This window comes from Pseudoxanthomonas sp. CCNWLY206-1 (assembly GCF_039710385.1).
In the GTDB taxonomy this organism is placed as follows: domain Bacteria; phylum Pseudomonadota; class Gammaproteobacteria; order Xanthomonadales; family Xanthomonadaceae; genus Pseudoxanthomonas_A.
In genome coordinates, this window is the sequence record NZ_JBDKXI010000002.1 from 120,315 (window position 1) to 177,985 (window position 57,671).

Annotated in this window: 42 protein-coding genes, 1 tRNA gene and 3 pseudogenes (1 of these 46 only partly in view); 30 read left to right on the forward strand and 16 right to left on the reverse strand. The window is 62.7% G+C overall.

What is annotated here, in order from left to right; translation table 11 throughout:
* Positions 1-143 precede the first annotated feature (143 nt).
* Entirely contained in the window at positions 144-887 is a 744-nt protein-coding gene (gene rlmB / locus AADW18_RS04750; protein WP_337342227.1) for a 23S rRNA (guanosine(2251)-2'-O)-methyltransferase RlmB, read from the reverse strand.
* A gap of 128 nt (positions 888-1,015) precedes the next feature.
* Positions 1,016-3,358, reverse strand: a complete 2,343-nt coding sequence (gene rnr / locus AADW18_RS04755) for a ribonuclease R (protein WP_337342722.1) — start codon at positions 3,356-3,358, stop codon at positions 1,016-1,018.
* 240 nt (positions 3,359-3,598) lie between these two features.
* On the opposite strand from rnr, the gene AADW18_RS04760 reads away from it, so the two are divergent.
* Together AADW18_RS04760 and parC are read left to right on the forward strand one after the other, a co-directional pair.
* Positions 3,599-3,685 (forward strand) — tRNA-Leu (locus AADW18_RS04760).
* Positions 3,686-3,842: 157 nt separating this feature from the next.
* Positions 3,843-6,086, forward strand: a complete 2,244-nt coding sequence (gene parC / locus AADW18_RS04765) for a DNA topoisomerase IV subunit A (RefSeq protein WP_337342228.1) — start codon at positions 3,843-3,845, stop codon at positions 6,084-6,086.
* Between the two features lie 710 nt (positions 6,087-6,796).
* Here the strand turns inward: parC and bfr are convergent.
* Complete coding sequence (bfr, locus tag AADW18_RS04770) at positions 6,797-7,282, reverse strand: bacterioferritin (RefSeq protein WP_337342229.1); 486 nt, start codon at positions 7,280-7,282, stop codon at positions 6,797-6,799.
* A 156-nt stretch (positions 7,283-7,438) separates the two neighbouring features.
* On the opposite strand from bfr, the gene AADW18_RS04775 reads away from it, so the two are divergent.
* Positions 7,439-9,853, forward strand: coding sequence for a penicillin acylase family protein (locus AADW18_RS04775; protein WP_337342230.1), 2,415 nt, complete (start codon positions 7,439-7,441; stop codon positions 9,851-9,853).
* A 245-nt stretch (positions 9,854-10,098) separates the two neighbouring features.
* Here AADW18_RS04775 and asnB read toward each other — a convergent pair whose 3' ends face one another.
* From asnB to map, 6 genes and pseudogenes are all read right to left on the reverse strand, one after another.
* Positions 10,099-11,787 (reverse strand): asparagine synthase B, encoded by a 1,689-nt coding sequence (gene asnB / locus AADW18_RS04780; protein WP_337342231.1) that lies wholly within the window; start codon positions 11,785-11,787, stop codon positions 10,099-10,101.
* 356 nt (positions 11,788-12,143) lie between these two features.
* Positions 12,144-13,277, reverse strand: a complete 1,134-nt coding sequence (gene dapE / locus AADW18_RS04785; protein ID WP_337342232.1) for a succinyl-diaminopimelate desuccinylase — start codon at positions 13,275-13,277, stop codon at positions 12,144-12,146.
* Positions 13,274-13,633 carry a Spx/MgsR family RNA polymerase-binding regulatory protein gene (locus AADW18_RS04790; RefSeq protein ID WP_337342233.1) on the reverse strand — a complete coding sequence of 120 codons (360 nt, stop codon included), beginning with the start codon at positions 13,631-13,633 and terminating at the stop codon, positions 13,274-13,276. The genes dapE and AADW18_RS04790 overlap by 4 nt, the downstream gene beginning before the upstream one ends.
* A gap of 61 nt (positions 13,634-13,694) precedes the next feature.
* A pseudogene (dapD, locus tag AADW18_RS04795) lies at positions 13,695-14,531 on the reverse strand (2,3,4,5-tetrahydropyridine-2,6-dicarboxylate N-succinyltransferase); the annotation flags it as partial.
* Positions 14,532-14,577: 46 nt separating this feature from the next.
* Positions 14,578-17,181, reverse strand: coding sequence for a [protein-PII] uridylyltransferase (glnD, locus tag AADW18_RS04800; RefSeq protein WP_337342723.1), 2,604 nt, complete (start codon positions 17,179-17,181; stop codon positions 14,578-14,580).
* A 35-nt stretch (positions 17,182-17,216) separates the two neighbouring features.
* Positions 17,217-17,993: a type I methionyl aminopeptidase gene (gene map / locus AADW18_RS04805; protein WP_337342234.1), complete on the reverse strand. Its 777-nt coding sequence runs from the start codon at positions 17,991-17,993 to the stop codon at positions 17,217-17,219.
* Positions 17,994-18,348: 355 nt separating this feature from the next.
* Here map and rpsB point away from each other — a divergent pair, with 355 nt between their 5' ends.
* Positions 18,349-19,158 (forward strand): 30S ribosomal protein S2, encoded by an 810-nt coding sequence (gene rpsB / locus AADW18_RS04810; protein WP_337342235.1) that lies wholly within the window; start codon positions 18,349-18,351, stop codon positions 19,156-19,158.
* A 130-nt stretch (positions 19,159-19,288) separates the two neighbouring features.
* On the forward strand, positions 19,289-20,167 hold the full coding sequence (gene tsf, locus AADW18_RS04815; protein WP_337342236.1) for a translation elongation factor Ts: 879 nt from the start codon (positions 19,289-19,291) through the stop codon (positions 20,165-20,167).
* Positions 20,168-20,241: 74 nt separating this feature from the next.
* Here tsf and AADW18_RS04820 read toward each other — a convergent pair whose 3' ends face one another.
* Entirely contained in the window at positions 20,242-20,937 is a 696-nt protein-coding gene (locus AADW18_RS04820; RefSeq protein ID WP_337342237.1) for an AIM24 family protein, read from the reverse strand.
* A 231-nt stretch (positions 20,938-21,168) separates the two neighbouring features.
* On the opposite strand from AADW18_RS04820, the gene pyrH reads away from it, so the two are divergent.
* The 22 genes and pseudogenes from pyrH to AADW18_RS04930 all read left to right on the forward strand — a co-directional run bounded on the left by pyrH (position 21,169) and on the right by AADW18_RS04930 (position 44,935).
* Positions 21,169-21,894: a UMP kinase gene (gene pyrH / locus AADW18_RS04825; RefSeq protein WP_337342238.1), complete on the forward strand. Its 726-nt coding sequence runs from the start codon at positions 21,169-21,171 to the stop codon at positions 21,892-21,894.
* A 167-nt stretch (positions 21,895-22,061) separates the two neighbouring features.
* Positions 22,062-22,979 carry a cation diffusion facilitator family transporter gene (locus tag AADW18_RS04830; protein ID WP_337342239.1) on the forward strand — a complete coding sequence of 306 codons (918 nt, stop codon included), beginning with the start codon at positions 22,062-22,064 and terminating at the stop codon, positions 22,977-22,979.
* 106 nt (positions 22,980-23,085) lie between these two features.
* The gene (gene frr, locus AADW18_RS04835) at positions 23,086-23,643 is read left to right on the forward strand and encodes a ribosome recycling factor (protein WP_337342240.1); all 558 of its coding nucleotides are present in this window, start codon (positions 23,086-23,088) and stop codon (positions 23,641-23,643) included.
* 8 nt (positions 23,644-23,651) lie between these two features.
* On the forward strand, positions 23,652-24,410 hold the full coding sequence (uppS, locus tag AADW18_RS04840) for a polyprenyl diphosphate synthase (RefSeq protein WP_337342241.1): 759 nt from the start codon (positions 23,652-23,654) through the stop codon (positions 24,408-24,410).
* Complete coding sequence (locus tag AADW18_RS04845) at positions 24,407-25,267, forward strand: phosphatidate cytidylyltransferase (RefSeq protein WP_337342242.1); 861 nt, start codon at positions 24,407-24,409, stop codon at positions 25,265-25,267. Before uppS ends, AADW18_RS04845 begins: the two co-directional genes overlap by 4 nt.
* A 2-nt stretch (positions 25,268-25,269) precedes the next feature.
* Positions 25,270-26,460 (forward strand): 1-deoxy-D-xylulose-5-phosphate reductoisomerase, encoded by a 1,191-nt coding sequence (locus AADW18_RS04850; protein ID WP_337342243.1) that lies wholly within the window; start codon positions 25,270-25,272, stop codon positions 26,458-26,460.
* A gap of 13 nt (positions 26,461-26,473) precedes the next feature.
* The gene (gene rseP, locus AADW18_RS04855; protein ID WP_337342244.1) at positions 26,474-27,865 is read left to right on the forward strand and encodes an RIP metalloprotease RseP; all 1,392 of its coding nucleotides are present in this window, start codon (positions 26,474-26,476) and stop codon (positions 27,863-27,865) included.
* A 122-nt stretch (positions 27,866-27,987) separates the two neighbouring features.
* Positions 27,988-30,495, forward strand: coding sequence for an outer membrane protein assembly factor BamA (gene bamA, locus AADW18_RS04860; RefSeq protein WP_337342245.1), 2,508 nt, complete (start codon positions 27,988-27,990; stop codon positions 30,493-30,495).
* A 114-nt stretch (positions 30,496-30,609) separates the two neighbouring features.
* Positions 30,610-31,626, forward strand: a complete 1,017-nt coding sequence (gene lpxD / locus AADW18_RS04865; RefSeq protein WP_337342246.1) for a UDP-3-O-(3-hydroxymyristoyl)glucosamine N-acyltransferase — start codon at positions 30,610-30,612, stop codon at positions 31,624-31,626.
* Complete coding sequence (gene fabZ / locus AADW18_RS04870) at positions 31,626-32,081, forward strand: 3-hydroxyacyl-ACP dehydratase FabZ (protein ID WP_337342247.1); 456 nt, start codon at positions 31,626-31,628, stop codon at positions 32,079-32,081. The genes lpxD and fabZ overlap by 1 nt, the downstream gene beginning before the upstream one ends.
* Before the next feature lies 1 nt (position 32,082).
* Positions 32,083-32,868 carry an acyl-ACP--UDP-N-acetylglucosamine O-acyltransferase gene (gene lpxA / locus AADW18_RS04875; protein ID WP_337342248.1) on the forward strand — a complete coding sequence of 262 codons (786 nt, stop codon included), beginning with the start codon at positions 32,083-32,085 and terminating at the stop codon, positions 32,866-32,868.
* Positions 32,865-34,112: a lipid-A-disaccharide synthase gene (lpxB, locus tag AADW18_RS04880; protein WP_337342249.1), complete on the forward strand. Its 1,248-nt coding sequence runs from the start codon at positions 32,865-32,867 to the stop codon at positions 34,110-34,112. Before lpxA ends, lpxB begins: the two co-directional genes overlap by 4 nt.
* A 50-nt stretch (positions 34,113-34,162) precedes the next feature.
* Positions 34,163-34,720, forward strand: a pseudogene (locus tag AADW18_RS04885) (ribonuclease HII); the annotation flags it as partial.
* A 384-nt stretch (positions 34,721-35,104) separates the two neighbouring features.
* A complete protein-coding gene (locus tag AADW18_RS04890) occupies positions 35,105-35,539 on the forward strand; it encodes a hypothetical protein (RefSeq protein WP_337342250.1) in 435 nt (144 codons plus the stop codon).
* 170 nt (positions 35,540-35,709) lie between these two features.
* Positions 35,710-39,267 (forward strand): DNA polymerase III subunit alpha, encoded by a 3,558-nt coding sequence (gene dnaE, locus AADW18_RS04895; protein WP_337342251.1) that lies wholly within the window; start codon positions 35,710-35,712, stop codon positions 39,265-39,267.
* Between the two features lie 262 nt (positions 39,268-39,529).
* Positions 39,530-40,489 (forward strand): acetyl-CoA carboxylase carboxyltransferase subunit alpha, encoded by a 960-nt coding sequence (locus AADW18_RS04900; RefSeq protein ID WP_337342252.1) that lies wholly within the window; start codon positions 39,530-39,532, stop codon positions 40,487-40,489.
* 62 nt (positions 40,490-40,551) lie between these two features.
* Complete coding sequence (locus tag AADW18_RS04905; protein WP_337342253.1) at positions 40,552-41,244, forward strand: transglycosylase domain-containing protein; 693 nt, start codon at positions 40,552-40,554, stop codon at positions 41,242-41,244.
* A 27-nt stretch (positions 41,245-41,271) separates the two neighbouring features.
* Positions 41,272-42,018, forward strand: a complete 747-nt coding sequence (locus tag AADW18_RS04910; RefSeq protein WP_337342254.1) for a tetratricopeptide repeat protein — start codon at positions 41,272-41,274, stop codon at positions 42,016-42,018.
* A 198-nt stretch (positions 42,019-42,216) separates the two neighbouring features.
* Positions 42,217-42,405: a hypothetical protein gene (locus AADW18_RS04915; protein WP_337342255.1), complete on the forward strand. Its 189-nt coding sequence runs from the start codon at positions 42,217-42,219 to the stop codon at positions 42,403-42,405.
* Positions 42,406-42,486: 81 nt separating this feature from the next.
* Complete coding sequence (gene tilS, locus AADW18_RS04920) at positions 42,487-43,761, forward strand: tRNA lysidine(34) synthetase TilS (protein ID WP_337342724.1); 1,275 nt, start codon at positions 42,487-42,489, stop codon at positions 43,759-43,761.
* 45 nt (positions 43,762-43,806) lie between these two features.
* Positions 43,807-44,067 (forward strand): exodeoxyribonuclease VII small subunit, encoded by a 261-nt coding sequence (locus AADW18_RS04925; protein WP_337342256.1) that lies wholly within the window; start codon positions 43,807-43,809, stop codon positions 44,065-44,067.
* Positions 44,057-44,935: a polyprenyl synthetase family protein gene (locus AADW18_RS04930; RefSeq protein ID WP_337342257.1), complete on the forward strand. Its 879-nt coding sequence runs from the start codon at positions 44,057-44,059 to the stop codon at positions 44,933-44,935. The genes AADW18_RS04925 and AADW18_RS04930 overlap by 11 nt, the downstream gene beginning before the upstream one ends.
* Positions 44,936-45,044: 109 nt before the next feature.
* Here AADW18_RS04930 and AADW18_RS04935 read toward each other — a convergent pair whose 3' ends face one another.
* Complete coding sequence (locus AADW18_RS04935; RefSeq protein WP_337342258.1) at positions 45,045-45,428, reverse strand: DUF4870 domain-containing protein; 384 nt, start codon at positions 45,426-45,428, stop codon at positions 45,045-45,047.
* A 324-nt stretch (positions 45,429-45,752) separates the two neighbouring features.
* Entirely contained in the window at positions 45,753-47,114 is a 1,362-nt protein-coding gene (gene pmbA / locus AADW18_RS04940) for a metalloprotease PmbA (protein ID WP_337342259.1), read from the reverse strand.
* Positions 47,115-47,203: 89 nt separating this feature from the next.
* On the opposite strand from pmbA, the gene yjgA reads away from it, so the two are divergent.
* The gene (yjgA, locus tag AADW18_RS04945) at positions 47,204-47,761 is read left to right on the forward strand and encodes a ribosome biogenesis factor YjgA (protein ID WP_337342260.1); all 558 of its coding nucleotides are present in this window, start codon (positions 47,204-47,206) and stop codon (positions 47,759-47,761) included.
* A gap of 71 nt (positions 47,762-47,832) precedes the next feature.
* On the opposite strand, the gene tldD is transcribed toward yjgA, so the two are convergent.
* The 4 genes and pseudogenes from tldD to AADW18_RS04965 all read right to left on the reverse strand — a co-directional run.
* The gene (gene tldD, locus AADW18_RS04950; RefSeq protein ID WP_337342261.1) at positions 47,833-49,275 is read right to left on the reverse strand and encodes a metalloprotease TldD; all 1,443 of its coding nucleotides are present in this window, start codon (positions 49,273-49,275) and stop codon (positions 47,833-47,835) included.
* Positions 49,276-49,434: 159 nt separating this feature from the next.
* Complete coding sequence (locus AADW18_RS04955; RefSeq protein ID WP_337342262.1) at positions 49,435-53,271, reverse strand: YhdP family protein; 3,837 nt, start codon at positions 53,269-53,271, stop codon at positions 49,435-49,437.
* A 94-nt stretch (positions 53,272-53,365) separates the two neighbouring features.
* The gene (gene rng / locus AADW18_RS04960) at positions 53,366-54,859 is read right to left on the reverse strand and encodes a ribonuclease G (RefSeq protein ID WP_337342263.1); all 1,494 of its coding nucleotides are present in this window, start codon (positions 54,857-54,859) and stop codon (positions 53,366-53,368) included.
* Between the two features lie 259 nt (positions 54,860-55,118).
* A pseudogene (locus AADW18_RS04965) lies at positions 55,119-55,667 on the reverse strand (Maf family protein); the annotation flags it as partial.
* Positions 55,668-55,840: 173 nt separating this feature from the next.
* Between AADW18_RS04965 and AADW18_RS04970 the strand changes: the two are divergent.
* Together AADW18_RS04970 and AADW18_RS04975 are read left to right on the forward strand one after the other, a co-directional pair.
* A complete protein-coding gene (locus AADW18_RS04970) occupies positions 55,841-56,578 on the forward strand; it encodes an SIMPL domain-containing protein (RefSeq protein ID WP_337342264.1) in 738 nt (245 codons plus the stop codon).
* A gap of 730 nt (positions 56,579-57,308) precedes the next feature.
* Positions 57,309-57,671: the 5' portion of an energy transducer TonB gene (locus AADW18_RS04975; RefSeq protein ID WP_337342265.1), read on the forward strand. The gene runs 303 nt beyond the window's last position; only the first 363 of its 666 coding nucleotides appear in the window; it begins with the start codon at positions 57,309-57,311; its stop codon lies beyond the right edge, outside the window.

Sequence of the window (57,671 nt, forward strand, 5' to 3'; positions counted from 1 at the left end):
TTTGTCTATATACGTGCAGCTACTCAGCTAAACAATATCGAGTCCGGCGGGCCCGCGTTGTCGCGGGTAAGTGCCGTCGTTGTGGGAGTGGTGCCGGCATGCCGGCACCACTCCCACAGGGACAGTACAACTTCTCTGCCAGGCTATTGCCGCTGCCGCACCGCTTCGAACAAAGTGACGCCAGCAGCAACCGAGACATTGAGGCTTTCGATATCGCCGGGCATCGGAATCTTGACCAATCCGTCGCAATGTTCTCGCGTCAGCCGACGCAAGCCGTCGGCTTCGCCACCCAGCACCAGCGCCACGTTGCCGCGCAGGTCGATGGAATACAGCGAAGCGTCGGCTTCGCCTGCCAAACCATATATCCACACGCCCAACTGCTGCAGATCGCGCAGGCAGCGCGAAAGATTGGTAACCGACACCACCGGAATCCGGTCCGCCGCGCCCGCCGAGGTCTTGCGAACAGTGGCATTGAGGGTGGCTGACTTGTCCTTGGGAATCACCACGGCCGTTACGCCCGCCGCAGCCGCACTGCGCAGGCAGGCGCCCAGGTTATGCGGATCCTGTACACCATCCAGCACCAGCAGCAACGCCTTGCCTTCGGCGGCCTCCACCAGTCCTTGAAGTTCGTTTTCGTCCCACGTCCTGGCAGCGGCATAGCGGGCGGCGACGCCCTGGTGCCGCACGGAGCCACCGACGCCATCCAATGCCTGCCCGGTGACCCGGCGCACCTCGATACCTTTGCGGCGCGCGTTCTCTTCGATTTCGGTCAGGCGCGCATTCTTGCTGCCGCCTTCCACCAAGACTTCACGCACGTTCTCGGCATCGTTTTCGATGGCCGATGCCACCGCGTTGACGCCGACGATCCACTGGCTTTGTTTGCTCATTAGGGGACTTATGAAAGATGGACGAAAGGTTTTTGTAGGAGCGGCCTCCCGGCCGCGAGCTCTTCGCTTCTATCGCGATCTGACAGAAAAAGCTCGCGCCTGGACGGCGCTCCTACGGAATGGGTGTATCAGTACTTCTGCTTCTTGCGCTTGACCGGTTGTCCGCGTGGCGGCAGTTCGGCGACTTCGACTTCCTTCTCGTTCACCAGCTTGAAGTCGATCTTGCGTTCTTCGAGGCTGGCTTTCAGCACGACGATTCGCACCCGGTCGCCCAGGCGGAACTGCATGCCGCGGCGTTCGCCCGACAATGTCTTGCGGATAGGATCAAAGTGGTAGTAATCGTGTGGCAGCTGGGTCACGTGCACCAGCCCGTTGACCTTGGATTGATCCAGTTCGACAAATAACCCGAAACTGGTCACCCCACTGATCACACCATCGAACTGGCCGCCGACGTGCTGTTCCATCCATGCGGCGCGGTAGCGTTCGTCCACTTCTCGCTCGGCCTCATCGGCGCGCCGGGCGCGTTCCGAACATTGCAGCGCCAGTGCCGCCATCTGATGTTGCGCATATGGCGCATTCTGCGGCTTGCCGCCCGCCAGCACATGCTTGATGGCGCGGTGCACCAGCAGATCAGGATAACGGCGGATCGGCGAAGTGAAGTGCGCATAGGATTCCAGCGCCAAGCCGAAGTGGCCGATGTTGTCGGGCGTATACACGGCCAGGCTCTGGCTGCGCAGCACGACCGACTCCAGTAACGCGACATCGGGACGTTCGCGGATTTTCTTCAGCAGCTGCGTGAAATCGCGTGGCTGCACCTTGCTCCACGGCGGCATGCTCAGCTTGAATTCCTTCAGGAACTCCAGCAGGTCGGCGTACTTGGACTCCGGCGGCCGATCATGCACGCGGTAAGGCGCCGGAATGTTCGCTGCGAGCAGATACTTGGCTGCTTCCACATTCGCCGCGATCATGCATTCTTCAATCAACTTGTGCGCATCGTTGCGCGGCATCATGCCGGCCTGAGTGACTTCACCCCGGTTGTCCAGCACGAAGCGCACTTCCGAGGTCTCGAACTCGATCGCACCGCGCTTTTCCCGCGCTTTGGCCAGCAATTGATAGAGCTCATACAGGCGATCGACCTGCGGCAACTGCTTGCCGATGGCTTCACGCGTTTCGGCGTCGTTCTCGCCTACCGCTTTCCATACCTGATCGTAGGTCAGGCGCGCGTGCGAGCGCATCACCGCTTCGTAGAACTTGGACTGGACGACTTCGCCTTCGTTGTTCACCTGCATGTCGCAGACGAAACACACGCGGTCCACCTGCGGATTCAGCGAGCAGATGCCGTTGGAAAGCGTCTCCGGCAGCATCGGCACCACGAAGCCGGGGAAGTACACCGAGGTGGCGCGCTTCTGCGCTTCGTCGTCCAACGGCGTGCCGGGTTTCACGTAGTGCGAGACATCCGCGATGGCGACCACCAGGCGATAACCCTGGCGGTTCTTCACTCGGAAGCCTTGGCGATTGCTTTCGCAATACACCGCGTCGTCGAAATCCTTGGCGTCGGCGCCGTCGATCGTGACCAGCGGCAGGTCGCGCAGATCAACGCGCCCAGCAATCATGTTTTCTTCAACGACCAGCGGCACCGCGGCGGCCTGGTCCAGCACTTCCTGCGGGAACTCGTGCGGTATCTCGTGGCCATGGATGGCCGCTTCCACCACCAGCGATGGGGTCAGCTTGTCACCGAGCACCGCGATGATCTTGCCGATCGGAGGGCGCCGGGTATCTGGCGGCATGGTCAGTTCACAGACCACCAGTTGGCCATCACGCGCGCCGCCCGTGGCGTCCGGCGGAATCTGCACGTTGCGCTGTATGCGCTTGTCGTCCGGCACCAGGTAGGCGATGCCGGCCTCGAAGCTGAAGCGGCCGATCAGGCGCGACAGCCCGCGTTCCAGCACGCGCGCGATGCTGCCCTCACGACGACCGCGGCGGTCCACCCCGGTAACGTTGGCCAACGCACGGTCTCCGTGCATGACCTTGCGCATCTCGTACGGCGGCAGGAACAAATCGTCGCCGCCCGCCTCCGGGCGCAGGAAGCCGAAGCCATCCGGATTGGCGATCACCACGCCGGCAATCAGGTCGGTATGTTGAACGGGCGCAAAGCCGCCACGGCGGTTCTGCACCAGTTGGCCGTCGCGCACCATTGCACCCAGGCGCTTGTTCAAGGCTTCAAAGCGGTCGGGCGCGGTCAGATCAAGCTTTGCCGCCAAATCTTCCGCGGTCTGCGGGCCCTCGGAAATTTCCAGTGTGGCGAGGATTGCTTCACGGCTGGCGATGGGATCGGCGTAGCGCTCGGCTTCGCGCGAGGCATACGGATCGGTGAATGCGCCGCCGCGTGGCGAGGCCTGACGCGGCGCCGCGCCGCGGGGTGTGGCAGAGCGGTTTCCGCGTGCCGGTTTGGTGGCGGGCAGATCAGGCATCCACGGCGGCAGCTTCGACTTGGGCGCTGCTCCAGGTTTGCCGGGCTTGCCCTGCTTGGTGGCTTTGCTCTTAGGGTTGGAGCGGGTGTCCGCACCTGGCGGGGTCTTGCCGGCGCCGGATTTGCCGGAACCTTTGGTTGGTTTTGTAGTCATGCGGGCATGGTACACCCGGCCTGAACACTGCCACGTGCAAAAGCGTTGACAATCATCCGTGCAACTCTCAAAATGCGCCCCGCACCTGCCCAGGTGGCGGAATTGGTAGACGCACTAGCTTCAGGTGCTAGCGGGGGCAACTTCGTGGAGGTTCGAGTCCTCTTCTGGGCACCATCTGATAGATCGTGAAGGCCACCATGGATTCACTGGATGATTAAAAACCCCGCTTTGGCGGGGTTTTTTGTTTCCGGTGTTACGCCCCGGCGCAGTGTTTGAGAACGCGGCAGGTAGAATTGCCGACAGGATTCCACTGTGAACGAAACGTCTTCTGATGACCGAAACCATCCGCCCCACTTTCCACGGCTTTGAGCAGATACCGCTGCGCGAGTACGCCGAACGCGCCTATCTCGACTACTCGATGTACGTGGTGCTGGACCGCGCATTGCCTTTCATCGGCGATGGGCTGAAGCCGGTACAACGCCGCATCATCTATTCGATGAGCGAGCTGGGCCTCAACGCCGGAGCCAAGCCGAAGAAATCGGCGCGCACCGTGGGCGACGTGATCGGTAAGTTCCATCCGCACGGCGACAGCGCGTGCTACGAAGCGCTGGTGCTGATGGCGCAGCCGTTCTCGTACCGCTATCCGCTGATCGAAGGCCAGGGCAACTTCGGTTCGCCTGACGATCCGAAATCGTTCGCGGCCATGCGCTACACCGAATCCAAGTTGACGCCCATCGCAGAGGTTTTGCTTGGCGAGCTCGCTCAGGGCACCGCGGATTGGACACCCAATTTCGACGGCACCCTGGAAGAGCCAACCTGGCTCCCATCACGGCTACCGCACTTGCTGCTCAACGGCACCACCGGCATTGCCGTGGGCATGGCGACGGACGTGCCGCCGCATAATCTCAATGAGATCGTCAGCGCTTGCATCCGGCTGCTGGACGACCCGAACGCCACCGTCGCCGACCTGTGCGAACACGTGCGCGGACCGGACTATCCGACCACGGCCGAGATCATCACGCCGGCGGCGGATCTGCTCAACATGTACCAGACCGGCAACGGCAGCGTGCGGGCGCGCGCTACGTTCCTGAAGGAAAACAGCAACATCGTCATCAACGCCTTGCCCTACCAGGTGTCGCCATCCAAGGTGATCGAGCAGATCGCCATGCAGATGCGCGCGAAGAAGCTGCCCTGGCTGGAAGATATCCGCGACGAATCCGACCATGCCAACCCGGTGCGGGTGGTGCTGATTCCGCGCTCCAACCGCGTGGATGCCGAACAGCTGATGGGCCATCTGTTCGCCACCACCGACCTGGAAAAAAGCTATCGCATCAACCTGAATATCATCGGCCTGGATGGGCGGCCGCAGGTCAAGAACCTCAAGGCACTGTTGGCCGAATGGCTGGTGTTCCGCACCGATACGGTGACGCGCCGCCTGAAGCATCGCCTGGACAAGGTGGAGCGACGCCTGCACCTGTTGGAAGGCTTGCTGGTGGCTTTCCTCAACCTGGATGAAGTGATCCGCATCATTCGCAGCGAGGACGAACCCAAGCCGGCATTGATCGCCCGCTTCAAGCTGAGCGAAGAGCAGGCCGACTACATCCTGGACACCAGGCTGAAGCAGCTGGCGCGCCTGGAGGAAATGAAGATCCGCGGCGAACAGGATGAACTGGCCGCCGAACGTGAAAAGCTGATCGCCATATTGGATTCCAAGACCAAACTGAAAAAGCTGATCAAGGACGAACTGACCGCCGACGCCAAGAAGTTCGGCGACGCGCGCCGCTCGCCACTGGTGGAGCGCGGCGCCGCGCAGGCGCTGGACGAGACCGAACTGGTCGCCAGCGAACCGATGACCGTGGTGGTGTCGGAAAAAGGCTGGGTACGCGCCGCGAAGGGCCACGATGTGGATGCCGCCACGCTGTCGTATCGCGAAGGTGATGGCTTGCTGGCCGCCGTACGCAGCCGCAGTACGCAACAAGTCGCATTCCTGGATTCGGAGGGCCGCAGCTACTCCACCGCCGTGCACACGTTGCCATCGGCCCGCGGCAATGGCGAACCTTTGACGGGACGCTTCTCGCCCGCCGCCGGCGCGTCGTTCCAGGCGGCGGTCAGTGGCGACAACGATGCGCGTTTCGTACTGGCTTCCTCGCACGGCTATGGTTTCGTCACCCGCTTCGAGAACCTGACCAGCCGCCAGAAAGCCGGCAAGACCATGCTGAACCTGACCCCCGGCGCCAAGGTGCTGCAGCCGGCACAGGTGACCCGCACCGATGCCGATCGCATCGTGGCGGTGACCAGCGCCGGCCACCTGCTGGCTTTCCCCATCAGCGACTTGCCGGAACTCGACAAGGGCAAAGGCAACAAGATCATCGAGATTCCGAAAGCCAAGCTGGGAACCGAGCACGTAGTCGCCATTGCATCGGTATCGCCCGGAAATACGCTGTTGGTGAAGAGCGGTCAGCGCACCATGTCGCTGTCGTTCAAGGACCTGGATGCGTATGTGGGGGCGCGGGCGAGTCGGGGGGGATTGTTGCCTAGGGGGTGGCAGAAGGTGGACGGGCTGGATATCCAGTAGTCGGGTATTCGCCATCTGGGCGCGCTGCGGCGCGTTCGGGATCCTCTCAGCCACGCGTTATGGTGGCGCGGCAGAAGGTGGACGGGCTGGATATTCAGTAGCTGGATATCCGGTAGTTCACCATCCGGACGCGCTGTGGCGCGTTTGTGACCTCATCAGTCACACGCTATGGAGCCGCGGATTCTCAGTAGCTCGCCTTCCGGGATTTCGAGAATTGAGAATAGGAAATCGATAGGGAAGCACTAGAGTGTTCGTATCGAATAGTCACTCAACATTGGATCCATCGTCATCCCGGCGCACGTCGCCGGAAAGATGTGCCACTCAGCCGTCGTCCGGCATCGGGCGATGCCGAATTGTTTTGTAGGAATCTTAGAAGCGAGAGCTCGCGCAGAGACGGCGCTCCTACGGTCATGAGCGATTTTTTTGCTTCTGACTTTGCTGTTGTAGGAGCGGCGTCCCGCCGCGAGCTCTCCCCCTACCGTCCCGTTAAATCAAAAGCTCGCGCCGGGACGGCGCTTCTACATCGTTTTCTTTCAGACCGGGACCTGGCGACTTTTCGCTACCAGGAGTGCAAGTCACTGGGTGCCGGCGTGTGCCGGGATGACGAACCTTTCACAGGTGTGCGGAAGATCTCGTAGTCAGCGTACTTGGACGCGCTGCCGCGGGTTCTCCTTCCCTTTTAGCTGCGCGCCACGCGGCGCGCGATGCGCTCACGTCGGGCCCGATTTCCCTGCGATTTTTGCCGTCAGGTAATTCTCCATACCCAGTCGCTTTATCAGGCTGAGCTGCTGCTCCAGCCAGTGCGCGTGGTCCTCCTCGGTGTCCTTGAGCTGGGTCAGCAGGATGTCGCGGCTGACGAAATCGCTGTGCTGTTCGCAAAGCGCGATGCCCTTGGCCAGGTTCGCGCGGACTTCATACTCCACCTCCAGGTCCCGCTGCAGCATCTCTTCGACGGTATGTCCCGCGCGAAACGGCGTCGGGCTCATGTCCGGGTCGCCTTCCAGAAACAGGATGCGTCGCAACAGCGCATCGGCATGCTCGGTTTCTTCCTGCATTTCGTGGTCGATGCGCGCGTATAAGGCCGGTATCCCCAGATCGTCATACCGACGCGAATGGATGAAGTACTGATCGCGCGCAGCCAGCTCGCCGCGCAGCAGCTGCTTCAGGTATTCGATGACTTCGGGATGGCCTTTCATAGCGGCAACTTTGGTAGCGGGGCCTGCATGGTGCCCTACTCCCATCCGGGATGACCTAATCAGAATCAATCTCAGTTGTATTGGCAAACCGGAGCGTCACGACTTCGTGGAATAATTCGCGCCAGGCGGCCTTCGCGCCCGGCTATGGATACGTGCATGTTCATCTGGATCAAGCGCCTGCTGTGGGTGCTCTTGCTGTTGATCGCTATCCTCGTGGTGGCAGTGACGCTGCTGTTGCGCGGCAGCCTGCCATCGCTGGACGGCGAAACCACGTTGCCGGGGCTGAACGGAGCGGTCACGATCCAGCGTGATTCCAATGGCGTAGTGACCATAGATGCCGCCAACGAGGCCGACGCCCTGCGCGCATTGGGATACGTGCACGCGCAGGAGCGCTATTTCGAAATGGACCTGATGCGCCGCACCTCAGCTGGTGAACTTGCGGAGTTGTTCGGCCCTATCGCCGTCGACCTGGACAAAAAGCGCCGTGTGCATCGCCTCCGCGCACGCGTGACCCAGCAACTGCAGGACTTCACCGGCGAGAAGATGCCGCAATTGCAGGCCTATGCAGACGGCGTCAATGCAGGGTTGGACGATTTGCGTACACGTCCCTGGCCCTACCTGTTGCTCCAGCAACCCCCGCGGCGATGGGACGTGGTGGATTCAGCGCTAACCGGCTATGCGATGTACTTCGATCTACAGGATTCGGAGAACACCCGGGAGTTGGCGCTGTGGAAAATCCGCCAGCACGTCCCGCCCGCCTTGGCCAGTCTGCTGGTACATGACGGCACTGAATGGGATGCGCCGATGTTCGGCCAACCGCGCGGCAACGCCAAGCTGCCGGCATTGGAGCAAGTGGATCTACGCAAACTGCCGATGCCGAAATCCGATACGCACCGCAGCCTGGCGGACAAAGGCACGCCTGGAAGCAACAACTGGGCGGTCGCTGGTGCGCTGACCAAGGACGGGCGCGCCATCGTGGCCGACGACATGCACCTGGGGTTGCGCGCGCCGAACATCTGGTTCCGTGCGCGCCTGCGCTACCCGGATGCACGCGCGCCCGGCGGCCAGGTGGATGTTTCCGGCGTTACCCTGCCCGGCCTGCCGGCGGTGATCGTCGGCAGCAATGGGCACGTGGCCTGGGGTTTCACCAACAGTTATGCCGATACCGCTGACTGGTACCCCGTGCGCCCCTGCGTAAATGAAGATGTAGCAGCGGATACCTGCGACCGTGTGACGCGTCACGCGGAAACCATCGGCGTCGCGGGCGCCGATGCAGTGCCTTTCGAGGTGGTGGAAACCGCTTACGGTCCGATCTTGCATGAGCGCTTGGGCGATATGCCTGCACTCGCCCTGCGCTGGACGGCGCACCTGCCCGGCGCTCTCAACTTCGAACTGGCGGATCTGGCGAATGCCAGCGATCTGGGCTCCGCGCTGGCTGTGGCCGAACGCACCGCGATACCCGCCCAGAACCTGGTGATCGGCGACCGCAATGGCGAAATCGCCTGGCGCATTCTCGGCCCGCTGCCGGTGCGCTCCGGCCGTTGCGCCAGAAACCCGCCTCTGTCGGCGATCGCTTCCGCTCAAGGGGAGGACGCCGCCACAGCGCTCTCCAGCATCCGGCGCGAGTCTTGCTATCAGTGGAGCATCTCCACTGATGTATCGCCGGTACTGCGGCGGCCCAGCCAGCACCGCCTGTGGACCGCCAATGCGCGGGTCGTCGACGACGCCGGATTGAGCGTGCTGGGTGACGGCGGCTACGCCCTGGGTGCGCGCGCGAAGCAGATCCGCGATGGGCTCTTCGCGAAAAACCAGTTCGCCGAGAAAGAACTGCTCGCCATTCAACTGGACGACCGTGCGGTATTCCTGAAACGGTGGTGGCAGCTGCTACAGGACCAGGCTAAGAAGAATGGCGATGCGACCGCTGTGCGCGCGCTGGCGACCGCTGGCCACAAGTGGGAGGGTCGGGCCAGCACCGAATCGGTGAGCTTCCGCCTGGTTCGTGCATGGCGGTTAGCCGTGCACGCGCGCATCGCCGACGGCCTGACCGCGCCCGCGCAGGCGGCGCTTGGCGACGGGTTCGTCATGCCTGATTTGCCGCAGTTGGAAGGCGTGGTATGGCCGCTGCTGCAACAACGCCCCGAACACCTGCTGTCGCGCCGTTATCCCACCTGGGACGCGCTGCTGGAGGATGCCGCCAAGGAAGTTCGCGACGAACTGATGGAACATGACCCGCTGGAACAGCGCACTTGGGGCGAACGCAATACGGCAAAGATCTGCCATCCGTTATCCAACGCTCTGCCCGATTTTCTAAGAAGCACGTTGTGCATGCCTTCGGAGCCGCTGGCTGGCGATGGCGCCATGCCACGCGTGCAGGGACCGGCATTCGGCGCGTCGGAACGAATGGTGGTGTCGCCTGGTCACGAGGCCGACGGCATCCTGCATATGCCTGGCGGCCAGAGCGGTCATCCGCTGTCGCCGTTCTGGGGCGCAGGCCATGACGATTGGGTGCATGCCCGGCCGACGCCTTTCCTGCCGGGCAAGGCGGAGTACGTGTTGACGCTGAAACCGTAAGCCCGACATCGCTCTTGGTAGGAGCGGCGTCCCGCCGCGAGCTCTTCCCGCCGCATCGCGGTAAAAGCCAAGGACGACTGAAGCCCGACTGTTCACCATCTGCACGCGCTGCGGCGCGCTCATGATCTCGCACACCGAAGGGCTATCGAGGCGCGGAGCGGCGGGACGCCGCGGGCTCTTCATTGCTATCGCGATCTGACGCGAAGAGCTCGCGGCGGGACGCCGCTCCTACATGTATGTACCGCTTACAACGCTGCGTTATGTACACCCGCTATCGCGCGGCCAGATGGATCCGCTGCCGCGGCGAAACTCGCATCCCAGGCGATTGCCGCCGGTGACGAGCATGCGATCGACTTGCCGCCGGGCACCGTTTCCGCACACGCCTGCCCGGGATAGAACTGCTCGAACAAGCTACGGTAGTAATACGCTTCCTTGGTCAGTGGCGGATTGATCGGGAAACGCTTGTCGGCGGCCGCCAGTTCGCGGTCGCTGACCTGGGCTTCAGCGTGCGCTTTCAGGCCATCGATCCAGCCGTAGCCCACGCCGTCGCTGAACTGCTCTTTCTGCCGCCAAAGGATGGAATCGGGCAGATAGCCTTCGAAGGCCTCGCGCAGCACGGCTTTCTCGATGCCTCTTTTCCCGCCGCGGCTCTTGTCGATCATCTTTTCCTGCGCATCCATCTTCATCGCGACATCCAGGAACTCCACATCCAGGAACGGCACCCGTGGCTCCACGCCCCAGGCCATCATCGACTTGTTGGCTCGCAGGCAATCGTAGTTGTAGAGCGCGTCCAGTTTGCGCACGAGTTCCTCATGGAATTCACGCGCATTCGGCGCTTTGTGGAAATACAGATAACCACCGAAGATTTCGTCCGAACCTTCGCCGGACAACACCATCTTCACTCCCATCGCCTTGATGCGACGCGCCAACAGGTACATCGGCGTGGATGCACGGATCGTGGTGACGTCGTAGGTCTCGATATGGCGAATCACTTCCGGCAAGGCATCCAGCCCTTCTTCGAACGTGTACTCAAAACCGTGGTGCACCGTGCCCAGCGACTCGGCGGCGATGGCGGCAGCAGCCAGATCGGGCGAGCCTTTCAGGCCGATGGCGAAGGAATGCAGGCGCGGCCACCAGGCCTCGGAAGTATCGTCGTCCTCCACGCGCTTGCGGGCGAAGCGTGCGGCAACGGCCGCGACCAGTGACGAATCCAGCCCCCCCGACAACAAGACGCCATACGGCACGTCGGTCATCAGCTGCCGATGCACGGCACGTTCGAATGCTTCGCGCAATTCCTGCTTGCTTACCTCGACGTCCTGCACGGCCGCGTAATCGCGCCAGGCTTTACGGTAGTACTGCTTCAGTTCACGCGTGCTGCTGTCGTAGTAATGCCCAGGTGGAAACTGCGATACGTCGGCGCATAAACTCGCCAGGGCTTTCATTTCGGAAGCAACGCATAGGCGCCCTTCGCGGTCGTGCCCCCAGTACAACGGGCAAACACCCATCGGATCGCGCGCGATCAGGAAGCGCTGCTTCGCGGCATCCCAGAGTGCGAACGCGAAAATACCGTTGAGCCGGTTGAGAAAGGAGTCCGGCGTGTCTTCGCGGTACAGCGCATTGATTACTTCGCAATCCGAGCCAGTCTGAAAGGCATAAGGCTGCGCCAGCTCTTTCTTCAACTCGCGGTGGTTGTAGATTTCGCCGTTGACGGCCAGCACCAGTTCGCCATCGGCCGAGCGCAGCGGCTGCGAGCCGCCGGCCGGGTCGACGATAGCCAGACGCTCATGCACCAGGATGGCGGCATCATCGATATAGACTCCGCTCCAATCGGGACCGCGATGGCGTTGCCGCTGGGAAAGCTCCAGCGCCTGCCGTCGCAGGGTTCTTAGATCGTCGCCGGATTGCAGGCCGAAGATGCCGAAAATGGAACACATGTGGGGATAGCTCCTGAGAATGATGGATTGGTCGTGGTTCGGTCTTGATATCGCGCTTCCGGCCCAGAAACAAAAAACCCGCATCGTGGATGCGGGTTTTTCTGATCGCTCGGCTGGTTACTTCTTGCCTAGTCGCAGACCCGCATCGGCCGCGCACGATTATTCGCACGCGCATTATTGCGGCGGTTCGAATTAATCAGAGCATCGGCGGGAAAACGGAGCATGGGGGTGAACCTAACCGGTTTCCTGGGCGGCTGGCAAGCACTTTCTGCGCATGTGCGACCTACAGACGAAACCCGCCGCTTAGTTTCTTATGCAACGAACCGGTGCGCGACTTCCGAATTGGCAAGTGTCTCTCAGGGAACGATCAGCAGGCGCTGAACCAATGCCTGATACAGCCCCGGAAGCGCCTCCAGATCGGCAATGGCAATGTTTTCGTCCACCTTGTGGATGCTGGCATTGACCGGCCCTACTTCGATGCACTCGGCGCCCAGGGGCGCGATGAAGCGCGCGTCGGACGTGCCGCCGGCAGTGCTCTCTTCCGGAGGCGACCCGGAGAGTTCGGCCAGCACCTGCCGTGCGGTCGCGCGCAGATGGCCCTCCGGCGTGTAGAAGGGCTCGCCGCCGCGGTGCCAGGCCACGGTGTAGTCGAGGCCGTGCTTGTCGAAGATCGCCTCGATCTCTTTTTCCAATTGCTCGGCCTGCCAGCTGGGATTGAAGCGCAGGTTGAACACCACGTGCAGCTCCCCGGGGATGACATTGCTGGCGCCGGTACCGGAATGGAGGTTGGAAATCTGCAAGCTGGTGGGAGGAAATGTTTCGTAGCCCTCGTCCCATTGGCGGGTAACCAGCTCGCCCAGCGCAGGTATGGCCTTGTGGATGGGGTTGAGCGCCTTGTGCGGATACGCCACGTGGCCTTGCACACCACGAACATGCAGCGTACCGGTCAGCGTGCCGCGGCGTCCGACACGCAACAGATCGCCAAGTTTTTCCTTCGATGAAGGCTCACCGGTAATGCACCAGTCGATGCGCTGGCCTCGCTCGCGAAATGCCTCCGCAACCAGCTTCACGCCGTCGAGCGCATCGCCTTCTTCGTCCGAGGTGACCAGCAATGCCACTGTGCCCGGATGATCCGGATGCGCATCGACGAACCGCTCCAATGCGATCGTGCAGGCGGCCACGCTGCATTTCATATCGGCGGTGCCCCGCCCGTACAACACACCGTCGCGCACTGTCGGTACGAATGGGTCGCTGGTCCAGGCATGCAATGGTCCCGGTGGCACCACGTCGGTATGTCCCAGCAATACCAGCACCGGCGCACCATTGCCGTGCGTGGCCCAGAGATTGTCGACGTCGCCGAAACGCAGGTGCTCGCATTGGAATCCCGCCTGCTGCAAGCGTTTGGCGATCACTTGCTGGCAGCCTGCATCGTCCGGGGTAATGGAATGGCGGCGTAGTAGTTCGCTGGACAGCTCAACGACATCGCTCATGCGCCCACTCCAAACAGTTTCTTGAAACCATTGTCGCTGAAGCCCTGTGAAAACCGATCGTCACCCGTGATCACTACCGGACGCCGGATCAATTGAGGATATTCCTTCAACAGCAACTTCCACTCCGCATCCGAGCCGGGCGTCTTGCGGTTCTCGGGCAACTGGCGCCAGGTGGTGGAGGATTTGTTGATCAAAGCGTCCCAACCACCCGCATGCAGCGCCCAGGCTGACAGCGTCTCGGGTGTCTGTCTGTTGTCGCGGTAGTCGATGAAATCATGTTCGACACCGAACCGGTCCAGCCACTTGGTGGCTTTCTTGCAGGTGTCGCAGTTCTTCAGGCCGTAGAGGGTGGTCATATCTACTTTTCTTTTTCCTATCGCCGTCATCCCGCGAAGACGGGGGATGACGAGGAAGATCCTAATCCGCCAACCCGCGCAGCAGTTCGTTGACGCTGGTCTTGCTGCGCGTCTTCTCATCTACCTGCTTCACGATGACGGCGCAGTACAACGAATACTTGCCGTCGGCGGATGGCAGTGATCCGGACACCACCACGCTGCCTGGCGGCACGTAGCCGTAGCTGATTTCACCAGTGGCGCGGTTATAGATGCGAGTGGACTGGCCCAGGAACACGCCCATGCCAATCACGCTGTGATGGCCGACCACCACGCCTTCCACTACCTCCGACCGTGCGCCGATGAAGCAATGGTCTTCGATGATGGTCGGTGATGCCTGCAGCGGCTCCAACACACCGCCGATACCCGCGCCGCCGGACAGATGACAGTGCTTGCCGATCTGCGCGCAGGATCCCACCGTCGCCCACGTATCCACCATGGTGCCTTCGCCAACATACGCACCGATGTTGACGAAGCTGGGCATCAGTACGACGTCCTTGCCGAAGTACGTGCCACGCCGCGCCACCGCACCGGGCACCACACGGACGCCCGCCTTGCGGAACTCAGCCTCGCCATAACCTTCGAAACGGGCCGGGATCTTGTCCCAGAATGGTGCAGGCTGCGCTTCGATCACGGCCATGTCGTTGACGCGGAAATACAGCAGCACCGCCTTCTTCAACCATTCGTTGACCTTCCAGCCACCCTGCCCATCCGGCTCCGCGACGCGGAATGCTCCGCTCTCCAGGCCTCCGATCACCTGCTCCACCGCTGGCCGGACAGTGACTTCGGTTTCATCCGGCGTCAGCTCGGCTCGGCGCTCGAAAGCGCTTTCGATAGCGGGCTTCAACAGCTCGGACTTCAACGGCTCGGTGGGCGTGGTTTGCTCGGTCATCAATCCTTATTCCTGATCAGGTGGGGTTGTCTAGGCTGGCGCGCAATGCGATCTGCAAAGCCTGCTGTTGGGCTTCGTCGATGATCGGCAGGTCGCGCTCATCGGTAATCTGGAAAATGTCTTCGGCTCGTTCACCGAAGGTGGCGATACGCGCATCGTGCACACGCAGGCGCATGCCGCGCAGCACTTGCGCCACGTCCGACAAGAGACCCGGCCGGTCGGGCGCAACCAGGCTCAACACGGTGCGGCGTCCATCCGGAGTGGCACCAAATTCGATGCGCGGTGCGAAGCGAAAATGCTTGAGTTGCCGGGGTATTGCGCGGCGCGATGTACGGACACGATCCAGCGGGCCATCCAGAGCGTCACTCAACGATTGTTCGATTTCCGCGGGCACGCGTGGCGCATAGCTGTCAGTGGGCAATACCTCGAAGGTATCGAAGATGGTCGCGTTGGGGCCTACCAGCACGCGCGCCTGATGGATGGCGAAACCTTTCCTGTCCAGCGTGGCCAGGATGGCCGCGAACAGTCCGTCGCGGTCTGGCGAATACACGAACACCTCCATCGCGTTCGCATCGTCGCCGATATGTCGCGCGCGGACGCGCGTTTCACCGGCCTCGGCGCCGCGAATGGCGGTCGCCTGCCAGGCAAGTTGTTCCGGGCGGAAACGCAGGAAGCTTTCGTCCGGCATGGCGGTGAACAAAGCGTCCGCTTTGGCGGCATCCACGCCTTGGATCTTCAGCAATGCCTTTACCGCATCGCGTGCTTCGGCCAGGCGTTCGCCCACCGCGACGGGATGCTCCAGCCCTTCACGCAACACCCGACGTGCTGCGAAGTAGAGATCGGCTAGCAGCCGGTCTTTCCACGCGTTCCAGAGCTTGGGGCTGGTGCCTGCGATGTCGGCGCAGGTCAACAAGTACAAGTAGTCCAGGCGTTCGCGGTCTTTCACCAACGCAGCGAAGGCACGGATGACTTCCGGGTCGGAAATGTCCTGCTTCTGCGCGGTGACCGACATGCGCAGATGCTGTTCGACCAACCACGCCACCAGTTCGTTGTCCGACTCGCTCAAGCCATGGGCCGTGCAGAACTCACGCGCATCGACCGCACCCAGTTCCGAATGGTCGCCGCCGCGGCCCTTGGCTATGTCGTGGAATAAACCGGCCAATAGCAGCAATTCCGGTTTGCGCAGACGCGGCCAGACCTCATGAGCGATGGAGAAACGCTCGTCCGCTCGTCCGGACGCGAAGGCCGCGATATTGCGCAACACCATCAGCGTGTGCTGATCGACGGTGTACACGTGGAATAGATCGAACTGCATGCGGCCGGACACCCGCGCGAACGCCGGTATCCATTGGCCCAGCACGCCAAGACGGGCCATGCGTGTCAGCGTTTCCACGGCACGTGGACCACGCAGCAACGCCATGAACGCGCCGCGCTGCACGGCGGTAGCCACTTCGAATGAGGGCAGCTTCAGCAGCGACTCCGCCAGTGCGCGCGCGGTGCGCGAGTGCAATCCGCGCACCTGCGGATGCGCCGCCCACATGGCGAAAAGAGCGAAGACCTGCGAGACGTCAGCGTTCGGCCAACCCGGGTCGCGCGCCGCCAAATAGCCGCGGCGAAGTGCGAAGGCTTCGTCCAGCGGCTCGGGCAAGGCCTCGCCGTCGAACTGTTCTTCGAAACGTTGCAGCAGGCGATCGCTGATCCGGCGCACGATGGCGGCGCTGCGGTAGAAACCCTGCATCATTTTCTCGACGCCCAGGTTCTCCGCGTCGTCGGCGAAGCCGAGGCGTTCGGCCAGGGTCTTCTGGTAATCGAACCGCAGGCGCTCTTCCGGCCGGCCTGCAACCAGATGCAAACCGTAGCGCAAGCGGCCCAATGCGCTGCGTTCGCGCGACAACGCGGCAGCTTCGTCCGGGCCCAGGTGACCCATGCCTACCAGCGGTTCAAGATCGCGCACGCCAAAGGCGCGCAATGCCATCCAACCCAGCGTATGCAGATCGCGCAGGCCGCCGGGGCCGTCCTTGATGTTGGGTTCCAGATTGTCGGAGGTGTCGCCAAAACGCGCATGCCGGATGCGCAATTCTTCGCGCTTGGCGACAAAGAAATCACGCGGCGGCCAGATCCGTGCCGCGGCGATGGCATCGATCAGTGCGGCTTCGTCCTGCGCGTCGGCGACCAATGGTCGCGCTTCGATCAAAGCGGTCAAGACCGTTTGTTCGGCGGCAGTGGCGGCGGTGCATTCATCGGCCGATCGCACTGCATGGCTGATCGGCAGCCCCGCATCCCAAAGCACGGCGAAAAAACGCGCCAGCGAATCATGATGGGTTTGCTGCGCGTCGGCTTCCGCGAGTACCAGCAGATCGACATCCGACTGCGGAAACAGTTCGCCGCGTCCATAGCCGCCTACCGCGAACAACGCCATCGGCGCGTCATCCGGAACGCAGCGCGTCCATGCGTCCTTCAAAAGATGGTCGACGGCGCGCGCACGCAATGCCAGCAGCCGGTCCATGCTGTCATTCTGGTCGAATCGCTTTTCCAGGCGGGCGTCCGTATGCGCCAGCGAAACGCGCGCCGCCGCGGACCACGCAGGGTCATCCGCCGCCGACGGGCCGATGTCGGGCAGCCGCGGCGCGGAACCGTTCGCGGCTACGGAGGTGTTCACAGGTCGTTGTCGTCGCCGGGCACGCGGGTCAGTATCTCGACTCCGTCCTCGGTTACCGCCACGGTGTGCTCCCACTGCGCCGACAGCTTGCGATCCTTGGTGACCACGGTCCAACCGTCCGGCAGCACCTTGGTATGGCGGGCGCCCTCATTGATCATCGGCTCGATGGTGAAGGTCATGCCCGGCTTCAACAGCATGCCTTCACCCGGTCGGCCGTAGTGCAGTACTTGCGGTTCGTCGTGATAGACCTGGCCGATGCCGTGGCCGCAGTACTCGCGCACCACGCTGAAGCGCTGGGATTCGGCGAATTGCTGGATCGCATGGCCCACATCTCCCAGGGTCGCGCCCGGCTTGACCGCGCGGATACCGCGGAACATCGCCTCGCGGGTGGTTTCCACCAGCCGCTTGGCCATGACGGAGGGGGTGCCGACGTAGTACATACGGCTGGTGTCGCCGTGCCAGCCATCCTTGATCACGGTGACGTCGATATTGACGATGTCGCCGTCCTTCAGCACCTTGCCCTCGCTGGGAATGCCGTGGCAGATGACGTTGTTGACCGACGTACAGACCGTGGCCGGGAAGCCGCGATAACCCACGTTGGCGGGAATCGCCTTCTGCACGTTGACGATGTGATCGTGGCAGATACGGTCCAGTTCGGCGGTGGTGGCGCCCGGCTTCACGTGGGGCGCTACGACCTGCAGCACCTCGGCGGCCAAGCGGCCGGCGACGCGCATCTTTTCCAGGTCTTCGGGAGTTTTAAGAGTGATTGCCATGACGGGATTATCGCCTATTTCACGTCCTCAAGGCCCGCAACGTGGGGTTCTGGCCTCAAGATGCAAGCCCGAGGCATGCCCGGATATCAGATCCATTTCGTGGAAATTTGCGGCCGCCACCATCCCGGGGCTATAATTCCGCGGATTGGTCGGGCCCTCCCTACCAGCCGTTCACGTCGGACGACACCGACGAATCCACACCTGCTGCCACAACCCGTGCCGGGGTGCCTCTGAATTCGGAGGTTCGGTCACGGAAGCCGCAGGGAGGCCCAACCCCGGAACCACGCCCTCACCGGCAAACCGCCCTAACTCATTAAATGATCGGCGGTCGGTTCCTTTTCAGGAGTTCAAAGCAATGCCCCAAGTCACCATGCGCCAGATGCTGGAAGCCGGCGTCCATTTCGGCCACCAGACCCGTTACTGGAACCCGAAGATGGCTCCGTACATTTTCGGCGCCCGCGGCAAGATCCACATCATCAACCTCGAGAAGACCGTTCCGCTGTTCAACGACGCGATGAACTTCATCTCGGGCGTGGCCCAGAAGCGCGGCACCATGCTGTTCATCGGCACCAAGCGCAGCGCGCGCGATCCGATCAAGGAAGAAGCGATCCGCTGCGGCCAGCCGTACATGACCCAGCGCTGGCTGGGCGGCACGCTGACCAACTTCGCCACCGTGAAGAAGTCGGTCGCCCGCTTGAAGGAACTGGAAGCCGCCGAAACCGACGGTACCTTCGAGAAGCTGGTCAAGCACGAAGTGCTGAGCCTGCGTCGCGAACGCGACAAGCTGGAAGCCTCGCTGGGCGGCATCAAGGAAATGAACCGCCTGCCGGACGCGCTGTTCGTCATCGACATCGGCCATGAAGACATCGCCATCAAGGAAGCCAAGAAGCTCGGCATTCCGGTGATCGCGGTGGTCGACTCCAACTACGACCCGGCCCTGGTGGATTACCCCATCCCGGGCAACGACGACGCCATCCGTGCGGTGCAGCTGTATGCCCGCGCCGCTGCCGACGCCGTGCTGGAAGGCAAGGCCGCATCGCCGAATGCTGCCGTAGTACGCGAAGAAGAGTTCACCGAAGCTGGCGAAGACAAGGGCGCGCGCCGCGCACCTGCCAAGAAGGCTCCCGCCAAGAAGGCTGACGAAGCCGCACCGGCTGCCGAGTAATCGGCTTGCAATGCCGCCGCGCCATGCTGCGCGGCGGCTCATCATCCAGATGTAGGGCGGGTCTTGACCCGCCGCTATTTCAAGTTGGCGGGTCAAGACCCGCCCTACACCGCACAATGAGGTAATTCCCGTGGAAATCACTGCTTCCCTGGTCAAGGAACTGCGCGAGCGCACCGGCGCCGGCATGATGGAGTGCAAGAAGGCGCTCACCGAGAACAACGGCGACATCGACGTCGCGGCCGAGTGGCTGCGCAAGTCCGGCTTGGCCAAGGCCGACAAGAAGGCCGGCCGCGTGGCCGCCGAAGGCCGCATCGCGGTTGCCCAGAACGGCGGCAAGGCCGTGCTGGTGGAAATCAATTCCGAAACAGACTTCGTGGCCAAGGACGAGAACTTCCTGGCCTTCACGGAGGCCGTTGCCCAGGCTGCCCTCGCCTCTGGCTCCACAGACGTCGAAGCACTGAAAGCCGCCAAGCTGCCTTCCGGTGAAACCGTCGAGGAAGCCCGCGCCGCCGCTATCGCCAAGCTGGGCGAGAACATCCAGATCCGTCGCATGGCCACCGTAAACAGCACCAACAACGTCGCTGCCTACGTGCACGGCGGCAAGATCGGCGTGCTGATCGAAGTCAAGGGCGGCGACGCCGAACTGGCTCGCGGCCTGGCCATGCACGTGGCGGCCATGAACCCGCCGCACATCAAGGCTTCCGACGTTCCGGCCGATTTCGTGGCCAAGGAAAAGGAAATCGAACTGGCCAAGATGTCCGACAAGGACAAGAACAAGCCGGCCGACATCCTGGAGAAGATCATCAGCGGCAAGATCGCCAAGATCGTCAACGAAGTCACCCTGTACGGCCAGCCGTACGTGCTGGACACCAATCAGACGGTGGAAGCCGTACTGAAGGCCGCCGGCGCCGAAGTGGTCAGCAGCCAGCGCCTGGCCGTGGGCGAAGGCATCGAGAAGGTCGTGGAAGACTACGCTGCCGAAGTGATGAAGCAGGCCGGTCTGGCGTAAGCTCCATCGCTTCCCTGTTCTAAAAAAAAGCCGCGGGAATCCGCGGCTTTTTTTATTTCTGCAATCCGGCGCAGTTATTCCTTGGCCTGGAACACCACTTCCTCGTAAGGCTGGACCACCACCCAACCTTCGCCGGCAAACCGCAGCTGGATGCTCTCGCCTGAGCCACGCCCCAGCAAGGTGCCGAACGAAATATCAGTGACGATTTCCGGCGTCAGCCCGCCTGACCAGGCCACGGTGGCATTGGGATCGGTGAACACCGGACCGGACGCGGCCGAAACCGGCAACGTCAACGGCTCATAGTGCGAGCTGATGGCGACGATGCCGTGCCCGCTCAGGCGGACATTGAACAGGCCGCCTGACATCATGCCGGCCGCTTTGCGCATCATGGTGATCTTGCTTTCTATGCCTGACTCGATGGCCAGCACATCATTGCCGTTGACGAAGATCGCTTCGCCATCCAAGCGCAACAGCGTGACCTTCTTGCCTGCATCGGCCAGGTATACGCGGCCGTTGCCTTCCATCTTCATCAACTGCATGCCTTCGCCGCTGATCGCTTTCTTCAGCAGATTGCCCAGGCCTTGCTCCAGCACTCCCTGGCGGGTGAACTTGACGTTGCCGGTGCGCGCCACCATGGCACCGGCCTTGGCCCACACCAGGCCTTTGAGGCGCACCTCCAGCATATGGGGGCTTTCCAGTTCGAAGGCGTCGCCCCCGACATCCTTTTCTTTCGATGAAGCGAGGAATTCCTGCAGTGTTCGTATGGCCATATCCGCTTTCCGATGGTGGAGCCGCGCCGTTCGCGACGGCGGCGAATGTAACGGATTTCGATCACCACATGATGGCTGTCGTCCATCACCTCCAAGGACCAATGCGCCCGATGCGCATACCGGCTGGAAGCCGCCGGAAAGCGCATTGCAGCTAGGATAAGCGGATCCCGTGAACACCTGCTGGCCCGGCTCGGATAGAATTACAACGTTTACTCCCCGTCGAGATTGCCCATGACCGCGCCCCTAGTCTTTCGCCGCATCCTGCTCAAACTTTCCGGCGAGGCGCTGATGGGATCCGAGGACTACGGCATCGACCCCGCAGTGATCGGGCGCATTGCCCGCGAGATCATCGAAGCGCACGAGGCAGGTGCTGAGATCGCGCTGGTGATCGGCGGCGGCAATATCTTCCGAGGTGCAGGCCTCGCCGCCGGCGGCATGGACCGGGTCACCGGCGACCAGATGGGCATGCTCGCCACCGTCATCAATGCCCTGGCCATGCAGGATGCACTGGAAAAACTCGGCGCCAAGGTTCGCGTGATGAGCGCGATCAAGATAAACGACGTCTGCGAGGACTACATCCGCCGCCGTGCCGTACGGCACCTGGAAAAAGGCCGGATCGCAATCTTCGCCGCAGGCGTCGGCCAGCCTTTCTTCACCACCGACTCCGGCGCTGCCCTGCGCGCGATCGAGATCAATGCCGACTTGCTGCTGAAGGCCACCAAGGTGGACGGCGTCTACGACTGCGATCCGCGCAAGAATGCCGATGCCAAACGCTTCGACCAACTGACCTACGACGAAGTGCTCAACCGCAACCTCGAAGTCATGGACACCGCGGCTTTCGCTCTATGCCGCGACAGCGACCTGCCATTGCGCATCTACGACCTGACCGTACCCGGCAACCTGATGCGTATCCTGCGCGGCGAAAACGTCGGTACGCTGGTGAAGGGGCGCGACTGAGGGATGGGCGAAGGGTAAAGTCGGCCGCTTCGCGGCCTGCAAAGAGTGAAGCCGCTGCTGCTCTTCACCCTTAGCAGGTGGCGCAGCCACCGGTTTTCCAGCGCGCAAAGCGCGACTTCCCTCCCTTGTAATTGTGTCCGCCAGCCACCCGCGGCACTCTAGCCGCCATGGGACATGCTCACGGCGCTCACCATCACGGCCACGGCTCGGCGACTCGCGCCTTTGCGCTGGTCACGCTGATCAACCTGGCTTATACGGCCCTGGAAGCGGGCTACGGCTTCTACATCAACTCGTTGGCGCTGCTGTCCGACGCCCTGCATAACCTGGGCGACGTGCTGGGGTTGGGTTTGGCCTGGGCTGCCGCGGCGCTGGCACGGCGACGGCCGACCGGAAATCACACCTACGGCTGGCGCCGAGCCACCCTGCTCTCACCGTTGGCCAATGCCATTTTGCTGATGGTGTTCTCCGGCGCTTTGGGTTGGGAAGCGGTGCAACGCTTCAATGCCCCGCCGGGCATTCCGGCGGTGCCTGTGATGGCGGTGGCGGCTATCGGCATATTCGTCAATCTGGGGGCTGCCTGGCTGATGCGTGAAGGTCATGCCCACGATATGAACAAGCGGGGTGCTTTCCTGCACTTGATGGCCGACGCGGCAGTCTCGCTGGCCGCGGTTATCGCCGGTTTCGGAATGTGGCTGTTCGGTTGGCCCTGGCTGGATCCCGCGACAGCGCTGCTGATCGGGGTGGTGATCGCCGTAGGCACCTTCGGCTTGCTGCGTGACAGCTTCAACGCCGCCATGGATGCGGTGCCCTCCAATATCGACCAGGCGCAGGTCACTGCGTTCCTGGCCTCGCAACCGGGGGTGGACGCCGTCCACCACCTGCACATTTGGCCGTTGGGAGCAGGTGAGGTCGCCCTGACCGCTCACCTGGTGCGCCGGCAACCGGACGATAACGATGCCTTCATCGATGCGACCGTCCGCGAGTTGGACCAGCGCTTCGGGATCAATCACGCGACCCTGCAGATCGAGCGCGGCGCGCTCTGCGAGCACGATCTACACGATGCCGCGCCGCATCATTCGCATTGATCCATCGACGGCGGCCCGGCGGCCGGGAAAAGGCGTTTGGAAAAGGCCCGCCCATGAGTGAAACGCCCTATAATCGGGCGTTTAACGCCATGCAACGGAATTCGCGATGCTCAACGAAATCAAGAAAGACGCGCAGACGCGCATGACCAAGAGCATTGAGACGCTGCGCCATAACCTGACCAAGCTCCGTACCGGTCGCGCCAGCACGGCTTTGGTGGACCATCTGAAGGTCAATTATTACGGTTCGGATATGCCGCTCACGCAGGTCGCCAGCGTTGTCGTCAGCGACGCCCGCTCATTGACCATCACTCCGTGGGAAAAGCAGATGGTCTCGGCGGTCGAAAAAGCGATCCTGGCCTCGGACCTCGGGCTGACCCCCAATACCGCCGGCACCACGATCCGCATCAATATTCCCGCGCTGACCGAAGAACGCCGCAAGGAATTGTCCAAGCACGTGCACGGCGAAGGCGAAGAAGCCAAGGTCGCCATCCGCAATATCCGCCGCGACGCCAATCAGCAGGTCAAACAGCTGCTGAAGGACAAGCAGATCACCGAAGACGAAGAAAAGCGTACCGAAGACGAAATCCAGAAGCTGACCGATAAGTCAATCAAGGACGTGGATGACGTGGTCAAAGCCAAGGAACAGGAATTGATGGCGGTCTGAGGACTGCCATGTCGCCGGCCACGCAAAAAGCCGTCCCGCGCCACCTTGCCGTCATCATGGACGGTAACGGGCGCTGGGCCGAGCGCCGCAAGCGCCCGCGCGTCATCGGTCACCGTGCCGGGGCCCGGGCGGTCAACGTCTGCATCGATTTCTGCCTGGAACGGGGCATTGGCGCGCTGACCTTGTTTGCGTTCTCCAGCGAAAACTGGGGACGTCCCGAGGACGAAGTCGGGGCGCTGATGAAGCTCTTCCTCAACGCGCTCGACCGCGAGGTCGCGGAACTGGACCGCCGTGGCGTGCGCGTGCGTTTCATCGGTGAGCGTCAACGCTTTCCGGTCGACATCATTCAACGCATGACCGCGGCCGAGAAGCTCACGGCCGGCAACACGCGTCTGCACCTGACCATCGCGGCCAGCTACGGCGGGCGCCAGGACATCGTGCAGGCGACGCGCGCGATCGCCGCCGACGTAGCAGCGGGCCGGCTACGAGTGGAAGACATCGACGAAGCCTTGGTCGGCGCACATATTTCATTGGCCGACCTACCTCAGCCCGATCTGTTCATCCGCACCGGTGGCGACCATCGCATCAGCAATTTCCTGTTGTGGCAGTTGGCGTACACCGAACTCTGGTTCACCGAGATCCTCTGGCCGGAGCTGGATGCCGTCCATCTGCAACGCGCCTTGGACGACTACGGGCGGCGCGAGCGCCGCTTCGGCCTGACCAGCGCCCAGATCGCCGACAGTGCGACGGAGAAGACACCCGCATGAGCAAATCCAGCGCCACAAGAGTGCGTGTCATCGCCGCGCTGACCATGGCACCTGTCGCCATCGCTGCCATTCTGATGCTGCCTACGTCGTGGCTGGCCGCCCTGGCCGCGCTGGTGTTCCTGATCGGTCTGTGGGAATGGTTCAAGCTGGCCGAAATCGACGACACGCTGTCGCGGACCGTATTGTTGACGGCCAATCTGTTGCTGATGGTGCTGTTGGTATGGGCATCGGCGGGTTCGCCGGATTTGGTCCCACTGCGACTCGTGGCGTTGCTGGGCGTGATCTGGTGGTTTTTCGCGCTGTTGTGGCTACGTTTCTACAATTTCGCGTCCGATCACCAGACCTACGCGCGTGCTTTCAAACTGGCGGCCGGAACGCTGGCGGTAGTTCCCGCGTGGTGCGCTTTGGGACTGATCCATGCCAGCCAGCCCAACGGAAACCGCTGGCTGTTCGTGGCACTGATCATCGTCTGGGCGGCGGATAGCGGCGCGTATTTCGCTGGCCGCCACTTCGGCGGCAGGCTGTTCGGGAGCCGCAAACTCGCGCCGCGCATCAGCCCCAACAAGACCATCGAGGGCGCCCTGGGTGGCTTGGTGGCGGGTGTGTTAGTGGCTGCCGCCGGGACATTCCTGGCGGGCGGTACTATCGGGCAACTGCCGGCCGTCTTGACGGTAGCAGTGGCGACAGTGCTGTTCTCCATCGTCGGCGATCTGTTCGAGAGCCTGCTCAAACGCCATGTCGGCGCCAAAGATTCCGGCGACCTCATCCCCGGCCATGGCGGCGCATTGGACCGCATCGATGGTGTTTTGGCCGCCTTGCCGGTGTTCGCGCTGGGCAAGGAACTGTTCGGATTCTGAATATGCCGGCTCCAACGAAACGCAGGGTCGCGGTGCTTGGCGCCACGGGTTCCATTGGCGCCTCCGCGCTGGATGTGATCGCCCGTCATCCGGAACGATTCGAAATCACCCTGTTGGCCGCGGGCAGCAATGTCGACACGCTCCTGGCGCTGTGTATCGCCTATCGGCCGACGCACGCCGTCATTGCCGATCCGCGCTTGTACCAGCGACTGCAGGAGGGCCTTCGCGAAGCCGGCCTGCCCACGCAGGCGCATGCCGGCACCGAGGCTTTGGACCAACTTGCCGCAAGCGACATCTGCGACACCGTGGTCGCGGCCATTGTGGGCGCCGCCGGCCTGTCATCGACACTCGCGGCCGCTCGTGCTGGCAAGCGCCTGTTGTTGGCCAACAAGGAATCCCTGGTGCTGGCGGGCGAGCTGCTGACTTCCGCAGTGGACGCCGCCGGCGCCGAAATCGTGCCGATCGATAGCGAGCACAATGCCATCTTCCAATGCCTGCGTTCACGCCGGGCTCAGGACGATGTCAGGCGTATCGTGCTCACCGCTTCCGGCGGTCCTTTCCGTGGCCGCACGCGCGAAGCTCTGGCGCACGTGACACCGCAGCAGGCCGTCGCGCATCCGAAATGGTCGATGGGGCCAAAGATCTCCGTCGATTCCGCCACGTTGATGAACAAGGGCCTGGAGGTGATCGAGGCCCACCACTTGTTCGGTGTGGCGGGCGATCGCCTGGCGGTACTGGTACATCCGCAAAGTCTGGTGCACTCGCTGGTGGAGTTCGTAGACGGCTCCACGCTGGCCCAGCTGGGGCTGCCTGATATGCGCACGTCGTTGGCGGTAGGTCTCGGCTGGCCGGAACGCATCGAATCCGGGGTGGACGGGTTGGACCTGCTAACCCAGGGAAGACTGGATTTCGAAGCCCCGGACACCGACGCGTTTCCCTGTCTGCAGTTGGCTTGGCACGCGTTGGAAGCCGGCGGTACCGCTCCCGCTGTGCTGAACGCTGCCAATGAAGTGGCCGTTTCAGCCTTTCTTCAGGGCCAAATCGGTTTCCTATCCATTCCCGCGCTGGTCGAAGAGGCCCTCGCCGCGCTGCCCGCCGCTCCTGCTGATTCGCTGGAGGCGCTGCTGGCAGCCGATGCGCAGGCCCGCCGACTGACGGAACGGGCCATCGCAGCCCACGCTCCACGTGCATGAGTGTCGATAATCGATGAGTGATCTGGTGGGCTCAATCTGGTGGATGATCGTCGCCCTCGGGGTGCTGGTCACGTTCCACGAATTCGGACACTACTGGGTCGCTCGCCGCTGTGGCGTAAAAGTGCTGCGTTTTTCGGTGGGATTCGGCAAGCCTCTGTGGTCGCGCCGTGACCGCCATGGCACCGAATTCGCCATCGCCGCGCTGCCGCTGGGCGGATACGTGAAAATGCTGGACGAAGCCGAGGGCAACGTGCCGGCCGACCAGTTGCCGCATGCCTTCAATCGCAAGCCGGTCTGGCAGCGCATCGCGATTGTTGCCGCCGGTCCCATCGCCAATCTGGTGCTGTGCGTAGCACTGCTGTGGGCGATGTTCGTGGTGGGCAAGGAGGATTACTCGGCCACTCTGGGCAGCGTCAGCGGCATCGCCGCGGACGCCGGTTTTCAGCCGGGTGACCGGCTGCTGCGGATCGAAGATGATCGCATCGCCACATGGTCCGATGCACTGACGGTCCTTACCCGCTACGCATTGGATCGCCACGATGTCGAAGTCGAAGTCCAGGACACCGAAGGTATGGCGCATACGCGCCAATTGCCGCTGTCGGACCTGCCTCCGACATTCGATGAAACCAATGTGGCCGCCATTGCCGGGTTGGACTGGCAACATCGCCGGATACCGGCCGTTATCGAGCGCGTAGAGCCCGGCAGCCCCGCCGACGGCGTGCTGCTGCCCGGCGACCAGATCACCGCCATCGACGGCGCACCCGTCTACAGCTTTGGCGACATATCGCCCTTGGTGCAGAAACTCGGCGGAGCTCGGTCTGCCGAGAACGAGCCTGTTAAGAACGGGGTCGCCTCAATGGTCGAGGTCGATCGTCAAGGCGTACGCCACGCATTCGAAATCCAGCCGGCGCGAACGCGCGACCCGCGCTCGGGGACCGAATACTGGGCCCTGGGCATTGCCCCGCCTTCCAGACTTGAGCCGGCGCCTTACGACGCCGTGCAGCGCTTTGGGCCTATCGCGGCCATTCCCGTCGCCTTCCGCGAGACCGGCAAGATGGCCTCGGACTCGCTGGGAATGATCCGGCGGATGTTGACCGGACAGGCGTCCGTCAAGAACGTCTCGGGTCCCCTCACCATCGCGCAGGTCGCCAACGCGACCGCCAAGCGGGGCGTGGCCTGGTTCCTGTTTTTCCTGGCTCTGCTGTCACTCAGCCTGGCCATCATCAACCTACTGCCCATTCCTGTCTTGGACGGCGGGCACCTGCTGTATTACCTTATAGAGTTGGTCAAAGGCAGTCCGTTGAGCGAACGCACCATGGCCACCGGGCAATATGTGGGTCTGGCTCTCTTGGCCGGACTGATGGGCCTGGCGTTCTACAACGACATCCTTCGTCTGGTGACCTGATGCCTTTGAACTTTCTTTCGCCGGCTCGCTTCAAACCTTTTAGTTCCATTTCTGCTTGCCAACCGCAAGCGCCTTTCCGGCAAACCCCTGCGCAGCAGGATCGACCCCAATCGGATGTGATGATGACGCGACTGCCCTCCCGCCGCCTGCTTGCCCTCGCCCTGGCTTCGGCCATTGCCGTGCCGGCTCTGGCACAGACGACGGAACCCAGCCCGACCGCGCCTGCTCCTGCTGCTGCACCTGCGCCAGCCGCCGCGCCTCTGAGCTCGGAGAGCTTTACCGCCACCGACATCCGCATCGACGGCTTGCAGCGCATCTCCGCCGGTACCGTGCTGACGTATCTGCCAATCGAGCGTGGCGACACGGTTACACCGACCAACATCGGCGAGTCGATCCGCGCGCTGTACAAGACCGGCTTCTTCGAAGACGTCAAGTTGGACCGCCAAGGCAGCATCCTGGTGGTCACCCTGACCGAACGGCCAGCCATCAACAAGCTGACGCTGACCGGCAACAAGGACATCAAGACCGAGGACCTGCTGCGCGGCCTCAAGGACATCGGCCTGGCCGAAGGCGATACCTTCGACCGGCTCAGCCTGGACCGGGTGACCCAGGAACTGACCCGCCAGTACAACAACCGCGGCAAGTACAACGTGGAGATCACGCCCACGGTCAGCCAGCTGGACCGTAACCGGGTCGACGTGACCATCGCCGTCAAGGAAGGCAAGGCGGCCAAGATCCGTCACGTCAACGTGATCGGCGCGGAGAAATTCCCCACCGAGGACATCCTGGAAGGTTGGGAATCCAAGGAAAGCAATTGGATGTCCTGGTACCGCCGCGACGATCAATACTCCAAGGAAAAGCTTTCCGGTGACTTCGAACGCCTGAATTCGTTCTACCTGGATCGCGGCTACGTCGATTTCAGCATCGACTCCAGCCAGGTGGCGATCAGTCCCGACAAGCGCGACATGTTCATTACCGCCGGCATCAGCGAAGGCGAGCAGTACAAGATCTCGGATGTGAAAGTCAGCGGCGATACGGTGCTGCCGAAGGAAGAGATCGAGAAACTGGTGATCGTCAAGAAGGACCAGATCTTCTCGCGCGTGCTGCTGGAGATGACCGCCGATTCGATCACCGCCACTTTGGGCAACATTGGCCATGCGTTCGCGGCGGTCAATCCCATCCCCACCGTGGACCGCGAAAATCGCACCGTGGCCATCAACCTGCAGGTGGTGCCCGGTCCGCGTGTGAATGTGCGTCGGATCGTGTTCAAGGGCAATACCCGCACCTCCGACGAGGTACTGCGCCGCGAGATGCGCCAGTTCGAAGACAGCTGGTACTCGCAGGCGGCGATCGACCGTTCGCGGGTGCGCCTGCGGCGTTTGGGCTACTTCGAAACAGTGGACGTTGAAACGCCAGCCGTGCCGGGCACCAACGACCAGGTCGACGTGGTGTTCAACGTCAAGGAAACCACGTCCGGCAGCTTCGTGTTCGGTCTGGGTTATTCGCAGCTCTCCGGCCTGACCACATCGATCCAGTTGTCGCAGAACAACTTCCTGGGCGGCGGCAACCGCGTGTCGGTGGAAGCGCAGCGCAGCGACTACCTGCAGCGCTATTCGTTCTCCTACACCAATCCGTTCTTCACCGACGAAGGCATGTCGCTGGGCTACAACCTGTGGTGGCGCGAGTTCGACTATTCGGACTTCAACACCGCGCAATACTCCACCACCAGTGCCGCCGCACAAGGCGTGCTGGGCTTGCCGATCACCGAGAACGATACGGTCTCGCTGCTGTTCGGCCTGGACAGCAACGAGATCCTGACGTTCAGCGGCTCCACGCCGCCAACGATCATCGATTACATCGACGCGGTCGGCCAGCGCACGTTCCACGCCTGGCGCGCCGAGATCGGCTGGGCGCGTGACACCCGCAACGACTACTTCATGCCTACCGGAGGCCTGTATCAGCGGATATCGGCTGAAGTCGCGCTGCCGGGTTCGACGGTGGAGTACTACAAGCTCAACTACGAGTTCTCCAAGTACTGGCGCTTGGGAAGTGCGATCGTGCTCAACACGCGTGCCGAACTCGGTTATGGCGACAGCTATGGTTCGGACATCGTCCGCAATTTCTGCCGAGTCAATGGCTCCGATCCGCAGATCCCGGGCGATGCGGCGACGTTGGCGGCAGCCTCCAGCGCGGCTGGCTGCGCCCCGGGCTCCGTCCTGGATCGAACCGTCACGGCGACGGGCTTGCCGTTCTACGAGAATTTCTACGCAGGCGGCACGCGCTCGGTGCGCGGTTTCCGCGACAACACCCTTGGCCCGCGTTCCGAACCCATTGGGGGATACCGGGGCCAGCCGCTGGGTGGCTCGCTGAAGACCACCGGCTCGGTGGAAATGATCTTCCCAAAGCTGTTCGACTCCAATGCAGCGCGCGTCTCGGCCTTCCTGGATTTCGGCAACGTCTACGACGGCGTCGACAACTTCGACGCAAGCCAACTTCGCGCTTCGACCGGCGTGGCACTGTTGTGGCGTGCACCGGTCGGTCCGATCTCGATCAGCTATGCCTTCCCACTGCGCAAGGAAGAAGGCGACGAAATCGAGCGCCTGCAGTTCACCTTCGGCGGCGCGTTCTGATCTGCTGAGGCAGGCAAACATACGGCAGGCCACGGATGATTTCGTGGCCTGCCTCCGCCGGCCTGCCGCGGCAGGCCGGCATCGCTCATGCACAGGCGCTAAACTAGCGCCCTTATGACCCAGACTTTTACCGCATCGGAACTCGCTCGCCGCTTCGAGCTGGCTTTGCATGGCGACGGCGAAGTGCGGATCGACGGCGTATCCACGCTGGCGCGCGCCGGCGGTGGTCAGCTGGCATTCCTCGCCAATTCTCGCTATCGCTCTCAATTGGCCGACAGCAATGCCGGCGCGGTGGTGATGCGCCAGGAAGACGTCAGCGATGCCCCCGGCACTGCGTTGATCGCCAAGGATCCCTATACGGCGTTCGCCAAGATCGCCGCGCTGTTCGACGCCAAGCCGGCGCGTTCGGCGGGTATCCACGCCAGCGCCGTGATCGATCCCGCGGCGGCGATCTCCCCCAGCGCGCACATTGGACCGTTCGTCGTGATCGGCGCTGGCAGCACGGTGGGCGACGGCTCCGTCATCGGGCCGGGTTGCGTGATAGGCGAGAACTGCGAAATCGGCGCCGGCTGCGAGTTGATCGCCCGGGTAACGCTGGTCACCCGCGTGCGTTTGGGCCAGCGCGTGCTGATCCATCCTGGCGCGGTGATCGGCGCGGATGGGTTCGGGCTGGCGATGGACGCCGGCCGTTGGATCAAGGTGCCGCAACTGGGCGGCGTGAGCATCGGGGACGATTGTGAAATCGGCGCCAACACCACCATAGATCGCGGCGCGCTGGAAGACACCATATTGGAAGAGGACGTCCGCCTCGACAATCAAATCCAGATTGGCCACAACGTCCGCATCGGCGCGCATACGGCGATGGCCGGTTGCAGCGCGGCGGCCGGCAGCGCACGTATCGGACGCTATTGCCTGATCGGCGGCGCCGCGGGAGTCCTGGGTCATCTGGAGATTTGCGACCGTGTGGTGATCACCGCCATGTCGCTGGTGACCAGCTCCATACGCGAACCCGGCGAATACTCTTCGGGCACACCGCTTACCGATAATCGCACCTGGCGCAAGAACGCCGCCCGCTTCAAGCAACTCGACGTATTGGCCCGCCGTGTGCTGGCGGCTGACAAGGAAACCTGATGACCCACGAAGTGCAACTTCCCATCGATGCCGCCGGCATCCGCAAGCTACTGCCGCATCGTTATCCGTTCCTGCTTGTGGACCGGGTGGTCGAGCTGGAGCACAACAAACGCGTGCTGGCCTACAAGAACATTACCCAGAATGAGCCTTTCTTCACGGGTCATTTTCCGGGATCGCCCATCATGCCGGGCGTGTTGATCATCGAGGCGCTGGCGCAGGCCGGCGGGTTGCTGACCCAGTTGTCGCATCAGGGCGAAACCGCCGGCCGCATGTTCTACATGGTGAAGGTGGAGAACGCCCGTTTCACCAAGATGGTGGTGCCTGGCGACCGACTGGACCTGGACGTCACCCTGAAGCGCTTGATCCGCAACATGGCCTTCTATACCGGCGTCGCGAGCGTGAATGGCGAGCAGGTTGCCTGCGCCGATGTACTGTGCGCCGAGGACACGAACTGAGATGAGCGCATCCGTCATCCATCCCAGTGCGGTGATCGAATCAGGCGCCAAACTGGGCGCCAACGTGCGCATCGGTGCGTTCACCTACATTGGCGATGATGTCGAGATTGGCGATGGCACCATCGTCGGGCCACATTGCAGCATCACCGGCCCTACCCGCATCGGCCGCGACAATCATTTCGTCGGCCATGCCGCCGTCGGCGGCGATCCACAGGACAAGAAATTCAAAGGCGAACGCACCGAACTGATCATCGGCGACCGTAACAGCGTGCGCGAATTCGTCACCTTGAATCGCGGCACCGGCGACGGCGGTGGCGTCACCCGCATCGGCAACGACAACCTGCTGCTGGCGTATACGCATGTGGCGCACGATTGCGACGTGGGCAATCACTGCGTGTTCTCCAACAACTCGACATTGGCCGGGCATGTCATCGTCGAAGACTGGGTGATCATGAGCGGCTTCGCCGGCGTGCACCAGTTCTGCCGTATCGGCGCACACGCGTTCCTGGGCATGGGCGTGCTGGTCAGTGGCGACGTTCCTCCGTTCACCATGGTGGCCACCGAAGCCGGTGGCCGCCCGCGCGGGGTCAACAGCGAAGGCCTGAAACGACGCGGCTTCGATGCCGAACGAATCAGCGCCATCAAACGCGCCTACCGCACCTTGTACATGGCCGGACTGCCGCTGACCGAAGCCAAGCAGCAACTGGCCGAACAAGCCAGGAGCAGTGACGACGTGCGTACCTTGGTGGATTTCATTGAAGCCGGCCAACGGCCGTTGTTGAGATGAGTGCCGGGAGCCGGGAATCGGAAATCGGGAATCGGAAACAGGCTCAAGCCAGCGTCACTTTCCATTCCCAACTTCCCACTCCCCAGGCTGCGCTGCGCATCGCGCTCGTCGCTGGCGAAGCCTCTGGCGACGGTCTGGGCGCTGGATTGATCGCCGCGTTGCGCCAACGATTCCCGCAGGTTGAGTTCGCAGGTATCGGCGGCGACGGAATGCGCGCGGCCGGTTGCCAGACCTGGTTCGATGCCAGCGAGTTGGCGGTGATGGGATTGGCCGAGGTGTTGCGCCATCTGCCGCGCCTGTTGAAATTGCGCAAGGCATTCCGTGAACGCGTGTTGGCATGGAAGCCGGATGTCTTCATCGGCATCGACGCACCGGATTTCAATCTGGGTGTGGAGCGCTGGTTGAAACAGCGCGGCCTGCGCACAGTGCACTACGTCAGTCCTTCGGTCTGGGCATGGCGCGAGAAGCGCGCGGAAAAGATCGGTGCCAGCGCGGATCGCGTGCTCTGCTTGTTTCCCATGGAGCCGCCCATCTACGCACGCCATGGCGTCGACGCGAGTTTCGTCGGACATCCCATGGCGGATGAAATACCGCTACAGCCGGACCGGGACGCCGCTCGCCAAGCCCTGGACCTGTCCGGTGATGCGCCGGTGCTGGCCGTGCTGCCCGGCAGCCGTCTGGGCGAAATCCATCGATTGGGCGCGCCCTTCCTGGAAGCCGCCGCTCGCGTGGCGCAGGATGTCCCCGGCCTGCGTGTAATCGTTCCCGCCGCGAGTGCAGCGTGTCGACGGGCATTGGAATCCTTGCGTTCCGATCCGCGCTTCTCAGGATTCGATTTTCGCCTCATCGATGGACAAGCCCGCGAAGCGCTGTATGCCAGCGACGTGGTGCTACTGGCATCCGGCACCGCGACATTGGAAGCGATGCTGGCCAAGCGCCCGATGGTGGTCGGCTACAAGATCGCGCCGGCCACCTATGGCCTGGTCAAGATGCTGGGGATGCTGAAGATCGAACGCTATGCGCTGCCGAACGTCCTGGCCGGCGAAGACCTGGCACCGGAACTGATGCAGGACGACTGCACGCCGGAAAATCTCAGCCGCGCGGTGTTGCATTGGTTCACCCATCCCGAAGCAGTGGCCGCATTGCAGCCGAAGTATCTTGAGTTGCACCATGCCCTGCGGCAGGATGCTTCTGCGCGCGCGGCCGATGCCGTAGCCGATCTCGTATCGTCCGCCTCTGCTTGAACATGCTTGAACCCTCCGCTCCCGCCGCAGCCGCACACCCCATCCGCATCGCCGGAATCGATGAGGCGGGGCGCGGGCCGTTGGCCGGACCGGTGGTCGTGGCGGCGGTGGTTTTCGATCCGGCGCAGCCACGCATCAATGGCCTGGCCGATTCGAAACAGCTGTGCGCATCGCGGCGCGAACTCCTGTATGAGCGCATCGTGGAGCGCGCGCTGGCCTGGCACATCGCATTCATCGAGGTCGAGGAAATCGACCGCATCAATATCTATCACGCCACGATGCTCGGCATGCGACGCGCGCTGGAAGCCGTGGTGCAGGCCGCAGGCGGCGCGGATGGCTGCCTGGCGCGGATAGATGGCAACGCGCTGCCGCGGGACCTGCCGTGTCCGGCAGAAGCGTGGATCGGCGGCGACGCACGCGAACGCTCGATCATGGCTGCGTCGATCCTGGCCAAAGTGTCGCGCGACCGCTTCATGCGTGAACTGCATGCCGTGCATCCGCAGTATGGCTTCGATCAACACAAGGGCTATTCCACGCCCGAACATTTGGCCGCGCTGCGCACGCACGGACCATGCCCGCAACACCGGCGCAGCTTCGCCCCGGTGCGAGCCTCGGAGCGACCCTGGTTCAACGATCTCGCCGCCAGCCCTGGCACGGCATGACATCGTTTGCAGCGTTGACCAGACGCGGCATACCGATCAGGAAAGCGGTGCGACAAATCGAAATCAATCGCGCTGAATAAGGCACCGCGAACCACATCGGCGTTTAGTTGATGCACTTCGGAAACGCGTGCGTGAAAGCGGTCATATGCCTGCTCTCGCAGGTTCTTTCGCGCGCATCAAGGTGCGCACTCCGGTGGCGTGAATCGGACGGCTGCGCCACCCTGCCTATGGTCACGGCGACTTCCAGCAGACGACGAATGCGATGCAACCGTGCAGCATGTACCTGCATCCAACCCATATGCCGCTCCCCCGACGGCCCGAGGTGTTTCCATGTCTGTTTCGCTTAATACGAAAACTCGTCTTCCTTCCGAACGGCTCGCGGATCATCCGACCAAACCGCCCGCCCACGCTGACCGGCTGCCACTATTGCGGGCAATGCTGACCGACCCACAATGGAGCTGCGACGCGTGGGTCCGGGTGCGGCTGGAGCGAACGTTGGCGGATCTCAGCCACAACGCAGCCAGCAGCAACATCGACGAAACCGCTTGGTCGCTACTGGCAGAAGAAACCGAGCGCTATCTGGATTACCGCCGCCTGGGCGATCTGGAAGCGTACCTGCGCGGTTGTGCACGCTCCGATTTTCGCTTCACGCGCGACGACTGGGCCCTGGCGCGGATTGCCGAAGCCCAGCTGCATGCTCACTACCGCCATGTCCGCGACAGCAGCTACGTCCCGGAACCAGCCCCCATGTTCCGTATTCACTAGAAAGTCCCACTCTCTTTCCCCTGCCGCTCGCAAGAGCGGCTTTTTTTTGACCTGGCCGGGCATGCCGGGTCTAACCAGGCTCCGCCGAACGGAGGGTCCTAGGCCCGCTGTCAAGCCTTGCCCCGCTTCACCCTCGCCGCTACCCTGCCCAGGTAGCTATCCGAGTCGGCATGACCTCCCGTTTCGTTCACCTTCACCTGCACACCGAATTCTCGATGGCGGATTCCATTATCCGCGTGCCCGAGAAGCCGGATCAGGCCGACCCGAAGAAAGCCAAGCAGCCCAATCTGCTGAGCCGCGCGGTCGAATTGCGCCTGCCAGCGTTGGCGGTAACCGACCGCAACAATCTGTTCGCACTGGTCAAGTTCTACAAAGCCGCGGAGGGCGTCGGTATCAAGCCGATTGCCGGCGCCGACATCAGCGTCGTCGAAGGCAACGAAACGCCCTGGCAACTTACCTTGCTATGTCGCGACAACACCGGCTACCTGTCACTGTCGCGGCTATTGACCCGCGCCTGGATGGAAGGCCATCGCCTGGATGGCGTTGCGATCGTTCCGGAATGGCTTAAGCAGGATTGCGAAGGCTTGTTCGCCATCGTCGGCCGTAACAGCTATGCCGGGCGCTTGGCCTTGAGCGGACGTCACGAACTGGCCGAACAACACTTGGCCGATTGGCAGCGCACGTTTGGCGAAAACCTGCATCTGGAATTGACCCGCACGCAGCGCGACGGCGAGGAAGCCTTCAACGCATTCGCCTTGCATGCGGCGTCGGCGCGCGGGCTGCCGGTGATCGCCAGCAACGATGTGCGCTTCCTGGACCCCAGCGGTTTCGACGCGCACGAGGCGCGCGTGTGCATCTCCACCGGCCGCGTGCTGGACGACCCCAAGCGTCCGCGCGAATACAGCGCCGAGCAGTACATGAAATCCGCCGAACAGATGGTGGAACTGTTCGCCGACGTGCCCGACGCCATCGACAACACCCTGGCGCTCGCCCTGCGCTGCAATCTTGAACTGCGGCTGGGCGAGTACGCGCTGCCCGCGTATCCGGTGCCCAGCAACGAGACGCTGGAAAGCTGGATCCGCAGTCAATCGCACGCCGGCCTGGTCAAGCGGCTGGAAAAGAATCCGCTGGCGCCCGGCCGCACTCGCGAAGACTACGTGGAGCGCCTGGACCGCGAGTTGGATGTGATCGTGGGAATGGGCTTCCCGGGCTACTTCCTGATCGTGGCGGACTTCATCAACTGGGCCAAGGACCACGGCATCCCGGTCGGCCCTGGCCGCGGTTCCGGCGCCGGTTCGCTGGTGGCATGGGTGCTGGGCATCACCGATCTGGACCCGATCCCGTACGACCTGCTGTTCGAGCGCTTCCTGAATCCGGAACGCGTGTCGATGCCCGACTTCGACATCGACTTCTGCATGGACCGGCGCGATGAAGTCATCGATTACGTCGCCGCCAAGTACGGCCGCGACCGGGTCAGCCAGATCATCACCTACGGCACCATGGCGGCCAAGGCGGTGGTGCGCGATACCGGCCGCGTACTCGGTTACCCATACGGATTGGTGGATGGCGTCGCCAAGCTGATTCCCAACATCCTGGGCGTCACGCTGAAGGATGCGATGGGCGAAGGCAGCAGCGAAATGGCCTCGCAAGAGCTGATCGACCGATACCGCGACGAAGACGACGTCCGTGACCTGATCGACCTGGCGCGACAACTGGAAGACCTGACCCGCAATGCCGGCAAGCACGCCGGCGGCGTGGTGATCGCGCCCTCGCCGCTGTCGGACTTCTGCCCGCTGTACGCCGAACACGACGTGGACGGCCGCGGCAAGTCGCCCGTCACCCAGTTCGACAAGGATGACGTGGAAGCGGTCGGCCTGGTGAAGTTCGACTTCCTGGGCCTGCGCACGCTGACCATCATCGATTGGGCGGTGAAAGCCATCAATGTTCGTCGTGCCGGAAGCGACGAGCCGGCGCTGGATATCTCCACCATTCCGCTGGACGACAAAGCCACCTACGACCAGGTCTTCTCCACCGGCGCCACCGGCGCGGTGTTCCAGTTCGAATCGCGCGGCATGCGCGAACTGCTGAAGCGCGCAAAACCCGACCGCTTCGACGATCTGATCGCGTTGGTGTCGTTGTACCGCCCGGGTCCCATGGACCTGATTCCGGACTTCATCGAGCGCAAGCACGGGCGCCAGGAAGTGCAATACCCTGATCCACGCGTCGAACCGATCCTGCGCGACACCTACGGCATCATGGTGTACCAGGAGCAGGTGATGCAGATGGCGCAGATCGTCGGCGGCTATTCGCTGGGCGGCGCCGACCTGCTGCGTCGTGCGATGGGCAAGAAAGTGCCGGCCGAAATGGCCAAGCACCGCGAAATCTTCCGCGAGGGCGCCGGCAAGGGCGGCGTCGAGGAGCGGAAGGCCGACGAAATCTTCGACTTGATGGAGAAGTTCGCCGGCTACGGTTTCAACAAATCGCACGCGGCCGCCTACGCACTGGTCTCGTACCAGACGGCGTGGTTGAAGTGCCACTATCCAGCCGAGTTCATGGCGGCGGTATTGTCTTCGGACATGGACAACACCGATAAAGTGGTCGGCTTCCTGGACGAAGCGCGCTTGCTTCAACTCAACGTGCAGCCGCCGGAAGTCAACCACTCGAACTACATGTTCGAAGCCACCGATCCGCGCACCATCCGCTACGGCCTGGGTGCCATCAAGGGCGTAGGCCAGGGCGCATGCGAAGCGATCGCCGCCGAGCGTCGTCGTCATGGTTCGTTTGCGAACCTGTTGGATTTCTGCAAACGCGTGGATTCCTCCAAGCTCAACCGGCGTGCCATGGAAGCACTGATCAATGCCGGTGCCGTGGACGCATTGGGCCGCAACCGTGCATCGCTGATGCTGCAAATGCCCGAAGTGATGAAGGCGACGGACCAGCTGGCGAAGGAGCGCGCGGCTGGGCAGAACTCGTTGTTCGGCGGCGGCGATGCCGCGCCCGCGCTGGAAGTCGTGCTGCCGGAATCCGACGAATGGCCGCTGTCGCAGAAGCTCAATGGCGAACGCGAGACGCTCGGCCATTACCTCAGTGGTCATCCCCTGGATCCCTATCGCGAAGACCTGCGCGCGCTGGTGGGTAGCGACCTGGGCGAACTGGACCGTATCTGGAGTTCGCAGCCCGCGGGTGAGAAGAAAGGCTGGCGCCCAGAGGTCAATGCAGTGCTTGCCGGTCAAGTCGTCGGCGTGCGCCGCAAGGGCGACAGCCAGATGTTCGTGCAATTGGAGGACGGACGCGGCCGCATCGAATGCAGCGTGTTCTCCGATTCGATGGCTGAGTTCGGACCGCTACTGACGCGCGACCGCATCCTGATTGTCAAAGGCGGTCTTCGCGAAGACGAATTCAGCGGCGGCTTCAGCCTGCGCATCCGCCAGTGCTGGGACTACGCGCAACTCTGCGCCAATCACGCGCAACGGCTGTCGCTGCGACTGGATCTGCGTGTGCCGGGCCTGTGGGAGCGCGTGGACGCGCTGCTGGCGCGACACCGACCCGGCGGCACCCCCTTGCGCCTGGACCTGTTGATGGAGTCCGGCAAGACACGCACCGCCGGCATGCTGGACTTGAACGGCAGCAAGGCCGTCCGCGTGGATACGGAGTTGCTGGACGCCCTGCGTGCTCAGCCTGGTGTACGCGCGGTGAAGCTCAGCCTTGCCAGGCCTTGGACCAATTGAGGCGGGTAAGCGGGAAGCAGAAAGCCGGAAGCCGGAAGCGAAAAAGACGCGGCTTTGCCTCCCCCTTTCTTTAAGGGGGATTGAGGGGGATTTTGCTTTGTTGCTCTTTAGAAGCAACAGCAAATCCCCCGTAGCCCCCTTTTACAAAGGGGGCGAAAGCTAGGCCCCTTCCCGTTCCACGCTTCCCACTCCCCGACAACACGGCTCGGTATGGTGGCGTCGGCTGCGATAAACTCCCCGCTTTCCGGCCCACGGCCCGCAGATGAATCCGAATTACCTCGATTTCGAACAGCCCATCGCCGATCTGGAAGCCAAGATCCAGGAGCTGCGCAACGCCAGCGCCGGCCCGGCGGTCAACGTAGACGCCGAAGTCCATGCATTGCAGGACAAGCTGCGGATACGTACGGCGCAAATCTTTCGCGATCTGACGCCGTGGCAGGTTTCCCAACTGGCGCGTCATCCGGCCCGTCCTTACACGCTGGATTACATCCGCGTGTTCTGCGATGAATTCCATGAACTGGCGGGCGATCGCGCCTTCTCTGACGATAAGGCAATCGTCGGCGGCCTGGGCCGCATCGACGGCCGCAGCGTGATGATCATCGGCCACCAGAAGGGCCGCGACACCAAGAGCAAGGTTGCCCGCAACTTCGGCATGCCCCGGCCGGAGGGTTACCGCAAGGCGCTGCGCCTGATGAAAATGGCCGAACGCTTCAAGCTGCCGCTGCTGACGTTTATCGACACACCCGGCGCCTATCCTGGTGTCGGTGCGGAAGAGCGCGGCCAGTCCGAAGCCATCGCCCGCAATCTGCTGGAAATGGCTGAACTGAAGATTCCGGTGATCTGCACCGTGATCGGCGAAGGCGGCTCCGGCGGCGCGTTAGCTATCGGCGTCGGCGACCGTACGTTGATGCTGGAATATGGCACCTATTCGGTGATCTCGCCGGAAGGCTGCGCCTCGATCCTGTGGAAGTCCGCCGACAAAGCCAAGGACGCCGCCGAGCAACTGGGGCTGACCGCGAAGCGGCTACTGTCGTTGGGTTTGGTGGACAAAGTGATCCGCGAACCTATCGGTGGCGCGCACCGCAATCCGAAACAGATGGCCACGCGCCTGAAGGCCGTGCTGATGAACGAATTGGATGAGCTGGAGCAGCTGCCCATCGACGACCTGCTGAAGCGCCGGTACCAGCGCCTTCGTGGATACGGGGCATACGAGGCGGCCTGACCGAGAAATATTGCATGGGATCGTGGCTAAAATGGATTTGCGCCACTCCACTGGCCGTCGGCTTGCTGTACATCGGTCTTTGCTACGGCTTCTATTGGTACGGCGCATCCGCGCTTGATAGCGAAGGGCTAAACCCTGGTCGTTATCAAGTATCGAAGCCGCTAAGGGAGCAATGGCTTGCCCTCCAGTCCGATCGGCCGGTGGAAGTGCTACCGCGCCTGTATCCGGTTACTGTCCTGCCGGAATTACTGTGGGCAGTCGATCATCGGAATCGAAACCGAAGTGCCGGTCTGACCTTATTGGGGCATGCGGCTTCACGCCCACTGCCAGCGCATGCAGAACCACCTATCGGGGCTACACGTCGGCACGCCGCGAGCCTTGCCGCCATGGTCATCATCAGTCAGCATTGGACGCTTGACGACGTAGCGAACGCCGCGCTTGCCGACGGTTATTTCGGGCGGCAGGCATATGGCATCGAAGCCGCCTCTCATGCCTATTTCGGCTTACCACTTTCCGACCTGCGTCCGGAGGAATCGCTGGCGCTGATCGTGTTGCTACGGGGCCCGTCCTTTTATGGTCCGGACTGCCAACGCGAGCGATTCGAATCTCGCTATCTGCTGATGGCGGAGCGAATAGGCATGAACGGTGGCGATGCTGGGTTGGCGCTTGCGATCAGCCGCATGAAATCCGTCGTTTGTACTCAGCGATCCGTCGCTCGCTTCAGCCAACAGCCGTTGACTAACATCCAGGTATAACCAGCCCATGTTTTTCGAGAGCGCCGCATGAGCCCCATTATTCTCCTATCCATCATTCTGCAGATCGCCTGCTGCGTGCACGTAGTACGCACCGGCAGGCCGTTGTATTGGGTATTCATCCTGCTGGTGTTCTCTTATTTGGCGGTGTTGATATACGTCATCGCGGAAATCCTGCCGGATCTGCGGCATAACCCGTCAGCGCGGCGCACCGTGCGCAGCGTGCGCGACCGCATCGATCCGGAGCGCGACAAACGCGATGCCGCGCGCTTGCTGCAAGCCGCCGACACACCAGAAAATCGCCGCCGACTGGCCGAGGAAAGCCTGCGCAGCGGCGACTATGCTCATGCTGCCGAGCTATACGAACAATCGCTCAAAGGGTTGTACGCCACCGATCCGAATCTGATGCTCGGCCTGGCGAAGGCGCAGTTTGGCCTGGGCCAGGCTCAACAGACGCGCGATACGTTGGATGCATTGATCGCCGCCAACCCCAGCTTCCGTTCCAGCGATGGCCATCTGCTGTATGCCCGGGCCGTGGAAGGCACCGGCGATATAACCGCCGCGCTGAACGAGTACGAGGCCGTGACGCAGGGCTATCCCGGCGAAGAGGCTCGCGCCCGTTACGCGCTGCTACTCAAGCGCAACGGCGATTCCTCGCGGGCTGTTTCCCTGTTCAAGGAAATCCTGACCCGCTCCGACGTTGCCCCCAAGTACTACCAGCGCGAACAGCGCCAATGGATCGAACTGGCGCGCAAGGAGCTGGCTGCCCTGGCCTGAGAACCTGTGCACGGCCCTGCTGCGCTCGCGACGGATCGCGCACAGATTCCAAGAAAACAAAGACCTGGTATTTCGGGAATTTAGTTGATCGTGATCAAGATGGCAGCCATGCGTCCGCAGCATGCTGACCGCATCGATCAACCATTCCGCGGCACGGTGCCAACGGCCACCTGCGCGGAACCGAGAGGAGTCCCGGCCATGAACCTGCTGTCATCACCGTGGTGGACCCTTCCGCTGATCCTGTTCGCGGTACCCGTCGGCGCGACGCTGGCCTACAACCGTTTCTACCGGCACAAAGCCGGCGTCAACCAGCATCTAGTCCTGAGCCTCTTCGTCGGTGCCTGCTGGCTGAGCGCCATCATCCTGATATTGCAGCGCGTGCAATAGAGCTTCGAGCAGCTATCCGGATCAGGTCACAAGGCCTAGCATGCGCGGGTGAGCACCGCCGACCCGACCTCCGCCTTGCGCATGGCATTACGACGCGAAGAACCCGCGCCGATCCTGGCCGCCTTCAGTGGTGGCCTGGATTCCTGCGCGCTGCTGCACACGCTGGCGCAGGACCAACAGGTGCGCGAGCATGGTTTGCGCGCCATCCACATTCACCATGGCCTGCACGCCGCCGCGGATGATTGGGCGGCGCACTGCACCGCGTTCTGCCAAACGATGGACATTCCACTGAGCGTCATTCGCGTGCATGTCGAACCTGATGGCGAGGGCCTGGAAGCCGCCGCGCGCCGCGCCCGCTACCTCGCGTTCGCGCAAGTCCTGGGCGAACGAGAAGTGCTGGTGACCGCGCATCACCTGGACGATCAGGCGGAAACCTTCCTGTTGCGGGCCTTGCGTGCTTCGGGCCCGGAAGGCTTGGCGGCTATCCGGCCTTGGCGACGCTTCGTCCACGGCTGGCATTGGCGGCCGTTGCTGGATGTGTCCCGTGGGACCTTGCTTGCCTACGCGCGGGCGCATGGTCTTGCCTGGATCGAAGACCCCAGCAACGAAGACACACGCCACGACCGCAATTTCCTCCGCCATCAGGTCCTGCCCCTGCTACGTCAGCGTTGGCCGCAAGCCGACGCCGCATTTGCCCGCAGTGCCAGCCTGATGGCCGAAACAGTCGAGCTGCTGGAAGACGGCGATGCGCAAGCGTTGGCGATGGCGCGCACGGCCGATCCGCGGGCGTTATCGGTTGCGGCGTTGACACATTTGCCCCGCAGCCGGCGCGCGCGGGTTCTGCGTCGCTGGGTAGCCGAACTGGACCTGCCTCCGCTACCCGGCGAAGGCGTTGCCAGGATCGAATCCGACTTGCTGGCGGCGGATACCGACACGGCGGCCGAATTCGCGTGGAACGACGCCATCGTGCAACGTTGGCGCGGACTGTTGCACGCTGGCCGGCAGCGGGAAGCGCTGCCTATCGACTGGCAGGCGCACTGGGACGGCGGCACACCATTGCCGCTACCCGGTGGCGGTTCTCTGGAACTGGAAGGCGCCGCCGCTTTTGCCGAACCATTGCGCGTGTCCGCGCGACAAGGCGGCGAGCGCATCGCCCTGCCCGGCCGCAATCATTCCCATGAGCTGAAGAAAGTCCTACAGGAGTTGGGCATACCGCCGTGGGAAAGGCGCAGGTTGCCATTGCTCTGGGATTCCAGTGGCCGCTTAGTGGCGGCCGGCGATCTGGTCTATTCGGATGATCTGGACGCCTGGCTACGCCAGTCCGGCGCAACGTTGCGCTGGCGCAATGATTCCTGAGCCTGGCGCGTTGACCTAATCCATCGCGGTCCGCACACTTCCCCCATGGCCAAGAAAAACACCCCCGACGCTTCGCCGGTCGCCCATTTCGAACAGTCGCTGGACGAATTGGAGCAACTGGTCGAAAAGATGGAGCACGGCGACCTGAGCCTGGAAGAATCGCTGGCTGCTTACGAACGTGGCGTGGGCTTGTACCGCCGTTGCCAGACAGCGCTGGAACAAGCCGAGTTGCGCGTTCGCCTGCTCAGCGATCCGGAAAATCCGGAAACCGCCGAACCCTTCGCGCCTGCGCCCGATGTCGACTGAGGCCGCGTTCACGCGCTGGACGGCGCGGGTCGAGGCCAAGCTGGAACAATCGCTGCCAATCTCTGGGCAATCGCCTGAGCGGCTGCACGCCGCCATGCGTCACGCGGTACTGGGCGGTGGCAAGCGCATCCGCCCGTTATTGGTGTATGCGGCCGGTGCACTGTTTGGTGCCGATGAAGCGACGCTGGATGCACCTGCGGCCGCCGTGGAGTTGATCCATGCCTACTCCCTTGTGCACGACGATCTGCCCGCCATGGACGACGATGACCTGCGCCGCGGCCGGCCCACCGTGCACATCGCATTCGACGAAGCCACCGCGATTCTTGCTGGCGATGCCCTGCAAACGTCGGCGTTCGACCTGCTGGCCCATGCCAACGCCGATGCGGCGTTGCGCCTGGACTGGCTGCAGGTGCTGAGCCGCGCTTCCGGCGTTGCCGGCATGTGCGGCGGCCAGGCATTGGATATCGATGCGACCGGTGCAATGCAGTCCGTCTCAGCACTTCAACGCATGCATGCGTTGAAGACCGGTGCGCTGATCCGCGCCGCTGTGCGAATGGGAGCTGCCGCGGGCGGAGCAACCAGCGACGAACTGCAGCACCTGGATGATTTCGCCGCGGCGCTGGGATTGGCTTTCCAGGTACGCGACGACATCCTCGATATCGAGGCCAGTTCCGAGCAGTTGGGCAAGACCGCGGGCAAGGACGTCGCGCAAGCCAAATCCACCTATCCCGCCCTGCTCGGCATGCAAGGCGCGACGGCGAAACTGGAAGAACTCGCCAGCACCATGCAAAACGCATTGGCAACTTTCGACGCACGCAGCGACGCGCTGAAGACACTGGGCGAATTGGCGATCAATCGGGTGCATTGACACGCCGCATCCGTTGGTGTTTCCGCTCCTACAGGTGTTTCGATGACGCCTGGCTGCAACAAAAAAGGCCCGGACTAGCCGGGCCTTTTTTTTATCTTGCCGCGCGCGATTACTTGATCAGGCGCAACGCGAACGGATAGCGATACGACTCGCCGGTGTTGACCTTGACGGCAGCCAGAATGCAGAACACCAGGTTGGCGACCCACACCAGCATCGGCAGGAAGAACAGCAAACCGAAGGTGATCGTCGTCAGGATGATCGCGGCCACATAGGCGATCGCGATAGTGATCTGGAAGTTCAGCGCTTCCTTGGCCTGGTCGATCAGCCACGGCTTATCGGCCTTGTCCTTGTTGATCAGCCACATGATCAACGGAACGATGAAACCCGCGACGATTCCGGATAGATGGGTAATCAGCGCGATGGTCCGGTCTTCCTGTGGGCCGGCGCTGGTCTGCGGCGGAGGCGGCGCCGTGACGTTTTCGAATTCACTCATGCATGGATCCCTTAGCAGTGGATGGTCTGGCGAATTCCCGGGTGGTCTCCCCCCTGGGCTCCCCTAGGGAAGCATAACGTTAATTTCGTCATGCGACGGCCTTCGGAATCGGTGGCGAGTAGCGAGGACGCCTTGGCTCGAATGACCAGCGACCAAATACGTCGTCGAGACGTAGGCCGGGACCCGTTGCCTACAGTCCAGATGTCAGAGGCCGCCAGCTCCCGGCCCGTGCCAGCAGGGCGAATCGCGTCCTACCGGCTCCCCATCGTCCGCGCCTCGCTGAGGCCGGTGATGGCGCGCCCAAACGGGAACCACAGGCTTCTTCTACTCTTCGCCAGCCACCATCATCTTCCCAATCAGAATCGACCCCACCTGGATATGCGAGCGCGGATCAACATCGCTGCCGACGGCCTCGATATTCGCAAACATCTGCTTGAGATTGCCCGCGACCGTGATGCCATCGACCGGATAAGTGATAACGCCGTTTTCTACCCAGAAGCCGGCCGCACCCCGGGAATAATCGCCGGTGACCGCATTGATGCCCTGGCCCATCAGCTCGGTCACCAACAGCCCGCGCGCCATGCCGCCGATCAGCGATTCGAAACCGCCAGCGTTGGCCGCCACGTCCAGGTTATAGACGCCGCCTGCGTTAGCCGTGGTCTGCAGGCCCAGCTTGCGCGCCGAATAGCTGCCCAACACGTAGCGCTGCAATACGCCGTCCTGCACCAGCGGCGAGGTGCGGGTCGCCACACCTTCCGCATCGAAGGGCGACGAACGCAGCCCTCGGCGCAACAGCGGTTGTTCCTCGATGGAGAACCAGGAAGGAAATATCTGCTTGCCCGCATGATCCAACAAGAAGCTGGCGCGACGGTATAGCGCGCCGCCGGATACCGCGCCCAGCAGGTGACCGATCAGCGAGCGCGCGATTTCGGCCGCGAACAACACCGGGTATTCGCCGGTCGGAAGCGAGCGTGGTTGCAGGCGCGCCACGGTGCGTTCGGCGGCGCGTCTGCCAATGGCTTCCGGCGTTTCCAGATCGGCGTACGACAAGCCGCTGCTGTACCAACCATCGCGCTGCATGCCATCGCCCTGCCCCGCTATCAACGCACAGCCGATCGAGTGCTGCGTATCGCGTTCCCGGCCGATGAAACCGTGCGAGTTGGCGTAGACCGAAAGACTTTCCCCTGTGCCCACCGAAGCACCATCGGAATTCTCGATGCGCGAATTGGCCTCGCGGCCCGCCGCTTCGCAGGCCAGTGCCAGATCGACCGCACGGTCTGCGTCCACTGCCCAGGGATGCCACAAGTCCAGGTCGGGAAATTCCCGTGCCATCAGTTCGGGATCGGCCAGGCCGGTGGCGTCGTCGTCCTCGGTATAGCGCGCAATCGCGCAGGCCTGTTCGACCGTGGCATCCAGGCTTTCTTCACGTAGGTCCGCGGTGCTGGCGCTACCCTTGCGCTTGCCGAAGTAGACGGTGACGCCGATACCGCGATCGCGGTTGGATTCCACGGTCTCCACCGCGCCCATGCGCACGTTGACGTTCAGTCCGGTTTCTTCGCTGCAGCTGACTTCCGCCTGGGTGGCACCACGCGCCTTGGCGCGTTCCAGCAGGCGTTGCGACAACTCCGCCAGATGTTCCAGACGGGCGAGGCTGTTGTCGGGGGTTTGGGTGGTAATGGCGTTCAATGCTTTATCCTTTGTACTGCACCTGCGAATTCCTTCGCGACAACCCGGCTGTCCCTCGCCGGAAATTCAAATGAAGAACAGGCTCCAGCATGCGCGGACGCGACCCTGAAACCGGCGAATTCCTTGGCCCAAGCCGTACCCAGCAGCGTCAGGGCGCGCTGGAAGTACGTGGCTTGGCCGAGCAACTGGTGGCGCTGCCGCCCGCTCAGCTGGCCAAATTGCCGATTCCGGAAGAGCTGCTGCAGCACATCCACGACACGCAGAAGATCACCTCGCACATCGCGCACAAGCGGCAGCTGCAATTTCTTGCCAAGCAAATGCGCCGCGAGGATGACGAGACGCTGGAAGCCATTCGCGACGCATTGGATGAAGATGGCGAAGCCGCCAAGCGCGACGCGGCGGCGCTGCACCGCACCGAGCAGTGGCGCGAACGCCTGCTGAGCGATGGAGACGCCGCCTTGGGCGAGCTGTTGGAGGCGTATCCGCACGCCGACCGCCAACACCTGCGCCAGCTGATCCGCAATGCCGGCGAAGAACGGCTCAAGAACAAGCCGCCGCACGCGTTCCGCGAGCTGTTCCGCGAGCTGCGGGAGCTGCTGCAAGAGCCGGGAAACGGGGAACAGGAAATGGAAGATCAGGAAAACTGATTGGGCACGAGCAAATCCCGCGTCAGGGACGTTGTATCCCCTATTTCCCATTTCCGATTCCCGGCTTCCAATCAAGCCCGCGTCCCGCCGACGGTCAACCCTTCAATCAACAGCGACGGCTGACCCACGCCTACCGGCACGCTTTGCCCGTCCTTGCCGCATACGCCGACGCCGGCATCCAGCGCCAAGTCGTGGCCGACCATCTTCACCTTCTGCATGGTTTCCGGGCCGTTGCCGATCAGCGTGGCGCCCTTGACCGGGGCGGTGATCTTGCCGTCTTCGATCAAGTAGGCCTCAGTGGCCGAGAACACATACTTGCCGCTGGTGATATCGACCTGGCCGCCGCCAAAATTGACTGCGTACAGCCCTTTCTTGACCGAACGGATCATCTCTTCCGGATCGTGCTTCCCGGCCAGCATGTAGGTATTGGTCATGCGCGGCATCGGCAGGTGCGCGAACGATTCGCGGCGGCCATTGCCGGTAGGCGCCATGCCCATCAGGCGCGCGTTCAATGTGTCCTGCATGTAGCCGACCAGCACACCATCTTCGATCAGCGTGGTGCAATGAGTCGGAGTGCCTTCGTCATCGACATTGAGCGAGCCCCGACGTTCCGGCAGCGTGCCGTCATCGACGATGGTGACGCCGGGTGAGGCGACGCGCTGGCCCATGCGGCCGGCATAGACGCTGGTGCCCTTTCGATTGAAGTCGCCTTCCAGGCCATGGCCCACCGCTTCGTGCAACAGCACGCCCGGCCAGCCAGCACCCAGCACCACCGGCATCACGCCGGCGGGAGCGTCGACCGCATCCAGATTGACCAGCGCCTGGCGCAATGCTTCACGTGCCAGATCCTCCGGTTTGCCATCGGCGAATAGTTGCGTATACGAATAACGCCCGCCCATGCCGGCATAGCCCGATTCACGGCGGCCGTTCTGCTCCACGATCACTTGCACGTTCAAGCGCACCAACGGGCGCACGTCGGCGGAAAGCACACCGTCGCTGCGCGCGACCAGTACGGTATCCACGCCGCCGGACAGGCTGACGGTCACCTGTTGCACGCGTGGATCGGCTGCACGAACGTACCGATCGACGGCACGCAGGGCCTCGACCTTGTCGTCATTCCCCATCGCATCGATCGGGTCGTCGCTGGCGTACAGCGAACGCCCGCCGCCACGCACCAGTGCATGCGGCGCGTGCGCGGCGCCTTCACGGGCAATGGCGCGCGCGGAATGAGCGGCGCTCAGCAATGCCTGGCTGTTGATGTCGTCGGAATAGGCAAAGCCGGTTTTTTCGCCGGAAATTGCGCGGACGCCAACACCTTGTTCGATGGAGTGAGCACCATCCTTGACGATGCCGTCCTCCACCGTCCAGCTTTCGCGGCGCGTGTGCTGGAAGTACAGATCACCGAAATCGATGCCGGGCCCCAGCAAGGTTCCGAAAGCGCGGTCCAGTTGTTGTTGGTCCAGGCCGGCGGGCAGCAGCAGGCGGGTTTCGGCGAGTGCGAGAGAATTGGTCATGGGACTCAGGGTTGGGGCTATGGGCAGCGAACGCAAGCAGCAGCGTTGTCTGCCGAAGGGAAAAAGTGGTTGTTCATGCATTTATGCGCATAAATCCGGGATCGCTGTGGCGCCTATATCGCCTGGAGACCAGCACGCAGATTTTCTGAACCACCAGGATCAAGGAATACCGGCCGGCGCAGAAGTTGTTGCCGTGCGGGCGCGCGACTGCTCGCGGCCCATGACCTCCACCTTCGGATCTTTCCAAGGCCCGGTGACGCGGTAGGTCTTGGCGCCCATCTGGCCCAGCGGTCTTTTCAGCACCGCATTGGCCACGGCACCGACGGCCGCCCCGATCGGACCACCGGCCACGGCGCCCACGGCCGTCAGCACATTGGCGGACTTGGGCAGTACCTGGACGGTTTGATCGAATCGTTCCGCGCGCAAGTCGGTGTCGCCGCGGATGCGTATTTCGGCGGATGGGCCATCGATCACCAGATCATCGCTGCTGGCCAAGCCATTGTTGAGGCGGATATCGCCATCGATGCGGTTGAAGGCGAATCCCTTGGAAAAGAAGTCGCTGAAGTCCAGCATCATGCGCCGCCGCAGTTCGGCCACACTCAACAGCCCGAGCACACGGCCAGCACCGGGCTCCAGCTCCAGCAGATGGCCATCGCGGACCGCGACGTGGACGCTGCCTTCCAGTGCCGCCAGTTGGAAAGCGCCCGGGCTACCGGCCCAACCCGCATCGATCTTGATCTGGCCGTGGCCACCACCGACGCGACGCTTGTACCCCAGCCCATCCATCATCGCCCCGATATCCTGGCTGTCGACCGCAACGTTCAGGCGCGTGCGCGCGCCAGTACCGCGACCGGTCCATTGGCCATTGATATCGATCGCCTGCTTGGGAGAACGCAATTGCAGTTGATCCACCTGCATCCCGCCTGCCAACTGTTGTGTACGCAACTTGGCGTTGCCGAAGCTGGCGTCGCCAAAACGCAGATCCTCGATGTCCAGCGATAGCGGCGGAATACTGGAAGGATCGAAATCGTTGGCTGCGGCACGCTGTGCCGGCGTGGAAGCCGTGCCTGGCGGAGCCGAGCTACGCCAGTGAACGCGCGAAAGCTTGCCGGAAATCGCCGCTCCCTTGGCTTCCGGCACCAACAGCGAGCCTGCCAACGCCTGACCATCCAGGGCAACCGCCACCGCCTTGTTGGCGGGCGCGAGTTGCAACCGCGTGTCGGGGAACGAAGCACCAATCAGCAACAGGCGCTCCGCGGTGACGTCGATGTGCCGCAGCGGAAGTTTGCCTTCGCTATCACCACCCTGGGTCATCGCGATCCAATCCATCGCGTCCAGGTTGCCGGTGCGACCCGTGACGACCAACCCTGACGCGGGCGCGGCCTCGGTTACTTGACGACTACCCAACGCGACGCGGATGCCGGTCTGACCGCCGCTGCTGCGCGCTCGCAAGGCCAGCAAATCGCCGAAAGCGACATCGATCTGTCCACTGCCCATCGGCAGCGGCGCACGCACACTGGTCGCCAGTGGCGTGGCGGCCGTTTTGCGCAATGGCGCCGGCAGATTAAGCGCGGTACCCACCAAATTGGAACGCAGGCTCAGTTGTGCCGGCAATGCGGCATCGACCGGCGTGCCAGTAGGCGCCCGGGGGATGGTCACGCCCACTGTCCATGGCGAAGTGCCGTCCAGATAGGGTTTCAGCCAGGACAGTTCGGGCGCGCGATCCAACAGTTCCTGAGCGCCCAACTGGGCGGACAGGTCAGCTTCGAACACCTGCTGCCTGTCGCGCACGCCACTGCCGGCACGCAACGCCAGCACGCCCGCATGTCCTTGATGCATCACCGCCAGCGGCTCGGACGAGAAGCCTTTATCGTCATAGCGGGTTTTGCCGCGCACGTCGGTGAACGCCAAATTCCAGCGTTTTTCCGCCAGCAGGGCGCCTTGCAGATCCACGGTGCCCTCGACCCGCTTGAGTGCGGCTTTTTGGCGGTGCAACGGCTGCATCAGGCTGAAACTGGCGCGTACCGGACCACTGGCTTCCAGGTGGGCCATGGTCTCGCCGTAGGTCTTCTGCAACGGACTCTGTCGCAGCAGGCTCAGGAGGCGTCCCGCGTCGGCGCTGGCCTGCGCATCGATCTTCAGTTCCGCATCGTTGAATGCCGCAATGCCGGCCTGGAAAGAGTCGATGGCGACGCCGCCCAGGGCGCCACGCCCCTGCAACTGGAAGCCGTTGGCGATGAAAGCAACATCCGCATCCACCTGCTCCAGCACTGGCCAGTCGGGCTGGAACTTGAATCGGCCGCCCTGGATATGCCCCACGGCCTCGAACCGGCCGTTGTTGTCGCGGAATGGCCAATTGTCCAAGTCGCCACTGACGATGGCGCGCCCGTTTCGCACGTGGCCACCGATCAGCGCCGCATTGAGCCAGTCGATCGCTGCCTTGGGCATGCTGTGGTGAACCCAGAAGCCTTTGGCTGCCGAGACGGGTGCGTCGTCCAGGTCAGCGGCGATGTCGATCCAAGGGCGGGTACCGTCACCCTGGAACCACAAGCCGCCGCGAATATCGGCCGCGTAATCCTTCCCACGCACGCGCAGCGCCGAAGTGCCGATGCGCCAGCCCGCACCTTCGCGCCAGCCAGCCACTTTGCCGTGCAGGTCGACGTCGTGAGCCACGCCAAACCCGCTGGGCCAATCGAAACGCATCCGCGATTGCGGATCCAGTGTCAACTCGAATCCTTCGGCGTCACCAAGGAACTCGCCCGCAAAACCACTCAGCCCAGGTGCGTGCCCAATCGACCGGAAACCCACATTGCTCAAACGTCCCCGCCCTCGCATGGCACCGCCCCGCTGCCCAATCAACGACAGCCCGGTCAAGCGCGCGGTGGGTTTGGCCTGCGCGAGCCAGCGACGAAGACCGTCGTCCACCCGATCGCTGAGAGCGAGCACGGCGAACAGCGGTGCCGCATCGACTTGATCCGCCAATAGCCCGTACCGCTGCCCACCCGCTATTACCAATCCGTCCAGCGTCTGCCTTTGCCGCTGGGTATCGATACGCAGCCGTGGCGCGTCCAGACGCCAGCCACCCGCCACCAGTTGCCAGCGCATGAGGCCATCGATCTGATCGAAGCGGACGCGCGGGATTTCGTTTCCGCCGGCGATCGCTGCGCCGCGCATACCCAACTGCTGCAACTTGGTGTCGATAGTCGCGAGCACTACACGGTGCTTGCGCAGTTCCGCCCAGCCGCGGACGCGTCCCTGCCCGCGCTCGGCGGTCACGCCGGTGTAGCGCAGCAAGGGCGACCAAACGCCGAGATCGTCGGCTTCCACGTCCACGTAGGCGCGTCCATTGCCTTGCCGACGATCGAAATCCACCGTCAACTGCAAGGGCTCCGCACTGCGATCGATCCATGCCCGGGTACCGGCACGTACCCGATCGCCTTCGACACGCAAACGCAAATCGATATGCGGCAACTGCAGATTCCCCGTCATCGAAGGCGCGATGATGGTCAACTTGCCGCCAATCACCTGCAGTTCGCCCAGCCCTTCCAGGCTTTTCAACGGATCGCCACCGGTCTGTTGCTGTCCGGGCAGACCGCGTACCGACCAAGTGCCGTCGTCCGCACGTAGCAGTGTCAGCGACAAACCGCGCAACCGTAGCTCGGTGAAGGAACGACCAGGCAACAATCCGCTGTACATCGCCACCAGTACTTCCGCCTGGCCGATACTGACGGCGGACTCGCCTTCGCCGATGCGCAAACCATCCAACTGCAGCAACGGACCGCGCCGCGTCCATTGCGTCTTTACATGATCGAACGATACCGGCCGACCGGCACGTTCGCTCAACCAGGCCGCGATGCGGTCCGGATGTCGCTCCGCCAGCGGCAGCACTTGACTGGCGACGCCCAGCACCAGCGCCATCAACACCAGCGTGACAGCCACGCAATATCCCGCGCCACGGCGCGCCAGACGTAAACGGCGGCGGAGGGGAGTGGGCATTTAAAAGCCGGCGATGGGGAATGGGGAATGGGGAATGGGAACCAGGAAGGAAACCGCTTCCGCGATTCCTGATTCCCTATTCCCTATTCCCGACTCAAAGCAACACAACATCGAACTGCTCCTGCAGGTACTGCTCGTCCGCCTGAAAACGGATCGACTTTCCAAGGAATTCTTCCAGCTCCGCTACCGCGGCCGATTCCTCATCGGTGATGCGTGCCACCACTTTGGGCGAGGCGATCACCAGCAGCCGCGCGGCTTCGAACTGGCGCACCGCGCGGGTAATCTCGCGGAAAATTTCGTAGGTGACCGTTTCGGTGGTCTTGATGGTGCCGCGCCCGCTGCATTCTGGGCATGGTTCGGACAATTGCCGCTCCAGGCTTTCGACCGTCCGCTTGCGGGTCATTTCCACCAGGCCCAATGGCGAGAACTCGTACACCGTTGTTTTCGCGTGGTCGCGCGCCAACGCTTTTTCCAGCGTCCGCAACACTTGGCGGCGATGCTCGGGATCATCCATATCGATGAAGTCGATGATGATGATGCCGCCCAGATTGCGCAGCCGCAGCTGACGCGCCACCGATTGCGCCGCTTCCAGATTAGTGCGGTAGACCGTTTCCTCCAGATTGCGCTGGCCCAGGAACGAACCGGTGTTCACGTCGATCGTGGTCATCGCCTCGGTCTGGTCGATGACCAGATAGCCACCCGATTTCAGCGGGACCTGCTTGTCCAGCGCGCGACCGATTTCGTCTTCGACGCCATACAGGTCGAAAATAGGCCGTTCGCCAGAGTAATGCTCGATGCGTTCTGCCAACACCGGCATGTACTTGGCCGCGAATGCCTGAAGGCGCTCGCTGGTTTCGCGCGAATCGACCTTGACCTTCTCGACGTCGCGGCGCATCAGGTCGCGTACCGCGCGCAGCGGTAGCGTCAAGTCTTCGTAGACGCAGGTGCCTACCGCGGAGTCGCGGCTGCGTTGTTCCACCAGCGCCCAGACTCGCGCCAAGTAGGCGATGTCCTCGGCCAGTGCCTCGGCGGGTTGTCCCTCCGCGTTGGTACGGATGATGTAGCCATGCCCGCCGTGCTGGGCCGACAAATCCGTGACCAGCGATTTCAGCCGCTGGCGCTCGGCTTCATCTTCTATGCGTGCCGATACGCCCACTACTTTCGATTGCGGCAACAACACGAGGTAGCGCGAGGGGATGCTGATCTGTGTGGTCAGCCGCGCACCCTTGCTGCCAATGGGATCCTTGACCACCTGCACCACGATGTCCTGCCCGTCGCGCAGCAGATCCATGATCGGCACCGACAGCGGTGGCGTCAGCGGCAACGTGGCATCGTCGGTCTCGCCATTGGCGACCGGCGCCGGCCGCACCACGTCGTTGGCATGCAGGAAAGCGGCGCGATCCAGCCCCACTTCCACGAAAGCCGCCTGCATGCCCGGCATCACCCGTTGCACCTTGCCTTTGTAGATGTTGCCGACCACGCCACGTCGCCAGCCACGCTCGATGTGCAATTCCTGCAGCATGCCGTTTTCGATCACCGCGACGCGGGTTTCGCGCGGGGTGACGTTGACCAGGATTTCCTCGCTCATGCGCGACGCATCTCTTTACGCCGGAACGCGTTACGTAGGAGCAAGCTGCGTCGGCCCACGGCTGCAGCAGCGACAACGCTTGGCATGATGATCGCGATGGAATGGCTCCCCATTTGCATTAGCCCTACCGCTCCCTATCTGAAAACGTCTGTGAAGGTATTTGCGCCTGCTCTTGGTGAGCCCGGCTTTGATGAGCATGATCTTGCTGAGCATGGTCTTGCTGAGCATGGTCTTGCTGAGCATGGTCTTGACCGACCAACCGCAGCAGCCGCGCTGTTTCGTACAGCGGCAGCCCCATCACGCCGGAAAAGCTGCCGGACAGATGAGAAACGAACTGTTCCGCCGCACCTTGGATGCCATAAGCCCCGGCCTTGCCCATCGGCTCGCCAGTGGCGACATAAGCGGCGATGTCTTCTTCATCCAGGTGCATGAAAGTTACTTCCGATACCGACACCGCCTGCGCCTCGCGCGAAGCGCTGACCAGCGACACCGCCGAGATCACCTGATGGGTGCGGCCGGACAACCGGCGCAGCATCGCCGCGGCGTCTTCCGCGTCGCGAGGCTTGCCGAATACGTCATCGTCCAGGATCACTTCCGTATCGGCCCCCAACACCCACGCACCCGGGGTGGCGAGCACCTTCAGCAGACCGGCGCCCGCCTTTTCCCGCGCCACCCGGCGGACGTACTCTTGCGCGGGCTCGCTGGGCTGGCGATGCTCCGGAACGTCCAGATCGAGCAGCCCGAACCGCTGGCCCAGACGGGTCAGTAGTTCGGCACGGCGGGGGGACTTGGAGGCCAGATAAAGCATTCGTGAAAGAATAACCCGCGACAGCTGACTGAATGGTTTTAATTCCTGCCTCACGGCGCGACTTGCAGCGGTAACCCCATTCCGGCTTACAACGCGTTCATGCTTATCCGAACACCCAACCGCACCGCTGTGACCGGGTGCACACACCGGCCCGCACCCCATAAGGAGATCCCATGCGCCAACACTCGCTACGACCGCTTCTGCTTGCCCTGTCCCTCGCTCTTGGAACCGCCACCATGACCTCTCACGCCCAATCCGTCCCGGGCTATGCCGTCGCTACCGACGGCACGTTGTTGAACGTTTCGGCTCAGGCGGACGCCTCGCGCACGCCGGACGTAGCGACCATTTCGGCTGGCGTGGTGACCCAGGCCGCGGATGGCAACGCCGCCATGCGCCAGAACGCCGAGCAGATGGCCAAGGTCACCGCCGCCATCAAAGCCGCGGGCATCGCCGAAAAGGACGTGCAGACCAGCGGTATCAATCTGAATCCGCAATACCGTTATGCCGAAAATATGCCGCCGGTCATCACCGGCTATCAGGCCAGCAACACCGTCAACCTGAAGGTGCGCGACATCACCAAACTGGGCAAGGTCCTGGATGCACTGGCCGCGCAGGGCGCGAACCAGATCAATGGACCCACTTTCGAAATTGATCAGCCCGAACCCGTGTACGACGAAGCGCGCTTGGCGGCTTTGAAGAAAGCGCAGGCGCGTGCGGAAACCTACGCCAAGGCATTGGGGCTGCGCGTTCGTCGTATCGTCAGCGTCTCGGAAGGCAGCGGCGGTGGCTTCCACCCGATGCCGGCAATGGCAATGAGCATGCGCGGAAAAGCGGAGATGGACACTTCGGTTTCGCCAGGAGAAACCAAACTATCGGTCAATCTTGATGTGGTGTTCGAACTAGGCAAGTAGTGCCTGCGACATCGCGATAAAAAAGCAGGGCTTCGGCCCTGTTTTTTTCTTTTAGCAACTCGAACTCAGGCGAATGACAATAAAAATATAAAAATGAATTCGCCATTTTCTGCACGCTCTAATGGCCGTTTTACGACCTTTCCACGTAGCACAAACACATAGCACTCCTGGGCTTCAGGGGGGCCCGCAGTTTGTGTCCAGTTCGAATGCGAGGAAGCGGACGGTGCGACGTATGACGTTCAATTGAACTCGCACGGCAACGAAAACACCCTCCCTCCAGCTAGTGCAATCAGGCTCCGGCTTTATTCGGCCGGAGCCTTTTTCCCGGCGCGCTTCACGTAGAGCCGAGCTTGCTCGGCTGATGGTCTTCGGCACCCGTGGAAGAGCAGCGGAGCAAGCTCCGCTCTACGAGAAGCGGGGCGGCTGTTGTAGAGCCGAGCTTGCTCGGCTGACTGTCTCGGCACCCGTGGAAGAGGAGCGGAGCGAGCTCCGCTCTACGAGAAGCGGGGTTTGTTGTAGAGCCGAGCTTGCTCGGCTGACTGTCTCGGCGCCGGTGGAAGAGCAGCGGAGCGAGCTCCGCTCTACGAGAAGCGGGGCGGGAACGGCATTCCGGATGCCCCTCTTGCGCAACGCCCGGGGCGAGCGCAATGTTGCTCCAGGCACGGATGCTCAACCCCGTTTCCCGCGCCCGGTCGTTGTTCCTCTTGCATACCCAATATGGAGGTGGATCATGGTTCGCATACAGTCCTACGGTTCTGATTCCCGCATCGACTTCGGCCGCGTACTGGCCATCGCCGCCGCCTTGGTGATCCATGCCATCGCGCTACTTTTGCTGCTGATGCCGCTGGCCGCGCCGCAGCTGGCCGTCGCCGTCAAGCCTTACAAACCCGAGATTTTCTTCATCGAACGGCCGAAGCCGGTCGAACCCATACCCGTCACGGTGACGAAACCTCAACCTGCCACCCGAACGCCACAGAACGTGGCGGTAACCCCAAGGCCCACCACCATCACGCCGCCCGCGGAACAGCCAATTGTCGAAGGCGGCAGCGAACCGATGGTGGTGCCCGCCTCGGAAGGTCCGGCTGATGCGCCT

Coding starts and splice junctions, on each gene's coding strand:
- AADW18_RS04775 (WP_337342230.1), top strand. CDS start 7,439: ATGTTCATCTGGATCAAGCGCCTGCTGTGGGTGCTCTTGCTGTTGATC.
- rpsB (WP_337342235.1), top strand. CDS start 18,349: ATGCCCCAAGTCACCATGCGCCAGATGCTGGAAGCCGGCGTCCATTTC.
- lpxD (WP_337342246.1), top strand. CDS start 30,610: ATGACCCAGACTTTTACCGCATCGGAACTCGCTCGCCGCTTCGAGCTG.
- tldD (WP_337342261.1), bottom strand. CDS start 49,275: ATGACCAATTCTCTCGCACTCGCCGAAACCCGCCTGCTGCTGCCCGCC.
- rlmB (WP_337342227.1), bottom strand. CDS start 887: ATGAGCAAACAAAGCCAGTGGATCGTCGGCGTCAACGCGGTGGCATCG.
- AADW18_RS04925 (WP_337342256.1), top strand. CDS start 43,807: ATGGCCAAGAAAAACACCCCCGACGCTTCGCCGGTCGCCCATTTCGAA.
- AADW18_RS04910 (WP_337342254.1), top strand. CDS start 41,272: ATGAGCCCCATTATTCTCCTATCCATCATTCTGCAGATCGCCTGCTGC.
- AADW18_RS04850 (WP_337342243.1), top strand. CDS start 25,270: ATGCCGGCTCCAACGAAACGCAGGGTCGCGGTGCTTGGCGCCACGGGT.
- AADW18_RS04890 (WP_337342250.1), top strand. CDS start 35,105: ATGTCTGTTTCGCTTAATACGAAAACTCGTCTTCCTTCCGAACGGCTC.
- AADW18_RS04830 (WP_337342239.1), top strand. CDS start 22,062: ATGGGACATGCTCACGGCGCTCACCATCACGGCCACGGCTCGGCGACT.
- AADW18_RS04900 (WP_337342252.1), top strand. CDS start 39,530: ATGAATCCGAATTACCTCGATTTCGAACAGCCCATCGCCGATCTGGAA.
- asnB (WP_337342231.1), bottom strand. CDS start 11,787: ATGTGTTCCATTTTCGGCATCTTCGGCCTGCAATCCGGCGACGATCTA.
- fabZ (WP_337342247.1), top strand. CDS start 31,626: ATGACCCACGAAGTGCAACTTCCCATCGATGCCGCCGGCATCCGCAAG.
- AADW18_RS04820 (WP_337342237.1), bottom strand. CDS start 20,937: ATGGCCATACGAACACTGCAGGAATTCCTCGCTTCATCGAAAGAAAAG.
- map (WP_337342234.1), bottom strand. CDS start 17,993: ATGGCAATCACTCTTAAAACTCCCGAAGACCTGGAAAAGATGCGCGTC.
- uppS (WP_337342241.1), top strand. CDS start 23,652: ATGTCGCCGGCCACGCAAAAAGCCGTCCCGCGCCACCTTGCCGTCATC.
- AADW18_RS04935 (WP_337342258.1), bottom strand. CDS start 45,428: ATGAGTGAATTCGAAAACGTCACGGCGCCGCCTCCGCCGCAGACCAGC.
- AADW18_RS04970 (WP_337342264.1), top strand. CDS start 55,841: ATGCGCCAACACTCGCTACGACCGCTTCTGCTTGCCCTGTCCCTCGCT.
- dnaE (WP_337342251.1), top strand. CDS start 35,710: ATGACCTCCCGTTTCGTTCACCTTCACCTGCACACCGAATTCTCGATG.
- frr (WP_337342240.1), top strand. CDS start 23,086: ATGCTCAACGAAATCAAGAAAGACGCGCAGACGCGCATGACCAAGAGC.
- AADW18_RS04915 (WP_337342255.1), top strand. CDS start 42,217: ATGAACCTGCTGTCATCACCGTGGTGGACCCTTCCGCTGATCCTGTTC.
- dapE (WP_337342232.1), bottom strand. CDS start 13,277: ATGAGCGATGTCGTTGAGCTGTCCAGCGAACTACTACGCCGCCATTCC.
- lpxA (WP_337342248.1), top strand. CDS start 32,083: ATGAGCGCATCCGTCATCCATCCCAGTGCGGTGATCGAATCAGGCGCC.
- bfr (WP_337342229.1), bottom strand. CDS start 7,282: ATGAAAGGCCATCCCGAAGTCATCGAATACCTGAAGCAGCTGCTGCGC.
- yjgA (WP_337342260.1), top strand. CDS start 47,204: ATGCGCGGACGCGACCCTGAAACCGGCGAATTCCTTGGCCCAAGCCGT.
- AADW18_RS04790 (WP_337342233.1), bottom strand. CDS start 13,633: ATGACCACCCTCTACGGCCTGAAGAACTGCGACACCTGCAAGAAAGCC.
- rnr (WP_337342722.1), bottom strand. CDS start 3,358: ATGCCTGATCTGCCCGCCACCAAACCGGCACGCGGAAACCGCTCTGCC.
- AADW18_RS04845 (WP_337342242.1), top strand. CDS start 24,407: ATGAGCAAATCCAGCGCCACAAGAGTGCGTGTCATCGCCGCGCTGACC.
- pyrH (WP_337342238.1), top strand. CDS start 21,169: ATGACCGCGCCCCTAGTCTTTCGCCGCATCCTGCTCAAACTTTCCGGC.
- rseP (WP_337342244.1), top strand. CDS start 26,474: ATGAGTGATCTGGTGGGCTCAATCTGGTGGATGATCGTCGCCCTCGGG.
- rng (WP_337342263.1), bottom strand. CDS start 54,859: ATGAGCGAGGAAATCCTGGTCAACGTCACCCCGCGCGAAACCCGCGTC.
- lpxB (WP_337342249.1), top strand. CDS start 32,865: ATGAGTGCCGGGAGCCGGGAATCGGAAATCGGGAATCGGAAACAGGCT.
- tilS (WP_337342724.1), top strand. CDS start 42,487: ATGGCATTACGACGCGAAGAACCCGCGCCGATCCTGGCCGCCTTCAGT.
- AADW18_RS04955 (WP_337342262.1), bottom strand. CDS start 53,271: ATGCCCACTCCCCTCCGCCGCCGTTTACGTCTGGCGCGCCGTGGCGCG.
- AADW18_RS04930 (WP_337342257.1), top strand. CDS start 44,057: ATGTCGACTGAGGCCGCGTTCACGCGCTGGACGGCGCGGGTCGAGGCC.
- bamA (WP_337342245.1), top strand. CDS start 27,988: ATGACGCGACTGCCCTCCCGCCGCCTGCTTGCCCTCGCCCTGGCTTCG.
- parC (WP_337342228.1), top strand. CDS start 3,843: ATGACCGAAACCATCCGCCCCACTTTCCACGGCTTTGAGCAGATACCG.